A 51,019-nucleotide genomic window follows, 5' to 3' on the forward strand; every position below is an offset into this window, starting at 1 on the left:
AGCGCAAACTCGCGCCGTTCGATCATGGCGTTGATCCGGCTTGCATCCCAACGCCCGCCCGTTGCGACCAGGCCGATGCCGAACGGGTCGGCCAGGACCGGGGTCTTCCCTGCCAGCACCACCGCCAAGGAATCATGCTGGGTCAGGACGGGACCTGGCGCGAGCTTGATGGCCTCGACAAGCTCCGTGGCGTCCCGCGGGACAGAGCCATATGCCGCGAGGGTACGCAGCGGCAAGACAAAGCTGGCAGTCAGGCAGGTAAGCCCCGCCAGCAGCAAGAGTGAGCCTCTGGCTGGCGCAGTCGGCACAGCCGGTAAGTTTGCGTTGGAGGAGGTCAGGGACGTCAGGCCGTGTGCACCGAGCACGGCGAGCGCCGCGACCGTTTCCAACAGATAGTTGTAGTTGGAGCCGATCTTGGCGATTGAGACGCTCGCGATGCCCGCCGCGAGGACTACATACCAGCCAAGGACGCGCCGCGTATCGGGACTGAGGCTCGATGATCGCCAGCCGAGCGCGGCGAGCCCGATGAGCGGCAAAGACAGTTGGGCGAATGCAGAAAGTCGCTGGTAGGCGAGCCGTGGATCCAACGGGAGCGCGTTTGGCGCAAAGGCGTTGCTCAAGAAGAACCCCGACGAGGACCATTCGAGCCAAGCTACACCGACGACGACCACTCCACTCCATGTCACGATTAGCAGAGCGGAGCGGTCCCACTGCCGGCGCTGCAAGGCCGCCAGGGTTAGCGCTGCGACACCCACCACGAAAGATTGTTTGGCGAAGAACGCCATGGCGAGCAGCACTGCCGCGACAACCACTGTAGTGCGACGCTGCGCCGCTACTCCCACAGCAAGTCCGACCAACGTTAGTGCCAACGCCAATGCGTCGGGGCGCGTGGCATAGGCCCACGGATACACGACATACGACGACAGAAACAGGCTGCCGGCACTCAGGGCTGCGACACGGCGGAGCCCCCCACGGTGCGCGATCCATGTGACGGTGGCCGCCGCTGCCAGAGTCGCGAAGACCGACACGGAGCGTGCCAGCACGAGCGTCTCCATCGTATCAAGGTGCGCGATGCGCGAGCCCGCAGCGACGGTCCAGTAGTAGAGTGGCGTATACAACGCGATGATGAACGGCTCGTAGCTGTACTCGGTGTAGAGTGAGTGCCCATCGCGTAGACGAAGGATGCTGTACAGCAACCATCCTTCCGGGTACATCGTCTCAGCGGTCCCGCCAAGTGCTCGACTAACCGCGACACTGGCCATCACGAGCGCGACCAGCATGGCCCCCCAGATGAGCCGACCAAAGAAGCGGCGTCGATCCTTGGTGGGCACGACCGGCGCTGGGACAGCGAGCGGCCATCCAACGCTTGGGGGGACGGCCTCTGACGGATTCATGCCACGTTCCCATCTCGTGAGCGCAACCGCACAACGGCGTGCGCAGTGGAACTGTCACTCGTCACGGCGCCGTGATCCTGTCTCGTGCTTACAACGAGCCGGATCCCCTCGATGGGGATGGTCACGTGAAGCTGTTGAGTGACCTTCGATTGAAAGCCTGCAAAGGATTCAGTGGTCAGCCTTGACGAACCGCGCCAGGTCGCTCGATGGGGAGTTCGCTCGGCTTGGCACCCTTGAGGATCCTGTCAACGTAGGACGCAGATCGCCGGTACCGGTCCTCGAAGTTTGTTCCATAGCCGAGTAGTATTGGCGGCCCTCACTCCCACTGGCGTTCAGTGTGTCACGCGTCGCGCTTCCGTACCACGAGCGTCAGCGAGTGGACCCGAATGGTTGTAGGTCCGGCTCGCTGACGCTCGCGGTGCGGATGGCGTCCTATCTGAACGGCATGCGGGTTTCAACCTCCGACGACCCCGCACAGTACGACAAGGGCCGAGCGGCGAATCGCCGCTCGGCCCCGGGCGAGGACCTCTGGAGAGAGGAAAGCTACTTGCGGGTCAGGAGGTACGCCTCGACCTGCTTGATCTCGGCGTCGGTCAGCAGGCCCTGGAAGGCGGGCATCAGGCCGGCCGCGTACCCCTGCACGACGAACGCGCCCGGATTCCGAATCGACTCTTCGATGTACGCGGCAGCGTCCGTCCCCGGCTTGCGGGTTTCAGCCACCGTCGCGATGGTCGTGAGGGCCGGCCCAGTCACGCCGCCCTGCGACCCGATCTGGTGGCAGCCGATGCAGCCCGCCTTGCCGGTGAAGATCGCGAGACCAGCCTTGGCGTCTTCCGAGAGGCCAGCGTCGTCCACCTTCGGCAGCGTCGGCTCGGGAGAGCCGTGCGCGATCTTCTCCTTGGACTTCTCGCGCGCCACGTCCCAGGCCGTCTGCGTCCCGTGCATGACCATGTCGCCGCGTGTGATGAGCATCGCGACCTCGTGGATCTGCTCGTCCAGCAGCTGACCGCCGTCCTCGCGGCCCCAGGCCGGCATCACCAGCCCCTTGCCACGATGGACCGTCCGCACGACGTACTCGTAGCGGGCCTTCAACCCCTCAGCATCCTTCGGGTGCATGTCCGCGCGGTTGAGGGCCGGCGCGACCACCGAATCGTTCGGCGGCGGCACCTGCGCCCCCTGCCCGTCGATGCCGTGGCAGGAGTAGCACAGCGACGTGTACGTTTCGATACCGCGCTCGATGGCGATCTTGTCCTGTCGCTCGGTCGCCTTCACCTGCCGAATCGGCTCGTAGTAGGCGTACCCCGTCAGCAGCAGCCCCGAGAGGATGAGCATCGCGAGCGTCGCGACGACCTTCCGCTCCATAGACGGATTGCCGGTCGGAACCTCTGGAATCGGCTCGTGCGAGCGTCGCCCCACGCCGCTCGCATAGGCCACCAGGGCCAGCAGCAAGACAAGCATGCCGACGAAGAGGACCAGTGCCCCCGCGCTCAGTTGCATGCCAGGAATCCTCCTCCGACCAGCCTAGACTGGGGTCGGGTCTGACTTACGGTCAACGCCCGCCCGGACCTTGACACGCGTCGGGTTCGTGTCGATGTAGATCTTGCCGTCGCGGATCTGCACGCCGAACAGGTCCATCGGGCGCGGCGCGGGGCCAGCCACGATGTTGCCGTAGCGGTCGTAGATCGAGCCGTGGCAGGGGCAGTTGAAGCGCCCCTTCGCGGCCAGATCGTCCTCAGTCTGGTCGTCGGGCTTCCAGGGGACGGTGCAACCCAGGTGCGGGCACTTCCACCAGAGCGCCAGGACGCCCTCGGGAACCCGCGACACGTAGCACTTGCCGTTCTGGATCAGCTTCACGTCGCCGACGTTCAACGCGGCGACCTCGCCGGCGTTGATCTCGCCGCCGAACGCACCCACCTTCTTCGGCCAGAAGAAGATGCCGAAGCCGGCCAGCCACTGCCCGACGAGGCCCAGGATCGTGCCCCAGCCCGCGAATCGGAGCAGTGTGCGTCGGCTCCAGAAGCCGCGACGCACCTCGACGGGGACATCCGCGCCGGGATTCGGCGAGGAGGACCGTCGCTCCGCCTCGGCCGCCGCATCAGAGCCCGGGAAAAACAGCCCTTGCTGAGGAGCTTCTCTCGCCATTCAAGACCTCCACTCGCCCCGGGCGGGGCGGAGGGCGCAACGACCCTGTACGGATCGCTGCGCCATGACTGCTGAGATAAGCATGAGCAGATAGCTACTCGACGCGGATCATCTTCGGATCCCACGGCCACATCAAGTGCATACCCTGACCACGCATGAACGTGCCCACAATGGTCAGCACGACGTAGGCGACGAAGAATCCGGTGAAGAGAGCGATCATCCAGTCCCGTGCGTTGTCTGGCTTGTAGTACTTCTTCAAGAGCCAGACCAGCACCGCGATGGGACCATTCATCAGGATCATCGGCACAACGATGTCCACCATGACGGGGGCATTCAGAAACGAAAGGCCCGTATTCCGCGCCAGGTTGTTCATCAACGGCTTCTGACCCACGAACTCGTCGAAGAACACCAGCCCGATCAGCACCACCGTGGAGAACCACGAAGTGAACCAGGCGATCGACAGCGCCTTCGGCGTGCCGAACCACTTGCCGACGTCCTTCGGGTCGCGGTCGAAGTAGGGGATGATGGCGATCAGACCGAGCGCCACAGCCGGCACGATCACGCCAGCGAGGGCCGGGTGCATGTGGAGCAGCAGCTCCTGAAGATTCAGGAAGTACCAGGGCGCCTTCGACGGGTTCGGCGTTTTGTCGGCGTTGGCGTGCCCTTCGAGCGGCGACTGAATGACGATGGCGATGACGATCATCGAGACCAGCAGCAGCACGGCGGCCATGAACTCGATGGTCACCAGGTGCGGCCAGACGTAGACCAGCCGCTGCGACTGCGCCTCGGCAGCCGAGTTGCCCGCCTTCGCGGCCGCGGCCGGGGCAGCAGCCGCGGCCGCTGGACGCTCGGCCGGCCCACGCTGCACGGCAGCCGCCAGCCGCTGACGCTGATCGGGCGAGAGGCCAGCCGCGCCACCACCGGCGGCCGCAGGCGCGGCCGGCTTCGGGGCGGGAGGCGGGGGAGGAGCAGCAGCGGCGGCTGCGTCTCCATCCTGGCCAGCAGCCGGCGGACGACCGATCCCCGCAGCCGCCGCGCGCTCCTTGTACATGCGCGCGCGCTCTGCAGGCGAAAGGTTCGCCATGTCCGGCGTTTTCTCGAGCGGATTCGAGCCGTCAGGGGGCATCACCGAGCTCCGTTTCTCGTTCCCAGATAGCGGATGCGAGCGTCACCACGGCGAACGATCACAGCGGGCCGGCGATGCCGCCGTCCTTCCGGATGCGCCAGAAGTGAACCGTCATGAAGAGCGCCGTCAGCAGCGGCAGCGCGATGACGTGCAGGACGTACCAGCGGATCAGCGTGTTGTCGCCGATCTCGTAGCCGCCGACGACCGCGAACTTGACCGCGTCGCCAACAATCGGCGTCGCGCCAGCCATGTTCGTGCCCACGGTGACGGCCCACATCGCCAACTGGTCCCACGGCAGCAGATAGCCGGTGAAGCTCAGCAGGAAGGTCAGCGTCAGCAGGATCACACCGACGATCCAGTTGAACTCACGCGGCGCCTTGTACGCGCCCGTGTAGAACACGCGGACCATGTGTAAGAACACGGTGATCACCATGCCGTGCGCCGAGTAGCGGTGCAGGTTGCGCAACAGCAGGCCGAACGTCACCACCGTCTCGAGATCCTTCATGTCCTGATAGGCCACCGCCGTCGCGGGGCGGTAGTAGAACATGAGCAAGACGCCAGTCACCGTCAGCAGCAGGAAGAGGAAGAACGAGAGGCCGCCCAGGCAGAACGTGTAGGTGATCTTCAGGCTCTCACGTCGGATCCGCACCGGGTGCAGGTGCAGGAAGACGTTGTTGAACATGATCAGCGCCTGGTTCCGAGGCGTACTCGGGTAGCCAGTGCGGAAAATGCTCTTGAAGACCCGGTTCTCAGTCAGCGCCCGACGAAAGTTCCCTGTACGGAGGTCGTCGAGAAAGGGACGCATCTCTTGCATGTCGGTGCGGCACCTCGAAGTGTCGGAGGATCGGCGGCGAGTGCGCGGAGGACGGGCAATCCTGAAACCGACCGGGTTGAGGCGCCCGGCACGGCCCAGTGTGAGGATACAGATGAGGGGATGAGACGAAGAGCGATAGCGGCAAAACAGCCAGTCAGCGGCTTTCGCCAACGGAACTGCGCCAGTGGAGGATAGCGTAGCGCCCGGCAACGGCCAGGGGCAAGCCCCGGGCACGGCAGGCTCGCAGGATCGTACCATCGGCCCGGGAGCCTGTCAACGCGATGCCTGAGGCCCGTCGGCCTTCCGCGAGCGCGAGAAACAGGCACAGTCGCCAGATGTCGTCGCCAGACGGCGCGACACGCGGCTCGCTCGACAGCGGCGCTCCCGAAGCACCAGCTGGGGGTACCTGATGACGGTTCACGATCTCTTTCGCCTCGACGGACGGGTGGCCGTCATCACCGGAGGCTCGCGCGGGCTCGGGTTGGAGATCGCGCATGGCCTGGGCGAGGCCGGCGCGCGCGTGGTGGTCACCGCCCGGCGCAACGAGTGGCTGGGGCCGGCCGAAGCCGAGCTGCGGGCAGCCGGGATCGAGGCGAGTGCGTTCGCCTGTGACGTCTCTGACGAAGACGCCGTGAGACAGCTCGCGGCCACGGTACAGGAAAGGTTCGGCCCGGCCGACATCCTGGTCAACGCGGCCGGCATCAGCTGGGGCGCACCCTCGCTGGAGATGCCGGCCGAGCGCTGGCGCGCGGTGCTGGACGTGAACGCTACCGGCTCGTTCTTGTGTGCACAGGCGTTCGGCCGCCAGATGGCGGCGTCGGCGGGCGGCGCCATCGTCAACGTGGCCTCGGTGGCCGGCTTGATCGGGCAAGCGCCCGAGATGATGGACGCAGTCGGCTACACCGCGAGCAAGGGCGCGGTCATCGCCATGACCCGCGACCTCGCCGCCAAGTGGGCACGGCACGGCATCCGGGTCAACGCCGTCGCGCCGGGTTTCTTTCCAACGCGCATGACACGTGGCATCATCGAGCAGGCGGAGGCGCACCTGAACGCCGTCTGCCCGATGAATCGCATCGGCCGGCCCGGCGAGCTGATGGGCGTCGTGCTGTTCCTGGCGTCGGACGCTGCCAGCTTCGTGACCGGGCAGGTGCTGGCGGTCGATGGCGGCGCAACGGCGTGGTAGTCCGGCAGGCGAAGATTCTCCCCGCGAATCTGGAATTCCGGACGCCAGGTTCTTCGTTAAGGAGTGTGGAGGCACGGCGCACGTACGCATGAGCGCCACGAGCCGTGCCACGATCCTGGACGCAGGTGCGAATCGCGAACGCCGCCGCACCTCAGAGAGTGCCCATCAGCGGTGAAAACGCGCTGATGCTGGTACACTTCGGACAGGATCGGGGGAGGATGCATGTGACAGACCGCTCAAAGACCGTCGTAATGCTGATTGACTGGGACAATCTTCAGATTTGCCACAGCCGAGACGCACCCGGAACCGACCTTGACCTGCAGGCCCTGATCGCGCTTGCTCAGAGCTATGGCACGCTGGTAACCGCCCGCGCCTACGCCGAGTGGAACCTGCTCTCCGAGCGGCTGGCCGTCTATCGCGCCGGCATCGAGCCGGTCTTCGCGCCCGTGATGCGCCCCGAGAACAGTCCGCGTGAGGGCAAGAGCCTGGCCGACACGGTCATGGTCGCCGATGGCGTGGATCTGCTCTGGACTGTTGCGCCCGACGTCTTCGTGCTCGCCACCAGCGACAAGGACATGATTCCGCTGGCGCGCATCGCGAAGCAGCGCGGCGCAGCCGTGGTGGTGCTCGGCAGCGATCTGACCGCCATCCCGCTCGTCGAGATGTCGAACGTGTTCATCACGTACCGGCAGCTCCTGCGCGAGCTGGACCGCGTCGGCGAGCTGGAAGCCCCGGTTGGCCGCGCGCCCGCGCGCGAGCGCCGGCTGCGTGAATCGCGACGACCAGCCGGCGAGCCGTTCGGCAGCGCATCAGGCGTTCCGACCGGCGCCCACAACTTCAGCGGGGCCAGCTCGTTCGGCGGCGCATCGGGCTTCGGGTCGGGCGGACGCGCAGGGGGACGGAGCGGCGGCTCGCTGCAGTCCCCGGTCGGTCCATCGCTCGGCGCAGGCGTCGCTCCGCCACCACGACGGGTACAGCCCGTTGCGCCTCCCGCTGAGATCGCCAGCGCACTGACCGTGACCACCGTGCCGAGCAGCGTATCGACCGGCGTCGATGCCGCCGACGACACGGCCGACGCCAGCGGCACGAGCCTGGGCGAGCCGGGCGCACGCCGGCGACGACGGCGTGGCGGCCGGGGCCGACGCACCGGGCTGGCCGGGGGCGCGGAGGGCGAAGCGTCCAGCGTGACGACGCTCCCGCACGACGACGAGGCTGAGGACGACACGTCTACCGAGGCGACGGCTGAGATCCGGCCGGCGCCCGTCGTGCCGCCGAGTCCGGACGACCTTGACGACGCGGTACTCAAGCTGCTGGCAGCTCGGGACCGGGACGCGGCGGCTCCATCAGCCGAACCGATCCTGTCCGCTCCCACTGCTGCCGAGACGGAGCCGGAGCCAACCGCACCCGCCTTCGTGTCGCCGGCCACCTTCGACACCGCCGACGAGCCGCCGCCCACCCCACGCAAGCGAATCGCGCGGACGTCGTTTGGCGCGTTCGGGCCGCGCGAGTCATCCGCCCGGCCGCTCGGCGTGCCGCCGTCAGAGCCGGTCGATGCCGTGCCGATGACGCCGGCTGAGCCAGCCGCCATCATCGGCCAGCCGGCCGCGGAACCGGCCGAGGGGATCGCGGAGCCGAACTCCGAGCCGGCAACGCCGGCACCGGACGAGGCGCTCGCCAGTCCTGCCCCGACAGCCGAGGCAGGGGTCTCCGGCGAGGCGGCCGCTGCCGACAACACATCGGCTTCGGCCAACGCATCGGCGGCGGAGCCGAGCGACGGCAGCGCTGAGGCGGCCACCGCCGACGCGCCCGCCCGAGCGCGGTCCGGGCGCAGTGGACGCTCGTCGTCTGGCCGCCGTGTGCGCCGCCCGGCCAGCCCTACGGCGGGTGAGTCGGCGGCTGCGCCAGTTGCCGAGGCAGCCGCCAGCCCGGCCGATGCTGCGCCGGCGACCCCGCCGCGACGGCGGCGAACGCGCCAGGCCGTCCGTGAGGCAGCCGCGTCGTCAGAGTCGGCAGGGACGGACTCGGCTGCAAGTGAGGCGGGCGCCTAGCGCGGCGCAGAGCGATGCACGCGCCGTGACACCCCCTCGATGAGGGCTCAGTCAGGGACTCCCCCCTCCCGGAGCGATCTGGGCGGGGGGAGTTTCCGCGTTCGGCGACGGTTGTCCAGATTCCTGGCTGCCCCATGGCCGCTGTCGTTCGGCGTCGGGCTGCTGGCGTTCGCCGCCTACGTCTTGACGCTCTCGCGGGGCGTCCTCGGCGGCGATGCCGGCGAGCTGCAGTTCGTGCCGCCGATCCTCGGCCTGACCCACCCGACGGGCTACCCGCTCCAGGTGCTCGTGCACTTTCTGTGGAGCTATCTGCCGTTCGGGAGCGTGGCGTACCGCTTGAACCTGCTCGACGCCGCGTTCGCCGCCGCCGCCGTCGGCGCGACGGTCGCCCTGACACGCAGTCTGGGCGCGGGGCCGGCCGGCGCTGCCCTGGCTGGCCTGTGCCTCGCCTTCGGCGAACTGTGGTGGTCACAGGCCGTGCGGGGCGACAAGTACACCCTCAACGGGCTGTTCCTGGCGCTGGTGCTCTGGCTGTTCGTGCGCTGGCGGGCTGCGCCGTCAGCGGGGCGGCTCGCGTGGCTGGCCGTGGTCTACGGCGTCAGCCTGACGCACCATCGCAGCATGGCGCTGGTCGCGCCCGCGCTGCTGGTGGGCCTGTTGCTGTCGCGGTGGCGTCCCCGCCTGCCTGAGCTTGCGACTGCCGCGCTGCTGGCGGCCAGCCCGCTCCTCTTGTACGCCTACCTGCCGTGGGCGGCGGCGCGCGGCCTGCCCCCCGGCAGTTGGACGGTCGATTCGCCGCTGTCGCTCCTCGAATTCCTGCTGGACCGTGGCTACACCTCGGCTCTGCGCCCTGACGCGGCCTTTCGAGGGCGCTTGCTCGAGGAGGCCTGGGTGCTGGTGCGGTCCTTCGGGCCGCTCGGCGCGCTGCTGGGCATGGCCGGTCTGGTGGCGGTCAGCGCTCGCCGCCGGATCGAGTCGCTGGTGCTGCTGCTGGCGTTCGCGCCGCAAGCCGTGCTCGCGGCAAGCTACCTCCTCGAATCGAACTACCAGTTGCCGCGCCACTGGGTCTTCTACCTGCCGGCCTTCTTGATCTGGAGCGTCTGGCTCGGACTCGGCGTTGACGCAGCCTGTCGCTGGCTCACGGCACGGGCCGGCAGAATCGGAGCAGCACGGCTGGCGCTGCCGGCCCTGGTCGCCATCATCCTGCTGGTGCAGGCCGGCACGGCCTGGATGCGCGGCGCACTGATGCTGGTGCGCGCCGAGGCCGGGGCCGAGACGATGGATTCCTGGCGGCAGGACTTCCAGCGGTCGCCGGTCGCCGAGCGCTTCGGGCGGCTCGCGTTCGAGTTGACCGATCCTGACAGTATCATCGTCTGCGACTGGGAGCAGGCGACGGTGCTCTGGTACTTCCAGCAGGTCGAGGGCCAGCGCCGCGACATCGCCATCGTCTACCCCGTCGAGCGCCTGGACGACGTGCTCCAGCGCGCCGAGCGGACGGGCCAAACGGTGTACCTGAGCCGAACGCTGCCCGGGGTCGAAGACCGAGGCGTCGCCTCGACGGTCGGCCCGCTGCTGCGAGTCAGCAGCCCGCTCTACGTGCCACGGCTCGACGGCACAGGCCCGACGGTCGGCGGGGCCGGCGGGATCGAGCCAGCGGCCTACCCCCCACACGCCCGCGAGCTGTTCGTGTATTTCGAGGGTGGGCTCGATCTGGTCAGCATCTCCATGCATACGCCAGCCGTCCGCCCCGGCAGCGTCATCCCATTTACCCTGTTCTGGAAGCGCAGCCAGCCACCCCCCAACGAGCCGCCCCTGCGTGAGGACATCACGGTCTCCGTGCGGCTGCTCGGCCCGGACGGCACGGTCCTGGCGGCCCACGACGACCGCCCGGCCCTGGGAACCTCGCGGAGCAGCCGCTGGCCCGAGGACGTCATCGTCGGCGACTACCGCGAACTGCCGGTTGGCAGCCGCCTGCGCCCGGGAGCGTACCGACTGGCGGTCGTGCCGTACCTCCCCGAAACCCGCCGAAACGTGCCGCCAAGGTTTATCGTGCCGGTGCCGGGTCAGGATGTCGAGGCAGCCCCAGAGGGCGTGACCGTGCCGATCGCCGTCGAGCCTCGTACGCTCAGTGGACCGCTGGACCTCCTGGCCGGCCTGCTGGGTCGCTGAGGCTGCAAGCCAGGCCTCCCTGGCTCAGCGGACGGTGATGCGACCGACCACGATCTCGTCGCCGCCATCTGGCAATCTGGCCTTCTGTCGAGCCTTCGAGTCGTAGACGGACACGACCACCTCGTACTCTCCGGTCGGGATGGCGGACTCGCTCTTGACGAAGGTGCTCTGGAACAGCCACCGCCCGATCTCCCAGTCGGCGGTGCCGTCGCTGCCGCCGGACAGCGACTCCTGCTGCTGATCCCAGGCCTCCCCGTCCGTGCCGCGCAGCACCGTGATCGCGTGGAAGTCGGACGCCAGCCGCCGTGTGGCCTCCCATTCGAGGGTCACGGTCGCACCCTCGCCCGGGCGCATCTCGGTGCGGTCTACCAGGGCGCTGGCCAGCACCGGGCCGTTGGCGAAGTCGGCGCGGAGCGGCACAGCGGCGGGGTTCGCCAGGAGCTTTCGCACCGCCGCCATATCGCGCGTCTCCTGCACGTAGATCGAGCGGTCCACGTCATTCCGACGGTTGTAGACCTTGACCAGCCGGTAGTTCTCTTCGACCCAGCGCTTGAACTCGCTGAGGCCGCGCAGGCGGTCAGCCCACAGCACGACCACGGTCGGGTTGTACGGCGTCGCCTGGGCCACGGCCTCGACGCCCCGCAGCGAGCGCGAGCGAATCCGCGAGCGCGACGTGTCCACCAGCAGCGGCGGCACCAACCGTCCGGCCAGGAACGTCAGATACGGGTGATCCGTCACCACGTAGTCGGTCGGCGCAGAGAGGGCGGCGATCGCGGTCACCGCGTCGGCGTACTGCTCCAGGGCCGGGTCGACGTCGGTGTCGGCGGTCACCCGCAGCAGCTGCCCGCTCTGAGCAGCCAGCGCCGGCGCAGCAGAGGCGTACCAGACCAGCAAGCCGGCCAGCGCCATGCCGACAGCGGCCCGCGGCGGCACTGGCCGCGCGCCGCGCACCAGTTCGACGGCAAACGCCACACCCACGCCGGCCAGCACGCAGAGCGGCGGGATCATCACCACCGCGTGCTTCCCGTGGAGCGGCGAGTACGACAGCAGCAGCCCGACGCTCGCCAGCGCCCAACTGACGATCAGGGCAGCATCGACCCGCCGGCACGTCAGCAGCACGATGCTGGCGGCAGCGCCGATCCACGGCAGGGCCGCCGGCTCGAACGAGAGCGCACGAGCGAGCGCCACACGATTCTTCCAGAGGCTCCAGCCCTCGCTGCCCCGGCTCTCCATGCGGTAGGCGACGATCTGATCGAAGACCCCGGCCAGCCCGACGCCGACCACGACCAGGATGCCCAACCCGGCCACCAAAACGCCGAGCAATACGCCGTCTACGAGCATTGTGCGGAAGCCGTACCGCCAGCGGCTCAGCACGGCCAGCCCGAGCGGCACGCCGGCCGCCAGGGTGATCGGCTTGATCAGCAGGCTGACGGCGAACAGCAGGCCACAGGCCGCCAGCCAGCGGCGGCTGCCCGAGCGCGCGTACACGACGGCCGCGGCCACCGCGAACGCCGCCGGTGCGAGCGCCGGCACCTCGGCCAGGGCGATCCGCGAGCCTTCAAGGTAGAGCGGGCTGAGCACCAGCAGGGCCAGCGTCGTCAGCGCGCCGAGCGGCCCGCCAACAAGCCGTGCCAGCCAGTACGCGCCGCACAGCCCCAGCAACGAGTAGACGCCGACCGACAGTCGCGCCGCCACCAGATCCTGCCCAAACAGTACGAACCACGGATGGAGCAGATCCAGCAGCAGCGGACCCTGGGCCGCGAAAATGTCCTTGAATGGCCGATAGCCGACCGACATCAGGAAGAGTTGCTCGACGCGGATGCCCTCGTCGAAGAGGCCGCTGTAGACGCCGAGGTTGACAGTCCGCATCGCGACGGCGAGAGTCAACAACGCCAACGCCAGCAGACCCTCAAGCCAGACCGTCCGCACAGAGGGCACGGCGACCGATGGCGCGGCGCGCAGATTCGCGGCCGATTCAGTCGAAGCCATACGCGTCAGCCGCCAGCCTCGATGCGCTGAAGCTCGGTGCGAGCCTCGGCCTGGGCCTGCCGCTGATCGTCGTCATTGCCCGGCAGGGCCAGCGCGACGTGAAGCTCGCGGATGGCGTCCTCACGGCGCGCTGCCACAACGTAAGCACGTGCAAGATTCAGGTGCAGTTGCGCCCGCCGCGGCGCAAGCGCCACGCCCTGCTCGTAGTACTGGACCGCTTCGGACGTTCGCCCCAGCTTCAGATACGACTCGGCGATCTGGTGCATCGTGGAGGCGTTGCGCGGATCGAGGCGGCGCGCCTCCTGGAAGTAGGCGGCAGCCTCCTCGTACATCCCCTGGTAGAAGTGGATCGAGCCCAGCTCGACCCGCGGGCGGTCGTAGGTCGGGTCGACCTGGGCCGCCAGCGAGAACCAGAACTTCGCGGCCTTGAAGTTGCCGCCGCCGCGCTTCTCGTTGCGTCGGAACGGCTCACCGGTCAGGACGAGCTGCCGTGAGAGGTTCCGCGCCGATTCCGGCTTACGGGCCACGGCGGTCATCAGCGCCGAGAGTGCGTCGCCGTCGTCGCCGCCGCCGTCGAGCACCACCTTGGCGAAGTTCGAGATGTACTCGGCCTGGTCGGGGTCCAGGTCGATCAGCGCCGCGTAGGCCAGCGCCGCGTCGTGGTAGCGCCGGCCACTCCACAGCTTCTCGGCCAGCGCCTTGAGCCGTGGCTCGTCCTCACCTTCACGGTAGAGGCGAACGGTCAACGTTACCAGGCCGGCTTCCGATGAGACGCGCGCCAGTTGGGCGCGCTCGAAGGGCGTCAGGCTCGGGCGATACGCCGTTTCGAGAATCGACGTGGCAGCCGGCAGGTCGTGACGCAGCGTCTTGACCCAGGCGAGGTTGCGAAGGGCCGGCAGGTTGCGGCTGTTCCAGGTGACGGCCTGCGTCAGCCAGTCGTCGGCGCGCGCCAGCCGCGCGGCGCGCAGATCGGCGTCCCGTGACCTGTCGAGCACGGCGGCGAGCAGCTGTGTGCTGCCGGCGTTCAGGTAGATGCCGCTGATCCAACGGGGAGCCAACGCTGCCAGCCCGGCCAGCGCAACGATGGCGAGCGCGCCAGCCGCTGCCAGACGGCCAGCCGACATCGTGCCGAGGCGAGAGCGCGCGCTCGTGGCCGCCGGAACTGGCGGACGCACCGGCGCCCAGATCCGATCCGCCGAGACCGTCACCGCCAGCATCGCCAGCGTCAGCGCGAGGCTCAGGTTGTTCGAGACCACCTGATCGGTCATCCCGTAGATGGCTGATCCGATGAATGCGCCAGCCGCCGCGCCGACCAGCCAGCGCCGCGGCCCCCGCGCCCGCCGCAGCCCACGCAGGCTGATGACGGTCCCCACGATCAGCAACCCAGCCATCCCGACGGCCCCCAGCAGCCCCTGCTCGCCGTAGGCCTGCACCACGACGTTGTGGGTGTGGGAGACCTGATACGGGTCCGGCAGCTGGTGATACCAGGCGAATACTTCGGCCAGCGTCCGCATCCCGAGGCCCGCGCCCGTCAGCGGCATGTCGCCGAGCAGCGCGACGGTCCCGGTCCAGTACCCCAGCCGCTGGTTCAGCCACTCCGACTCGACGCCGCGCGAGATCGTGCCGCGCTGCAGCAGGACGTACATGAAGCCGACCGCCGCCGGCGGGATGATCCAGGCCAGACGGGTCCGGTGCGCCGCGACAACGGTCCCGGCCAGCGCGAGCGCCAGGAACGCACCGCGCGCCTGTGAGGCCAGCAGGAGGGGCAGCAGTCCCAGCAGCACCAACCCGCCACTGATGACGTAGCGGCGATCCGGGCCGAGCGCGGCAGCGGCCACCGCGAACGACGCCGCCAGCAGCAGGACGTGCGCCAGGCCGTACTGGTGGACGGTGAAGCGCGCGTTGACCTCGAGCGTGTCACCCGTCACGCCCGGGAAGACCGAGAACGGCGCGAGGAACGGCGAGAGCAGCGCTGTCACGGGACTGTCTGGCAGCATGCCGCGCAGGAGAGCCAGTACCGCCAGGATGCCGACCGCCGCCGCGACGCCGCAGGCCGCCGCCGCCTGACCCAGGTGGCGCTGGTCCTGCGCGTATCCGCGCACGGCGTAGAACGTCGCGAGCGCGCCAACCACGCCGGTCAGGCGCAGCATGGCCGCGCCCGGCTCGTGCGCCACCACAAAGCCGACGCCCGTCCCAAGGGCCAGCAACAGCAGCCACGGGTCCACCGGAGCCAGACGGGCGAACACCCCGCCACGCACGATCTGGAGCACGATGCTCGCAGCCACCAGGGCGAAGCCCAGTGGCGTCAGCGGGTTCGGGTAGGCGAACAGCAGCAGAATGCCGAGCGGGAGCGTCCAGCGCTCGACCCGCGCGAGCGCGGTTGCGAGGTCGTGAGCCTCAGGCAGGGCACCAGATCGAGCCCGCCCACCGTACGACGTCCACATCGGCTTCACGCGTCGTCCTCGGGCGGCAACCGGCCGGGGGCCGGCCTCGTGGTTGAGTTGCACGAGTCTACCAGATCGCGATTCTGGCCCTCAATCGATCCGGGATCGGTCGCGGCATCTCCTGGTGGCCGCGAGTCCAAAGCGCCTGCTCGTTCGTAGGGGTGAGTACGGGCGAGGTCAGCAGGTATCCTCGCCGGCAGTTGGCGAACAGCACGGCGGGCAGCAACACGCCGCCCGTGCATACTGGAGGCGGACAGGTGGGGTGGAGAGGACCGAGTCGGGTCTCGCTTGGGGCGATGGCGGCGGGCGTGCTGATCGTGGCGGCGAGCATCGGTGCGCAGCCAGCGCGGGCGTTCCCGCCGGATCAAGTGTCGCGCGGTGAGGGCGTCTGGAACCGCATCTGCTCCGAGTGCCACGGACCGGACAGCACCAACGTCGATGCACCGCTCTTGCTGCGGCCCGACTCACTGCGGCGCTTCCCGAACGCGGCGGCGGCCCACAAGTACGTCAGCGAGAGCATGCCGAACGAAACGCCCGGCTCGCTGGCCCAGGAAGAGTACTGGGACGTGATCGCGTATCTGCTGGCGAGCTACGGCGTGGGCGAGGGTGACGCACCGCTCGGACCGGAGACCGCCGCGAACGTCCCGACGCGGGCCGGTGGGACGCGCGGCGCTCCGGCTGCCAAGCCGGCCGGCGAGCCCGCCGCGAAGCCATCTGGCGACCCGGCCGCCCAGCCCGAAGGCGAGGCCGAGGGCGAGGGCACTCCCGCCCCCTGACCCGGACGGTCAGCGCGGCCGGGGAGGCCCGGCCGCGCCGCTCCTGGCGAAGAAGAGCTTCCGGAGATCCTCTTCGTGCTTCGGGCGAGTCAGCGCCAGGATCTCGTCGCCGGCCCGCAACGTGGTGTTGCCGGTCGGGAAGATCGATTCGCCTCCCCGAATCACGAACGCGATCAGCGAGTCAGGCGGCAAGCGCAGCTCGCGCAGCGCCACGCCCGTCAGCGATGAGTCCTTCGGCAGCGTGATGTCCACGACCTCGACGTCGGCGTGGCGCAGCCGCAGCAACGGCACCAGCGCCTGCTCGGGGATCTCCTGCTCGATGACCGACATGATCAGGTCGGTGCTGCTCACCGTGGCGTCGATGCCGAGCAGGCGGAAGATATCCTCGTTCTTCGGATTGTTGATGCGGGCGATGGCGCGCGGCACATTGAAGCGCCGCTTCGCCACCTGGCAGATGACAAGGTTGTCCTCGTCGTCACCCGTGACAGCCACCATGACTTCGGCCCGGTTGGTGCCGGCGTCGGCCAGCACGCTCGCCTCATCGGCGTTCCCGCGCTGCACCACGTTGCCAAGCTCAGCCGCGATCTGCGCGCACCGTGACGCGCTCTTCTCGATCAGCAGCACCTCGTGCCCCTGGGCGATCAGCTCGCGCGCCAGGTAAAAGCCGACCTTCCCGCCGCCAGCGACGATGATGTACACGGCTACTCCCCCCCGCGCGGCGCGTTGCCGGTCAGCATGTCGAAGAAGACCTGCGCGCCGATGACCGTCGGGCTGATGGCGTCCAGGCCGAGCGCCTGGTACGTGTCCTGGCGGATCGGATCGTAGATGCGGGTCACGACGTGCGGCACCTTGAACACATGCTTGGCGACCTGCGCCGCCATGATGTTGCGATTGTCGCCCTGCGTGACCGCCGCAAAGGCGTCCGCCCGCTCGATGCCGGCACGGATCAGATCGTCGTGGTCGATGCCGTTTCCGACCATCGTGGAGCCTGGAAAGCTGCGCCCGAGCCGGTCGAATGCTGGCGGACTGGTGTCCATCACCAGCACCTCATGCCCGGCATCGACGAGAAGGTTGGCAAGGCGGGCGCCGACGCGTCCGCACCCCATGATGATCACGTACATCGGAATTGATCGCCCTCAGTTGCGAGTGCCGTCGCGCGCTGGCGACTCGGATGACCGATTCGAATGCGCGAGCAGCGTGTCCGCCCCGCCGCCGGCGTCCATCAGGGTAGCGGCTGGCGGCACACCCACACACGGCAAGGGGCGTGCTTGAGCACGTACGGCACGGTCTGTCCGAGGTCAAACTCCCCGAACCGCTTCTTGTAGATGATCCCGAGCACCACAAGATCGATGCCTCGCTCAAGGACCTCGTCAACAATCGCTGAACCAACGTCGCGCGCCTGGAGCAGGTCTGTGTGGACAGTCACGCCCAGCCGTTCGCCGACCTGTTCGGCGAGGTTGAGAAGGTCCTCGCCGCGCTCAGCCTCTTCGCGAAGCTCGGCGTCCAGCGGCAGCGTGCGCTTCACCTCGATAACGTGAATCGCATAGACCTGGGCCTTCGACCGCCGCGCTGTTTCGCAGGCAAGCTCGAGGGCCTCTTCGTCCGAGGGGTTCCCATTGATTGGAACCAGGATACGAGTCGCGTGATTCATGCCCCGATTTCCGGGCTGGTGTTCGGCAGCCGTAGTATAGCATCGAGTGGTGCACCAGCCGGCCGACTCTCCAGGATTGCCAGCGCACCCGCCGCACGTGCTACGCGGGAGTCACGCCGACGCCGTCGAAGACCAGCAATCCGGGTCCGAGCACACCGGATACGCGCACCACGCGAGACGACGCTTGTGATACATGGTCGATGAGACTCCCGGCGAGCCGGACGGCGCAGCGGCCCACCACGGCGCCGCCGACGACCGCCTCAGCGTCGGGCGTCACCAGGGCGTAGGAGGCTCGACGCACGGCCTGGGTGTGCAGGCCCGGCAACGCTCGCACCACCACGCCGTGCCCCAGCGCCTGCAGGGCCTGGTCCCAGGTGAGCGCGGGCGCGGCGCATTCGAGCAGCGCGAACGGCCGCCCGCGCGGTCGCGGCGTCGGCGGCAGACCGAGCGCCTGGCTCTCCTCCACGTCCACCAGCGGCCGGCACAGCCGCCCGTCGGCGATCAGCGCCACCCGCCCGGCCCTCACGCCCTCCGGGCTGCACGGTGCCGTGGCCATCTCGAACGGGAGGGTGGTATCGACCAGCAGGCTGAGATCGTCGCGCAGGACGCGCTGCCGCTGATCCAGGTCCGTCTGCGCGAACAGGCTCCTGCCCTCACGGATCGTCCGCCCGTTCAGGTTGGGCAGCAGGAACCGGCCGATCAGCGCGTCAACGGCGGCCGGCGCGAAGAGGACGCCACCCGCTGGCGTCGGCACGGGAACCTCGACGCGCAGACGATGCGCCTGCTCGGTCGCCTCGACGCACAGGCGGTCACGGTCGGCGGGTGATGGCCAGCTCCGTCGCTCGTACGAGGCGCTTCCCAGCTCGTCAGCCCAGAGCTGCAAGCTGAACGCCGTCTCGTCCCACCCCGCGACGAAGCCGGCCGACGACCGGACGGCGTGACGGCCGACCGTCACCCGGAGGACAGCATCGACACGGGCCGCGCCGGACCGTCCCGCATCCTCGCCCAGTTGCGCCAGCAGCCCGAGCGCACGCGCTGGCTCGTCGTAGACAGCCTGCGAAACGGACGGATCGAACGTCTGGACGGCTGGTGGCACCGACGGACCAGGAAGCGGTGGCAGCGCACCGTGGCGCGGCACGAGCGCCGCCGACCGCCACTCCGCGAGGGCCGATGGCGGATCGGCCAGCGCCTGCCGGTCTGCCTGGGCGCGCGTCAAACGGCCATCGGACCAGTGCAGTTCCAGGAGTCCGGCCAGCCACCGGGCGATGCCCGGCCCCTCGTACGGACCGCCGAGCTGCGAGTCGCGGATGCCGATGCGGAGCGCGGTGCGCTCGGCCACCTCGAAGCGCCAGCCGGCGACGCGCTGGCCGTCGCACGGCGGCCTCTGGTCGAGGTAGGCCGCGAGAGCGTCGGCGACGATCATGGGGCAGCCGTGACCACGAGATCGGGGTCGGCGTCCAGCACCAGGAGCGCGTGCGAGCCGCCGCTGCTGGAGACGGCGCTGCCATCCTTCCCACAGCTGCCGATGGCGTCGGTGCAGAGCGGCCCGATGCCAGCTCGGATGGCCGCCAGCGCCCGTTCGGCCAGCCCCGAGAACGAGGCCGGCCCCAGCGGTCGCCCGCCATCGGACAGATCGTAGGCGGCGTCCGCGCCAAACACGAAGTCGCCGCGCCGGGGGTGCGCCTGCCCGCCTCGGTAGCCGGCCAGGTACAGCGTCGGGGACGAGCGGTCGATCAGTCCGTGCTGTCGAACGGCGCGCAGCACGTCGTCCGGGGTCAGCCCCTCCGGGTCGGCGTCGAGCGGCAGGGCGCCCGCGACCTCGATGCGGATATTGGTCATGCGTGGCGTGGGGCGGTCCCGATAGCTTGACGCCCGGCAGGCCCCGGTGACGGGCGCGCCGGCCTGCTCGGCCGAGAAGAGATCGCCCAGGCCCGCCGTCAGCACGCCACGGTCGATCAGGCGGACCGTCTGGCGCTCGATCCCGTTCGCGCTCACCGGCTGCTGCACGAAGTCGCCCGGCAACGGGCCGTCCACAATCGAGACGGTTCCGCGCGCAAGCTGCTCCCCGAGGCGCAGCCGCCCGCCGCGCATCAACACGGATCCATCCACGTCGGTCTCGCAAAGGTGGCCGATGGCCTCGTGCGCCAGCCCCTTGGCCAGCGCGTGGTTGAGCACCAGCCGGTACGATCCCTCCCGTGGCGGCGGGGCTGACGCTGCCGCCACGGCATCGTTGGCGGCGCGCCGCAGCCTGACGGCGAGGCGGCCAGCCGACTGTTCGTCCAGCAGATCGGTCGAGGCGTCGCCCGCCAGGTGTGCGCCGGCCCGCACCGCCCGTCCGTCGATCCGGCCACCAAGCTCGTGACGGACGGCGACGCGCGAGGTGTCGAAGCAGACATCGCAGCCATCCGACCTGACGATGCGCCATCGCTCGTCAATCGCCTGGAGCGACGTCCGCACCGTCCGGTCCGCCCCGACGTTCAGCGCAGCCAGCAGTTGCTGGGCGTCGGCGAGCCGGCGAGCCGCGTCAGACGGCTGCGCAGGCTGCGCGATGCGCTCGCACCGGCGCCGCGCACTGAGGGCCGATGCTCCGAGGGCCGATGCTCCGAGGGCCGATGCTCCGAGGGCCGATGCTCCGAGGGCCGATGCTCCGGCGAGGCTGTGAAGCGGGTCGCGTTGGGGCGCGCGCCGTGGGCTGGTCGCTCTCGCCAGCAGCCCGGCCTGTTGGACGGCCGCAACCACCGCTTCGGGCCGCAGGTCGTCCACGGACGCGAATCCGACGGCCCCGTCCTCGGTGAAGACGTGGACGCCCAGGCCGGCCGTGCGGCTGATCCGCTCACGGTCCACGCGGCCATCCGCCACCACGGTACGCCGCTCGGTCATCTCCTGCATGCGGAGGATCAGCCGCAGCCCGCTCGCACGCGCCTCGGCCAGCGCGGCGTCCGCAGCGGCTGCGGACGCACCCTCCGGCTTCACCAGACGCTACGCCGGGGCTGCGGCGAGAGCGACAGCGGCCGGCAGGATCTCCGCCGCCTTCGCCCGCACCACCAGCGTTGCACGGTCGTCGAGCGGGGTCGGCGTCTGGTTCAAGATGACGACCGGCTTGCCCAGGCGGGTCGCCAGCAGGGGCAGGTCGGCGGCCGGGCGCACCACCAGCGACGACCCGATCACCAGCACGAGGTCTGAGGCGCGGATCGCCCTTTCAGCGGCCGTCAGCGGGCGGCGCGGCATCGGCTCTCCGAACGAGATGGTCGTCGGCTTGAGGATGCCGCCACAGTCGACACAGGCCGGCTCGGCCTCGCCGGCCAGCACCCGCCGATGTACGAGGGTCCGCGCCGCCTCCATGTCGCAGCTCAGGCAGCGGACGCTGTGCGCGTTGCCGTGCAGCTCGATGACGCTCTGGCGCTGATGACCGGCTTTCACATGCAATCCGTCGATGTTCTGCGTGACCACGGCCAGCAACTGGCCGCGCCGCTCCAGTTCGACCAGCGCCAGATGGCCCGCATTGGGGACGGCCGCCGCGACGACCGGATAGGTCTCCAGGCCGCGACGCCACGTCTCGCGGCGCGCCTCGCTGTGCGCGAGAAACTGCGCGTACTCAATCGGCTTGTTGCGGTCCCAGACGCCGCCGGGACTCCGAAAGTCGGGAATCCCGGACTCGGTGCTCATACCTGCGCCGGTGAACGCCACGATGCGCGTGGCGCCCGCCAGGAGGGCCGCCATCTGTCTTGCTGGGTCGGGCGCGTCAACGCTGTCTGTCATCGTGACTCAGAGGATACGAGAGAGACGGCCCCGGCACCACGAAAATGCCGTCACGCGCTCGGCCTTTCGTTCGTTCTCGACTAGCGACATATACTCGACAGACCGACACTGGCAGCCAGACTGGGGTGACATCATGGTAGCTGGGCAGCTTCGGCGCGTCGGCGTCCTCACGGCCGGTGGCGACTGCCCCGGACTGAACGCCGTCATCCGGGCATTCGTGAAGACCGCCGAATCTCACTATGACTGGGATCTCGTCGGTATCCTCGATGGGTTCGAGGGGCTGTGCGGACCGAACGGCACGCGTCCCCTCCGCGGCGATGACGTGCGGGGCATCCTCACGCAGGGCGGCACGATCCTCGGCACCAGCAATCGGGGCAACCCGTTCGCCTTCCGCAGGATGATCGACGGGACCGAGCAGACCGTGGACCTGTCGGCTGAGGTGGTCCAGCGCCTCAAGGATCTCGACATCGGCGGCCTCGTCGTGATCGGCGGCGACGGCTCGATGCGTATCGGACTCCAGTTCCAGAAGCTGGGCGTGCCGATCGTTGGCGTCCCGAAGACCATCGACAACGACCTTGCCGCGACGGACGTGACCTTCGGGTTTGACACCGCCGTCGCCACCGCGACCGACGCCATCGACCGCCTGCGCTCGACCGCTGAAGCGCACCACCGCGTGATGATCGTCGAGGTGATGGGGCGCAACGCCGGCTGGATCGCGCTCGAAGCGGGCCTGGCTGGCGGCGGCGACGTCATCCTGCTCCCCGAGATCCCGTTCCGTCTCGAGCGTGTCGCTCAGGCCATCGAGGACCGCAACCGGCGGGGCCGCACCTTCAGCATCGTCGTGGTCGCCGAAGGCGCGCACCCGGTCGGCGGCGCGCCGATTGCCATGCGGATCGGCCCGGACGGCTTTCCGCGCCTGGGCGGCGTCGGCGTCTGGCTGGCGGACGAGCTGGGGCAGCGCATCAAGCACGAGGTCCGCGCGACAGTTCTCGGGCACACCCAGCGCGGCGGCACCCCGACGCCGTTCGACCGTGTGCTGGCGACGCGGCTCGGCTGCGCGGCGGCCTGGCTGGTCGGGCAGGGCGACTGGGGCAAGATGGTCGCCGTGCGCGGCGCGGAGATCGTGCCGGTGCCGCTCGAGGACGCCGTCCGAACGGCCAAACTGGTGCCGCCGCAGGGCGAACGCGTGCAGACGGCGCGGTACATCGGCGTGAGCTTCGGAGACTGAGGCAGACTCAGCCTTCGTCAGTCGGGCCGGCGGCCGGGAAGCTCGCGTCCAGGCGGCCAGGACCGCTCAGGCCACCAAACCCGCCCAGGTCGTCGCCGCCGTAGCCACCGGCGGCCGGCGCGTCGTCCGGCGTCTCGCCTGCTTCGAGCTGATCGACCATCTCGCGGAAGTCGTCTCCGACGTCTTCGCCGAGCTGCTCACCCATCTTGCGGGCCCACCGCGCGATGCTGCGCGGATCGTTCTCGTCCACACCGGCGAGGTCCGCATCCATCGACATATCCTCGAGCCGGCTCTCCTCCGACTTGAGGATGGCCACCCGCGACACCAACCGCGAGACGTCGGCGGAGCCACAATGCTCGCAACGCGGCTCGGCGCGCTCGGCGGCCGAGAACGTCTGAAAGTAGAGGCTGGAGCGGCGCGAGCACGCGCCACAACGGTATTCGTAGATCGGCATACCCGATTGTAGAGGCTGACCGACCGCCCGGCGCACCCGGCGCAGAAGAAGGCGGCCGTCGGTCCCGCTCGCCGTTGAGACGAGCGAGACCGACGGCCGCCTTCACGTCCTGAGGGCCGCGCTGGCTTGCGTTGCGCGAATGCAAGCGCTCGTGGTCCGGGCCGCGACGGTGGGACTCAGCGAGAGCGCGCGCTCGCGTCAGACCTTCTGAAGAAGTCGCGAAGCGCGCCGCCGCGGCCGCGCCTCGGTGCGCTGGGCGCGCAGGTCGATCACGCCTCGCAGCAGCGCGAGGCAGAGCCGCTTGTCCTCTTCGTCCAGCTGCTGCATCTCGCCGAACGCCTGTCGCAGCTCGACGTCGATCAGCTTGAGCGAGCGCTCCTGGTACTGGAGCAGGCCAGCCAGCTGGAGCAGCTCGCTGGGGCTGGTGGTCAGCGCGCTGCAGATCTCGAGCAGCGTGCTCACTCGGGGATCGTTCGTCTCGCCGCTCAACAGGCGGTAGAACGTCGCTCGGTTTCGCTTTCCACCGAGCCGGTCTGCGACCTCAGCCGGGCGCAGTCCACGCGCCTCAATGAGATCCCGAACGGCCTTACCAATAGACATTGCATCCCTCCGGCCGGACATTCGGGGCGAGTATAGCACCTTTATGGCGCGGTTGCGAGATCCTCACCCGAAACGTCGCAAGCGTGGCATTCCGTCGAGTCGCTTCCCGGCAGTCCGCCTCTCCAGATACCGCACAACCTCGGTCGTCCGACCGACGGGCGGATTGTCAATCCGCCAGACGGTTCGTACTGCTGCGTCTCTGCGACATTGTACGCTACGAACCGCCCCCATGCGCCACCTACAACGCGCCCAAACGGCCAAAAGTGATGCATGTTTCGGTCAATCCTGAAACTCGCCCGCCAATCGTCTCGCGGATGCGTTCTCCAGTCTCACCCTCGGGCTGACTACAATCCCTGGTACGGACCGCTCGCCGCGTCCGGCCACTTTCTTCGCAGGAATGCGCGTGTCCGATTCGTCGCCCCAACCGTCGCCCCGTGTGTCGCCCGATTCGAGCCTCACCGTCTCCGCGCTTGGCGAGTTCGGCCTGATCTCCCGGCTTGCCCGGGTGCTCGCGCCGGCCGGCCGCGACCCCCTGCAACCGGAAGCCACCGGCACGATGGGGATCGGGGATGACGCGGCGGTCTGGCAGCCCACCCCGGGCGCACAGCAGGTGCTGACCACCGATGCGCTGATCGAGGATGTGCACTTTCGGCATCGCACGACGGGCTGGCGCGACCTCGGGTGGAAGGCGCTGGCGGAGAACGTCAGCGACATCGCCGCGATGGGCGCGCGGCCGACCAGGGCCTTCGTCACGCTGGGGTTGCGGGCGGAGACCCTCGTGGCTGACCTTGAAGAGCTGTACCGGGGCCTTGCCGACCTTGACCGTGCGCTCGCGGAGGCCGGCCGCCACCACTGGGATCCGGCCGAGCGGCTCGGCGTCTCCGTGGCCGGCGGCGACACCGTGTCCTCGCCGTTCACCCTGATCAGCGTGACCGTGGTGGGCGAGGTCAGCGGGCCGGGGCTGCGCCGAGCAGCCGGACAGCCGGGCGACGTCCTGGCCGTGACGGGGACGCTCGGCGGGTCGAGCGGGGGCCTGTCGCTGCTCGAAGCGGGCGGCGACAGTCTGGCCGTGCAGCCGGCCGACGCCGTCACCGCCGAGCTGCTGGCGAGCCACCGTCGCCCGGTCCCCCGTGTGGTCGAGGGGCTGGTGGCGGTGGGCGCCGGGCTGCGCTGTGGCATGGATCTGTCGGACGGGCTGCTTGGCGACGCCGGCAAGCTCGCCTACGCCTCCGGCCTGAGCGCCCTGCTCGACTACGAGCGGCTGCCACTGTCGCCGGCGCTGATCCGCCAGTTCGGCGAGGCGCAGGCCCGTGCGCTGGCGCTCGCGGGCGGCGAGGACTACGAGCTGCTGGTCGCCGGGCCGCCTGGGACGGTCGCCGCGACCTCGCGGGAGCTGGAACGCCGCGGCCTGCCGCCGATGACAGTGGTCGGGCGGCTCGCGGCGGGGCGGCCCGGTCAGGTCAGCGTGGTCGATGGGCGGGGCGCGCCCGTGCCGACGCCGCGCGGCTCATGGGACCATTTCCGCCAGGGCGGCCCGACGGTATGACGATGCACCTGGAGATCGTATCCCATTCAGCCGAGCAGACCCGCCGGATCGGGCTGGCGCTCGGCGAGGCCGCCGAGCCGGGCGACACGCTGCTGCTCGACGGCGAGTTTGGGGTCGGCAAGACGGTGCTCGTGCAGGGGCTGGCCGCCGGACTCGGCGTCCGCGGGACGGTCGCCAGTCCGTCGTTCGTGCTGATGGTGCAGCACCAGGGCCGCCTGACCCTGTTCCATGTCGATCTGTATCGTCTCGACGGCCGCCTGGACGACGAGATGCTGGACAGCCTCGACGACTGGCGCGCAGCCGGCGGCGTCTGCGCCATCGAGTGGCCCGACGCCCTGCCAGGCGACCTCCGGGCAGGCGCCACCATCATCCGTATCGAGGCGACCTCCGAAGACGAGCGTCGGCTGACCATCGACTCGGACGCGCCGCACCTGATCGCCGCCCTGCGAACCGCCACGGAGGCACGCTGACGTGCTGCTGGCCATCGATACGTCCACGACGCGGGCGGGCATCGCGCTCTACGACGGCGACGTGCTGGCCGAGGTTGTCTGGCAGGCCGGTCGGGACCATGGCCGCCACCTGATGCCGCTCGTCGAGCAGACGCTGCTGCGTGTCGGACGCCGGGCCGCCGACCTGACCGGCGTCGTGGCGGCGCGGGGGCCTGGGTCATTCACGGGGCTGCGGGTCGGCCTGTCTGTCGCTCGGGGGCTGCAGCTTGGCCTCGGCATCCCCCTCTACGGCGTCGGCTCGCTGGACGTGCTGGCGAACGGTCTGCCGCCGATGACATACCCGGTGCAGGCCGTGCTGGCGGCCGGACGAGGGCGGTTCGCCACGGCCCGCTTCGAGCATGATGGCCACTGTTGGACCCAGGTGAGCGAGGTCGTGGGGGTCACGCTTGATTCCCTGGTACGCTTAGCCAGTAGTGGCCTGTGCTGCGTGGTCGGGGATCTCGACGCAGCGGCGCGCGCGGCCCTCGCGGAGCTGGGCGAACGGGTGTACGTGGCCCCGCCGGCCCTCTCGGTCAGGAGGCCGGCCGTCCTCGCAGCGCTGGGCTGGTGGCGATTGAATCACAACGTCCCACCATCTGCCGACGAGGGCGAGCCAATCTACCTTGTCCGGCAGTAGCATGGAGCAGAGCAGCCAGACCGGCTGAACAGGTGTAGCCGTCCGTCAATTGACGGGCGATGGAGACGCGAGCGTGGTGGCTGAGGCAGGCACAGAACAGGCGGGGCGGTTTCGCGTCGATCCGATGCGGATCGAGCATATCCCCGTGGTCAGCGCAATCGAGCGCCGCTGCTTCGCACAGCCCTGGCCGCAGAACGCGTATCGCCGCGAGATCCAGACCAACAAGTCGGCGCACTACTTTGTGGTCCGGCTGGTCGAGCCGAACAGCAGCGCGCCCATGGTGGAGGCCCCGAAGCCGGCTGGCAGCGAGCCGGGCCTGTTCGTCCGGCTGTCGCGGATGCTGCGCGGCCCCACCGAGCCGACGCCGTCGCCGGCGCTGGAGTCTGAGCTGCGGTCCATCGTCGGGTACGCCGGCCTCTGGCTGATGACGGACGAGGCGCACATCACCACCATCGCCGTCGATCCCGACTTCCAGGGCAACGGCCTGGGCGAGCTGCTGCTGGTCTCGCTGATCGACTGCGCGAAGCAGATCGGCGCGCGCTGGCTGACCCTCGAAGTGCGCGTGTCCAACGACGTCGCGCAACGGCTCTACGAGAAGTACACCTTCAAGGAGATGGGGCTGCGTCGGCGCTACTACAGCGACAACAACGAGGATGCGCTGGTGATGTGGACCGATCCCATCGACTCGGACACGTTTCGCGATACGCTCCAACGGAACCGCGACGCTCTCACCCGAAGGTTGGGACTGTATGACTGACACCCTGGTGCTGATCGACGGACACGCCCTCGTCTTCCGAGCGTTCTACGGCGTGCCGAACCTCACGTCACCTAAGGGTGAGCTGGTGAACGCCGTCCACGGCTTCACGTCGATGTTGTTCAAGGTCTGGCGCGAGCTGAAGCCGAAGTATGTCATCGCCACGTTCGACTACTCGTCCAAGACGTTCCGCAAGGCCCGGTATCCCGAGTACAAGGCCACGCGCGGCCCGGCGCCAGAGGGGCTCTCGCCGCAGTTCCCGATCATCTTCAACCTGCTGGACTGCATGAACATCCCCATCCACTCGAAGGAGGGCTTCGAGGCGGACGATTTGCTCGGCACGCTCTCGAAGCAGGCCGAGGCGCAGGGGCTGGACGTCGTCATCCTGACGGGGGACATGGACGCGCTGCAGCTCGTCAGCCCGCACACCCGGGTGCTCACCTCACGGCGCGGCTTCTCGGACACGGTCCTCTACGACGAGGCCCAGGTCGTCGAGCGGTACGGCTTCGGGCCGACGCACATCCCGGACTTCAAGGCACTGCGCGGCGACAGTTCAGACAACATCCCCGGGGTGCCCGGCATCGGGGACAAGACGGCCTCGAAGCTGATCCAGCAGTTCGGCACCATCGAGACGATGTACGAGCAGATGGAGAAGGTTTCAGCCAAGCAGAAGGCGCTGCTGGAGCCGCTTCACGATCAGGTAGTGATGGCCAAGGATCTCGCCACGATCATCCGCGACGTGGACATTACGCTTGACCTGACCAACGCCACGCTGGGCGACTTCGACCGGCAGCGGGTGGTGGCCCTGTTCCACGAGCTGGGCTTCCGGCGCATGCTGGACGACATCAGCCGCTCGATGGGCGGCGCAGCCGAGACGGGCGGCGGCGGGGGCGCGGACACGCGTCAGATGAGCCTGTTCGCGGAGGCGGCCGGCGAAGCGGCGTCGGCCGACGGCGCGGCAGCCGACCCGTCGGCGAGCGCTCGTCAGGCCGACGACGGCATCGTGCGGACCGCCGAGCAGCTCGATGCCGCCCTGGCGGTCCTCCGGACCGCGCCGAGCATCGCCCTCAATATGCAAACCGTTGGGACGCTGCCGATGCGCGCCGAGGTGGTCGGCGTTGGGTTGGCGGCCAGCCCCGAGGCTCGCTGGTACATCCCCGTTGGACATCTGGACGGCGGGGAGCAACTTGCCTGGAGCGACGTCCGCGACCGGCTGACGCCGCTCATGGCAGACGCGGGCGTCGCCAAGTGGTCGCACAACGCCAAGTTTCACGAGATGGTGCTGGCGCGGAACGGGGTCGAGGTCGAGGGCCTGGCGTTCGACACGATGATCGCGGCGTACCTGCTGGAGTCGAACCAGCGCGCCTTCGCCCTGCGCGACCTTGCCTGGAACAAGCTGCAACAGGAGATGCCGGCCGCCAGCACCTTGCTCGGGACCGGCCGCGGCGCGACCACGATGGACCGGCTGCCCGTCGAGACGGTCGCGCAGTATGCCCGCGACGAGGCCGTAGCCGTCTGCCGGCTGGTCCCGATCCTCGACCGCGAGCTGCACGAGGCCGGCCTCGGCAGCCTGTTCCGCGAGGTCGAGCTGCCGCTGGTGCCGGTCCTGGCAACGCTGGAGCGCAACGGTATCGCCGTGGACGTACCGTACCTGCATGCGATGTCGAAGGAGCTGGCCGAGCGGCTCGCGGAGATCGAGCGCGATGCCTACGCCAGCGTCGGCCACGAGTTCAACATCAACTCGCCGACCAAGCTCGGGGACGTGCTCTACAAGGAGCTGAAGCTGCCGCAGTCCAAGCGCACGCGGACCGGGCAGGCGTCCACCGGGGCCGAGGTGCTGGAAGAGCTGCGCGGCGCGCATCCGGTCATCGATCTGGTGCTGGAGCACCGGCAGTTGCAGAAGCTGAAGTCGACCTACATCGACGCGCTGCCGCTGATGGTCAACCCGGATACCGGCCGCGTCCACGGGTCGTTCCACCAGACCGTTGCCGCGACCGGCCGCCTCTCCAGCTCCGACCCGAATCTGCAGAACATCCCGATCCGCACGGACATGGGCAAGCGCGTGCGGCGGGCGTTCGTGACGGCGTCATCCGAGACCTGCCTCCTGAGCGCCGACTACAGCCAGATCGAGCTGCGGGTCCTGGCCCACTACACCAAGGACCCAACCCTGGTCGAGGCGTTCGCCGAGGGCCAGGACATCCACGCCGCGACCGCCGCCGAGGTGCTGAACCGCCCCATCGCCGAGGTCACCTCCGACGAACGGCGCCTGGCAAAGGTCGTCAACTTCGGCGTGTTGTACGGGATGAGCGAGTACGGGCTGGCGCAGCAGAGCGGGCTGCCCCAGGAGCAGGCCGCCGCCTTTATCAAGCAGTACTTCGAGCGGTTCGGGACCGTCAAGGCGTTCCAGGACAACCTGCTCAAGGAGGCCGAGGAGCGCGGGTACGTCACCACGCTGCTGGAGCGACGGCGCTACATCCCTGAGCTGACCAGCCCGATCCGCAACGTCCGCATGGCCGGCGCGCGCATGGCGATCAACCATCCGATTCAGGGGACGGCCAGCGACATCGTCAAGATCGCCATGATCGAGGTGCAGAAGCGGATCGAAGCGGCGTACCTGGGCACGCTGATGGTGCTGCAGGTGCATGACGAGTTGCTGTTCGAGCTGCCGCGCGGCTCGGTCGAGACGTTTGCCGCCGACCTCCGAACGATCATGTGCGACGCGATGAAGCTCGACGTCCCGCTGAACGTCGAGCTGCGAAGCGGCGACAACTGGGAGGAGCTGAAGCATCTTGAGCTGCCGGCGGCGGTCGGAGGCCGCTAGTGCCAGAGCTGCCCGAGATCGAGACGCTCCGACGCGATCTGGCGCTGACGCTGGTCGGGCGGACGTTCGCCGCCGTGGACGTGCGCCTCGCCAAGCAGGTGGTCGGGCCGACGGGCCTGACCGCTGCCGACCTGATCGACAAGCGCATCGAGGCGTTGCGGCGGCGAGCCAAGTACCTGATCGCGGACCTTTCGGATGGGCTGGCGCTGGTGCTGCACCTGCGGCTGGCGGGCCAGCTAGTGCACCGCGACGCCCGGAACCAGATGCTGGCCGAGGGCGGCCATCCGGTCCCGTCGTTTGGCGCGGAGCTGCCGCACAAGTCAACGCACGTCATCTTCCGCTTCGACGATGGCAGCGCCCTCTACCTGACCGACATCCGCCAGTTCGGGCGGGTCTGGATCCTCCCAGAGGCGGGCGTCGAGCCGCTCCTGGCGGCGGCGAAGCTTGGCCCCGAGCCGCTGGACGACGCGTTCACGCTGGACGTGCTGCGCGGGCAGCTGGCGCGGCGCCAGAAGATGCCGCTCAAGCCGGTGCTGCTGGATCAGCACGTCGTCTCGGGGATCGGCAACATCTACGCCGACGAGATCATCTTCGCCAGCCGCCTGACGCCAGCTACCCGCGTCGGCGACCTGGACGAGGCGGCGCTGGCCCGCCTGCACGCGGCCATCAGGGAGATCCTGGGGCTGGCCGTGCGCGAGGGCGTGGCCGAGATCCTGAACGGCAAGGCGGCATTGCATCGTGACTTCCCACGGGTTCACGGTCGCAAGGGGCAGCCGTGCCCGGTCTGCGGCAGCACCATCGTGAAGTGTCAGTTCGCCGGTCGCGGCACCTACACCTGCCCGACCTGCCAGCCGATGCCCTGAGACGGGCATCAGCGGAAGGGCGGGTCACCCGCGCCGACGGCTGGAACCGAACGTGCATGCAGCGCGTCCATCTGGCGTGACCCGCCTGACGGATCGTGCGTCCGCGACCGTCGTCGCTCGTTCTGTCACTTGGGTCACACTCTCGGGCGATTGGTGATCTGACGTTGCTGGCCGGACCGCTGTCCGGACCGTCCGCTGGTGGAGTAGCGAACCGTGCCGGGGTTGCTCGGTCGAATTGAAGGGATGCTCGAACGGGCCGTCGAGGGTGGATCGCGCGCCATCTTTCGGCAGCGGCTGCAGCCCATCGAGCTGGCGAAGGCGTGCGCGCGGGCGATGGAGCGCGGCCAGTGGGTTGGGCCTGATGGCATCGAAGCGCCGAACCAGTTCACCATTTTGCTCAACCCGGCCGACGCCGACGAGATTCGGCCCTACCAGACCACGCTGGAGGCACGCATCAAGCGCTACCTCCGCGAGTTTGCCGACGAGCGCAGCCTGGTCCCCCTCGCCGCGATCGCCGTCCGCGTGGAGGGCGACCCACGGGTGAGGAGACGCGGTCTGCGCGTGATCGCCGCGATGTCCGACACCTCGCCGCCCGCTGGCTCGACGCTGCCAGATGCGCCGCCCACACGCCCGGTCCAGCCGATTGCGCCCACCGCCCACCTTCCGCGTGCGCAGCGCTCGGAGGCGTCGCCGGGCGCCCCGGCCGGTCCGCTGCTGCTGCTGCTGGAAGATGGCCGCAACGTCCGGCTGGTCGGGAACGTGGTCCGCATCGGTCGCGCGCCCGACAATGATCTCGTCCTATCCGACTCGCGCGTCTCGCGGTATCACGCACAGATCGTGATGGACCAGCTGGGACCGCATATCCGTGACCTGGGCAGCACCAACGGCACACTGCTTGCGGGACGCCCCGTCGTCCATGATCGCATCGCGGCGGGCTGTCAGCTGTCTCTCGGCGGCTTCGGCGTTCAGGTGTTGGCCGACGTTGGCACAACCGACCGCTAGCGCGTGGATTCCTGGCCTCGGTTACCCGGCCCGATGTTCGAGCTGACCGCCGAGGCGATCATCCTCCTGCTGCGGCTCGCGCTGATCGGGCTGCTGTACCTGTTCGTGGCGCTCGTGGTCGTGGCGGCAGGGCGGGAGCTGCGGCGAGCGGCCCTGGCGGCCCCGGACGCGCGCGTCCGGGGCCCGGGCGCGCGCCTGGTCGTCGTCGATCCCGGCGACACCAGCCTGATCCCGGGCGAGACGCTGTCGCTGCGGCCGGTCACGCGTCTCGGGCGGGCAGAGGGCAACACCATCGTGTTGGACGGGACCTACATCTCGGCCGACCATGCCGCCATCATCCAGCGCGACGGTTCCTGGTGGCTCGCGGACCGTGGCAGCACGAACGGTACGGCGCTGAACGACCGGCCGGTCAACGGCGAGGTCGGGCTGACGCCGGGCGACGTGATCGGCATCGGCGACGTGCGCCTGCGGATCGTGCGATGACGCCGCGAGTCTCCGCGCGGCGGCCCGCATGAGCATGATGACGCTCGGCGCGCAACCGCGGCAGGCTCGCCCGCGCTGGCTGGAGCTGATGCTGCTGGTCTTGCCGGTCCTGTTGCTGGCCACCGGCCTCACCACCATCTCGCTGGCGCGCGGCGAGGCGCCCGGCCAGCGCGAGCAGGCGATCGTCGCAGCGCTGGCGACGGCCCTGTTCGTGTCGCACCTCTGGCTGTCGCTGCGCCACCCGCACGCCGACGAGGTCATCCTGCCCACGGGAGCGATGCTGGCGGCCCTCAGCATGGTGATGGTGGCCCGCCTCGAACCGGACCTTGCCACCCGCCAGGCGATGTGGGTCGGCGTCGGCTCCGTCGCCATGCTCGGCACGCTGACCATTCTGCCGAGCGTCGGCTGGCTGCGCCGGTACCGGTACACCTGGGCTGTGCTGGGCATCCTGCTGGTGCTCTCGACGTTCGTCTTCGGCATCGACCCGAACGGCAGCGGTGCGCGTCTCTGGCTCGGTGTCGGCGGCGTCTACTTCCAGCCCTCCGAGATCCTCAAGGTGCTGCTGGTCATCTTCTTCGCCGCCTACCTGGACGACTACCGCGAGCTGCTCGCGCTCTCGAACGTGCGGGTCGGCCCGTTCCGGCTCCCGCCACTGCCGTACCTCGCGCCGCTGCTGCTGATGCTGGCGCTGGCCCTGGGCATCATCGTCCTCCAGCGCGATCTCGGGGCGGCGCTGCTGCTGTTTGGCCTGTTCTTGAGCATGCTGTACGTCGCCAGCGGCAGAGCCGTCTACGTCGTCGGCGGGCTGGTGCTCTTCGCCGGCGGCGCGAGCCTGCTGTACCGGCTGTTCAGCGTGGTCAAGATCCGCGTGGAGACCTGGCTCGATCCGTGGGCCACGGCTGATACCACGGGCTACCAACTGGTGCAGGGGCTGACGGCGCTCTCAGCCGGCGGGCTGTTCGGATCGGGGCTGACCTACGGCTACCCGCGCTACGTCCCGGCCGTCCACACCGACTTCATGATCGCGGCCATCGGAGAAGAGATCGGGCTGGCCGGCACACTGGTCGTCGTGGCGCTGTACGTGGTGCTGATCCATCGCGGACTGCGGGTCGCGATGCTGGCCCGCGACTCGTTCGGGGCGCTGGTGGCAGCCGGGTTGACCTCAGTGGTTGGCATCCAGGCGCTGGTGATCCTGGGCGGCACGCTCAAGCTGATCCCGCTGACGGGCGTGACGCTGCCGCTGTTGAGCTACGGCGGCAGCTCGGTGCTCGCCAACTTCGTGCTGCTCGGGCTGCTGCTGGCGGTGTCCGGCGAGCCTCGGAGGTCCGCGGATGCAGCGTAGTCTGGAACGCCTGCAACTGGTGCTGCTGAGCGGCTTCGTGCTGATCGCGCTCGCGCTCGGCTACTGGCAGTTCTTCCGTCAGGACGACGTCCTGGCTCGCGCCACCAATCCACGCATCGCCGAGGAAGCCCGGCGCGTCGTGCGCGGGAAGATCCTCGACCGCACGGGCAAGGTGCTGGCGGAGAACCTGCCGGACGAGGACGGCGGCAACCACCGTACGTATCCGGTCGGTGGGATGGCCGCCGTCGTGGGCTATCACAGCGGGCAGTTCGGGAATAGCGGCATCGAGGCGAAGTACGACGAGTACCTGAGCGGCACGCGCTCGGCGGACCCGTTCGAGCGGCTGCGGGACACCCTGTATCACCGCCCCACCGTCGGCTCGGACGTGACGCTGACGGTCGATGCCCGCATCCAGCAGGCGGCGAACGATGCCCTGGCCGGCCGACCTGGGGCGGTGGTGGTGCTCGATCCGAAGACGGGCGCGGTGCTGGCGCTGGCCAGCGCGCCGACGTTCGAGCCCGGCGCACTGGACGAGCAGTGGCAGGCCCTGCTGGACGATCCAACCCGGCCGCTCGTCAACCGGGCGGTCGGCGCGTCGTACACGCCCGGCTCGACGTTCAAGCTGGTGACCGCCGCCGCCGCCCTCGATCTGCGGCTGGTCGATCCACGCCAGAAGTTCCGCTGCGTCGATCCGATCAAGATCGACAGCCTCACGGTCGACTGCCGGAATCACGCCCACCTTGCGAACGTCGATTTCCGCGAGGCGTTCGCGTGGTCGTGCAATCGGACGTTCGCGTTGACGGCGCTGGAGCTGGGCACGCCGAAGCTGCAGCTTGCCGACGGCTTGAAAGCGCCCTTCCCCTGGCAGGACGCCCTGGGCGCAAGCGCCAACCGCCTCGAAGAGTACGCACGGCGCTTCATGATCGGCCGCCCGATCCCGTTTGAGATCGGGGTCGAGGGCGGACAGCTCAAGGGCGGCAACGCCTGGTATCCGTCGTTGCTGGCCCAGACTGGCTTCGGGCAGGGGGAGATCGCCACGACGCCCCTGCACATGGCGCTGGTCGCGGCGGCCGTCGCGAACGGCGGCAACGTGCCGGCCCCGTACCTGACCACCGAGATCACCTCTCCGAGCGGGGCGGTCAGCACCCAGAATCGTGGGGGCGGCGTCCTGGGTCGGGCCTTTGAGGCCAGCACGGCCCAGACGCTGAACGAGATGATGGTGTTGAGCGTCGACACGGCCTACGCGAAGCCGGCCGCCATCGCCAACGTCAAGGTGGGTGGCAAGACGGGGTCCGCCGAAGCCGGTCCGGACGGCAGCCTGACCCATTCGTGGTTCGTCGGGTACGCCCCGGCCGACGATCCGCGCGTCGCCATCGCGGTCATCATGGAGCATCGCGGCTCGGGCACCGACTTCGCGACGCCAGCGGCCCGCTCGATCTTGCAGCGCGCGCTGGACGTCTACAAGCGCTAGCGTTGTCGCCGTTCACCATCAGGGCACGGGACTTGCCTAGTGGCGGTCAGCACACTCGGAGACCAGGATCATGTCACGCCACGCTGCTCACACGTTGTACGAGGTCAATGGGGAGTCGCAGCCCGAGAGCGAGGATGACCGCATCGCCGCCTTTGATGCTGCCGCGGACCGGGAGCGGGTGGAGCCGACGCAGCCCTTCTCGGCAGCCCGTCAGCAAGCGTTCCGGCTGGTCGAGACGTCGCCGCCGGTGACGCCGGTCCTGATGGGCGCCGCCGCCGTCCTCTTCGGCGGCGCCGTCGGCTACTGGCTCGGCGCGCGCCGCACGCGGCCGGCCGCACGCAAGGCGCAGCGCACCGCCGCGCGCGTCGAGCAGGCCGTTGAACTGCTGCCCGTAGCCGCACGCCTCCTTGCGAACCCGGTGGTGCGAACCCTGCTCATCAGGATGGTGATGCGAAAGCTCTCTATCTAGCGGTCCGTGGGCGGCGCGCATGGTACGATCCCGTCCGTGATTCTGGAACGTGGACGGCCCTGCGCGCTGTGATCGATCTGCCGCTGGTCTCGCTCGACCTGGAAATCCTCGATACCGACGCCGGCTCCGAGATCATCGAAGTCGGCGCCGTCAAGTTTCGCGGTGCGGAGACGCTGGACACGTTCAGCGCCCTGGTCCGACCGAAGGGTGCGCTGACCTTCAAGGTCGGCAACCTGACCGGACTGACCGCCCGCGACCTCGCCAACGGCGAGTCGTTGCGGCCGGTGCTGGAGCGGCTGTCGCGCTTCATCGGCGGCGCGACCATCGTCGGGCAGTCCATCGGGATCGACCTTGAGAACCTGAAAAAGGCCGGCCTCGATCTGGCGAACCGCCGTTTCGACACGTTCGAGCTGGCCGTGCTGCTGCGGCCCGGCCTCAAAGCCTACGACCTCGGCTCGATTGCCCGCGACCTGGGCGTCGGCGGCGACATCCCGCACCGCGCGCTCGCGGACGCCGAGCTTGCCCGCGCCGTCTTCAACGCCCTGGTCGAGAAGGTCGGCGAGCACTCGCTGGAGACGCTGAGCCAGGTCGTGCGGCTCGCGACGACGCTGGACTGGCCGCTCAAGACCGTCTTCGAGCTGGTGCATCAGCAGCGGGTACGCCGGATGATCGAGAGCCGGCAGGTCGAGACGTTCGGGGGTGGGCCGCTGGACGATCTCAAGCCGCCGGCCGCCAGTGAGCCTGTCGAGCCGGACGGGCGCTTCGTCGCGCTCAACCCGAAGTCGCTGGCCTCGTCGATGGCCCCCGGCGGCGAGGTCGCCCGCTCGCTGCGTGGCTACGAGGACCGGCCGGCCCAGCGCCGGATGCTCCAGGCCGTCGCCACGGCCCTCAACGACGGCGACACGCTGCTGGTCGAGGCCGGCACCGGCACGGGCAAGTCGCTGGCCTACTTGCTGCCAGCGCTGCGGTTCGCGGTCGAGAACGGCATGCGGGTCGTCGTGTCCACCAACACGATCAATTTGCAGGATCAGCTGCTCGACAAGGACGTGCCCGACCTGCTCCATGCGACCGGGCTGCCGGCCCGGGTCTCGGTGCTGAAGGGCCGCGGCAACTACCTCTGCCTCCGGCGCTGGCTCACCCTCTTCAAGACCGACGACCTCAGCCCCGGCGAGCGGATGCTGCTGATCCGCACGCTGATCTGGCTGACACGGACGACCTCTGGCGACCGCGCCGAACTGCGCCTGACGCCTGAGGAGGACGAGGCCTGGAGCAAGGTCGCCGCCGCCGCCGAGGTCTGCTCGCCCCTGCGGTGCCCCTACCACCGCGAGGGCACCTGCTTCGTGGCGCGCGCCCGTCGGGCCGCCGACAGCGCTCACGTCGTCATCGTGAACCACTCGCTGCTGCTCTCGGATGTGGTCACGGGCAACCAGGTGCTCCCCGAGTACAGGCACCTGATCGTGGACGAGGCCCACCACCTGGAGGACGAGGCGACGGCGCAGCTGAGCCGGCGCGTCACCGCGCGCGAGGTGGCCCGGCGGCTGGGCGAGCTGGCAGACGCCGTCACGAGCGAAGGGCCGGGCCTGCTCAACGAGGCGACCGGCGCACTGGTCCACGCGACGCCGGACGACGCCAAGAAGGAAGAGCACTGGCGCCGGCTGGACCGAGGCCGGCAGCAGGTGGTCCGGGTGCGGTCGGGCATGGACCGGCTGTTCGGGATGCTGTCCACCTTCACCCGCGAGCAGAATCGGCGTGGCGAGGGCGGCCCGGCCACGGTCAGGCTGACGCGCGCCCTGCGCTCGCACCCACTCTGGTCGGAGATCGACATCCTGTGGGGGGAAGTCGGGCGGGACATGCTCGACCTCCAGAAGACGGTCGCCGAGCTGATCGCGGGCCTCGACGCCCTCTCCTCGCGCGACGAGGTGCAGGACACCACCCTTGGAGAGCTGACGGCGCAGGGGACGGCTTGGGAGGAGACCCGCCTCCACTTCACGAAGGTCATCGCCGAGTCGAGCGACAACGTCATCGCGTGGCTCACCTTCGGCCAGACCGACGAGCTTGGCGTGAACGCCGCCCCGCTCGACATCGGCCCGACGATCCGCGAACAACTGGTCGGCCCGCTGGCCGCCGCCGTGCTGACCTCGGCCACGCTGACCAGCGAGGGCAACTTCCGCTACGTGAAGGATCGGCTGTCGCTCCAGGACGCCGAGGAGCTGACGGTCGGCTCGCCGTTCAACTACGCCACCTCAACGCTGGTCTACCTGCCCACCAATGCGCCGGAGCCGAACCAGCAGGGCTACCAACGGGCGGTTGAGCAGATCGTCCTCGCCGCGGCCACCGAGCTGAAGGGCCGCACGATGGTCCTGTTCACGTCACACAGTCAGTTGCGCGCGACCTACATGGGCCTGCGCGATGCGCTCGACGCCCGCAAGATCATCCTGCTCGGGCAGCGGGTCGATGGCAGCTCGCGGGCGCGCCTGCTGGAGACATTCAAGAGCGGGCGTCCGTGCGTGCTCCTTGGCACCAGCAGCTTCTGGGAGGGCGTGGACGTCGTCGGCGAGGCATTGAGCTGCCTGATCATCGCGCGGCTGCCGTTCGCGCCGCCCACCGATCCGATTGTCGAGGCGCGCAGCGAGCAGTTCGACGATCCGTTCAACCAGTACTCGCTGCCCCAGGCGATCCTGAAATTCCGCCAGGGTTTCGGCCGCCTGATCCGCAGCAAGACGGATCGTGGCATCATGATCGTGCTGGACAGCCGCCTGCGGACCCGCCGGTATGGCCGATCCTTCCTTGATTCCCTACCGTCATGCGAGATGCGCGTTGGCCCATCCAACGACGCCGGCCGAGTGGCTGGCGCCTGGATGCGTGGCGAGCGTGACCACCTCGGCATGGCGATCTCGTTGAGGAGATGACCCCGGTGGAACAGCCAGACGTCCTCCACGACGTGCGCGTCGTGCATTTCGGGCTTGGGTCGCTGGGCGCGGCCATCGCGCGGGTCGTTGTCCAGCGCGAGGGCCTCGCCAGCGTGGCCGCCATCGACGCATCGCCGGCCCGCGAAGGCCGCGACCTGGGCGAGGTCGCCGGCCTCGGCAGGTCGATCGGCGTCACGGTGGACGGTAACAGCAGCACCCTCAGCGACATCGAGGCGGACGTGGTGCTCTACGTCCCCGACGGCGACCTTGATACCGCCGTCACCGATCTGGAGCTGCTGCTCGAAGTCAGCCTGAACGTCGTCGCCGTGGTGCCGGAGCTGGCCTACCCGCCCGACGACGACGAGGACGACGTGGCGGCGTCCATCGACACGCTCGCGCGCGAGGCCGAGGTCAGCGTCCTGGCGCTCGATCCGAACGACGCCGTCTTCGGGACGCTGCCGCACGTTCTCACCGGCGTGTGCTCGTCGGTGGACCGCATCACGATCCGGCGCATCGGCGGCTCGGCGGCAACCGGACGGCTCTCGATCGCCGACTGGGCGCGCGAGCTGGCCGTGGCGATGGGCTGGACGCTGGACGACTTCGACGAGTCGGAGGTGACGCCCGGCGGCGAGCACCATTTCATCGGGAGCGTCGGCGGCGTCGAGGTGCTCAACATCGAGCTGCGGCCCGGCCCCGACGCCCGGCGGGTCGAGATCGTGGTGGAGGGGACGCCATCGCTCACGCTGACGCTGACCGGCGGCAGCGACGACGAGGACGCGCTGGCAAGTCTGGCGGTGAACGCAATTCCGGCCGCCCTCACGTCAGACCCTGGCCTCTTCATCATGAGCGACCTTGCGCCGATCCACGCCTGGACGCAGCTCGGCCTGATGCCCGCCGATGACGACGACGACCTGGACGACGACGAGTAGGACAAGAAAGTCCGCGTGCCTCAGGCTTCCAGGCCGTACACCGCCCGCTCGAACCGCCCGAACAGCTCGAGCACGAGCGGGTCGGCGAACGGCTGGATCTGCGTGAGCAGGACGCCCGCCACCCGTGTGGTCGGGTCGAGCCAGTAGTAGGTGTTCGAGATGCCAGCCCAGGCCAGGCTGCCGGCGCTTCGGCCGGTCGGTGTCGGCTCCTCGTTGCGGAGATACGCCAGTCCCCAGGTCTTCGGCAGTCCGGGGAAGAACTCGGCGTCGTTGGACGCGCGCGGATTGGCGGAGATCATCGGACGGACGCGCAGCTCGCCGATCTGGTTGCGGTTGATCTCGGCCACCGTCTCGGGCTTCAGCACCTGCGCGCCGTTCAGCGAGCCGCCGTGCATGAGCATCCGCAGGAAGGTCAGGTAGTCGCGACCGACTGAGTAGAGGCCGCCGCCGCCCATGTACAGCGCCGGCTGCTGCGGGATCTCGAAGGCGAAGACCTCGAATGACGTGTCGCCGGTCCGCCGATGCATGCTGACCCGCCGTTCGCGCTGGTCCGGGCGCAGGATGAAGTTGGTGTCGGTCATCCCGAGCGGCCCGAAGATGTTCTCGGCGAAATACTCCTCCAGCCGTTGCCCGCTGACCGCCTCCACCGCCTTGCCGGCCCAGTCGATGCCGATGCTGTACTCCCAGCGCTCGCCCGGCTCGAAGACGAGCGGTTTGGCGAGCGCCTCGTCGCGGCAGGCGATCATCTGCGGCAGTCCGGCATAGGCCGTGTAGCGCGCGAGATCGGCGTTCCAGTTCTCGTAGGTGAAGCCGGAGGTGTGCGTCAGCAGGTGGCGCAGCGTGATCTGCCGCGTGGCCGGACGCAGTCGCGGAACGCCCGCCCCGTCGAAGCCGGTCAGGATCAGCGGGTTGCTCAGTTGCGGCAGCACAGCCGAGATCGGCGCATCGAGTTCGAGCGTGCCGCGCTCGACCTGCTGCATGGCCGCCACCGACGTGATCGCCTTCGTCATCGAGGCGATCGCGAAGACGGTGTCCAGGCTCATCGCCACGTCGCCGCCGGCCTCGCGGCTGCCGAATGCCCCGGCGTAGGTCTCACCGTGCTCATCGGCCGCCAGGGCCACGACGCCTGGCACCTGCCCCGCATCGACGGCCTGTCCGAGCACGTCGTCCATCACGGTCCTGACTGCCATCGGATTGTCCTCCTCGACTCCGAAACGTGTGACAGAGGGTCAGCCTTCTGTCGAGATGCGGTCCAGTACGATGGGACGGAGCGCCGGGGCCTCGTCGCCCAGGCGGTAGGCGGCCAGGACAGTGGCGACCGCTTCCGCGCCAGCCCCCTCGGTGCGCGCGTGCACGCGCGCCAGCACCTCGCCTGCCTCGACCGCGTCGCCGGTCGTTCGCAGCACCTCCAGACCGACCGCGTGATCGACCGGGTCACCCTTCCTGGCGCGGCCGGCCCCCAGCCGATTCGCCGTCAGGGCGACGGCCATCGGCTCCAGGTCGGCGATGAAGCCCGCGTGCGGCGCGACGACGTCGAGTATGACCGGCGCGGCGGGCAGGAGGTTCGGATCGCCTACGGGTGCGGCATCCCCACGCTGAGCTTCCACGATCTCGGCCAGCTTCGCCAGCCCAACGCCGTCGCTCAGGCCCGCCTCGGCCCGCCTGCGGCCTTCCTCCGCGCTGGCAACGGCCCCGCCCAGCAGCAGCATCTCGCCGGCCACCGTCGTCGCCAGCTCCACGAGTCGCCCGTCTGACGGCTGGCCGCCGAGCACCTCAATCGCCTCGCGGACCTCCAGCGCGTTGCCCACGCACCGCCCGAGCGGTCGGTCCATGTCGGTCACGAACGCGGTCACCCGGCGGTCGGCCAGCCGCCCGATGGTCATCATCTCGGCGGCAAGCTGGCGTGCGCCGTCCAGGTCGGTCATGAACGCCCCGCGCCCCTGCTTGACGTCCAGCACGATGGCCGGCGCGCCGCCCGCCAGCTTCTTGCTCATGACGCTGCTGGCGATCAGCGGGATGCTGCCGACCGTCCCGGTGACGTCGCGCAGGGCGTACAGCTTGCCATCGGCCGGCGCGAGGTCTGGCGACTGGCCGGCGATGGCCGCCCCGACGCTGCCGATCTGTTGCATGAACCGCTCGGGGTCGATCTCGACGATCAGCCCGCTGAACGATTCCAGCTTGTCGAGCGTGCCGCCGGTGAACCCGAGGCCACGCCCCGAGAGCTTGGCAACGCCCACGCCGAGCGCGGCGACCAGCGGCGCCACGATCAGCGAGAGCTTGTCGCCAACGCCGCCGGTGCTGTGCTTGTCCACGACCGGCCGCCCGATGCCGCTCAGGTCGAGCTGTCGGCCTGAACCGGCCATCAGCGCCGTCAGGTCGGCAAGCTCCTGGCGGTCCATCCCCTGGCAGCAGACCGCCATCAGCCAGGCCGCCACCTGGTAATCTGGCACGGAGCCACGCACGTACCCGCCAACCAGCTGCTCCAGCTCGTCGCGGGTCAGCCGGCCGCCCCACCGCTTGCGATCCAACAACTCGGGAATGGTCGCTCCCACCGCTGCCCCCTCTCTGCTCGGTCGGTCACCCAGCAAAACGAGAGGCGAAGACAGTGGTGGCCCTCACACCCGGACGCCGACCAGCGCCTCGGACACGGTACTCCACCAGGAGAGGTTGCCGGCAAGGTAGCGGCGCGGAACGCGCGGCCCGATCCGACACAGCGCCTCATGCACGATGGTGTCCGACCAGGATGCGTACTCGTCCAGCGTGACCGTGGCGCCAGTGTCAGAACCGATCAGCGTCACGAGGTTGCCGCCCTGAGCATGGGGCACATTCGACAGGTCGACGACGCACTGATCCATTGAGACGCGACCGACCAGGGGCACGCGCTGACCGCACACCACCGCGAAACCGCGGTTGGAGTGCGTGCGAGGGACGCCATCGGCGTAGCCGGCCGGCACCAACCCGACACGCATGGGGCGGTCGGCCACGAAGGTGCGGCTGTAGCCGACTGAGGTGCCCGCTGCGATCTCGCGGACGGCCAGCACGCGAGATCGCAGCGCGACGGCCGGCTTCAGGCAGACCGAGCGCGTCACGTGCTCCGATGGGAAGTGGCCGGAGAGCGCGATGCCGACCCGCACCATGTGCAGCCAGGCGGTCGGCTCGCGGAGGGCGGCGGCGCTGTTGGCCGCGTGGACGATGGGAGGTCGCCAGCCGTCGCCCTCGGAGCGCTCGACCGCCTCCACCACGGCGTACAGCCGATGCAACTGCTCCTCGGTGAAGGCCCGATCCTCGTCGTCGGCGGCGGCAAAGTGGCTGTACAGCCCCTCCAGACGCAGCGAGGGCAGGCTTCGCAGCAGCCTGACGAGCGCCGGCACCTGGGCCGGGTTCGCTCCGAAGCGCGTCAGGCCGGTATCGACCTTCACATGGACCTGGACAACCCGATCCTGCTCGTCGGCGGTCCGTGCCAACAAGAGCGCCTGCTGGGCACTGACCACGGTCGGCGTCACCCGATACTGCACGATGGATGCGGTCTCGGCAGGCACGTACCCGGCGATCAGCAGGATCGGCGCACGGATGCCGGCCAGCCGAAGCTGAATCGCTTCGTCCACCCGGGCGACGGCCACGCGGTCCGCGCCGGCCGCCAGGGCCGCGCGGGCCACCTCGACAGCCCCCAGGCCGTAGGCATCCGCCTTGACGACGGCACAGACCCGGGTGTCCGGGCCAATCAGACGGGCGACCTGCCGAACGTTCTCGGCAATGGCGTCGAGATCCACTTCCAGCCAGCTGGGGCGCTCGTGGCCGGGCTGAACGGCCCGGGTCTCGATCATCGTCATACGAACTGCGCCATACGCTCGACTCTCGCCTCCGGGAGCCGGGCGACGATGGCCGGCTGGACCGCGCCAGTATACCAGACGCCGGCGGAGGAACTTGACGGTTGGCAGACGCTCCGGCGGCTCGATAGAATCACATTTGGCGCAGCGTCCGCCGAGAGATCGCATCTGCGCCGCATGACACGCAGAGGTCTGTCGCCCCTCCGGCTGTCCGGGAGGGGCGCTTTGTTCCAGGGCGACGTGGTGCGATCCGCCACGTTCACGTGAGGGAGGCTGGATGGTCACGCCGCGCAAAGAGATAGTCGAGGCAATCCCCCGCCGAGATGAAGAGGGCTGGTACCCGACCGTCGTCGCCAGGGCGGAGCTTGCCGACTACTCGCCGGTGCGCGGCTGCATGGTCATCCGGCCGTACGGCTACACGCTCTGGGAGAACATGCAGGCGCGCCTGGACGCCCGCTTCAAGGCGACGGGCCACCGCAACGCCTACTTCCCCATCTTCGTGCCCGAGAGCCTGCTGCTCAAAGAGGCCGAGCACGTCGAAGGGTTCGCGCCCGAGGTCGCCTGGGTGACGCACGCCGGCCAGGAGGAGCTCGAGGAGCGGCTGGCGATCCGCCCGACCTCCGAGACGATCTTCGGCGTGATGTACAGCAAGTGGATCCAGTCCTGGCGCGATCTGCCGATGCTGGTCAACCAGTGGTGCAACGTCGTGCGCTGGGAGAAGCGCACCACGCCGTTCCTGCGGACCACCGAGTTCCTCTGGCAGGAGGGCCACACTGCCCACCGCACCGCCGAGGAGGGCCAGGCCGAGACGATGCAGATGCTGGAGGTCTACCGCGATTTCGTGGAGAACGACCTCGCCATCCCGGTCGTCCCAGGCCGCAAGTCCGAGGCCGAGAAGTTCCCGGGCGCGGATGCGACCTACACCATTGAAGCGCTGATGCCGGACGGCCGCGCCCTCCAGAGCGGCACCAGCCACAATCTCGGTCAGAACTTCGCGAAGGCGTTCGACATCAGCTTTCAGGACATGGACGGCGAGCGGCGCTTCGCCTGGACGACCAGCTGGGGACTGAGCACGCGGACAGTCGGGGCGCTGATCATGGTGCACGGCGACGACGGCGGCCTGATCCTGCCGCCGGTCGTCGCACCAACCCAGGCGGTGATCCTGCCGATCTGGGGCCGCAAGGACGACGACCGCTCGCTGGTGAAGGACGCCGCCGACCGGCTGCGCCGCGAGCTGCTGGACGCGGGGCTCCGCGTCGAGGTGGACTGGTCCGAAGAGAAGCAGATCGGCTGGAAGCACAACGAGTGGACGCTCAAGGGCGTCCCCGTCCGCATCGAGCTGGGGCCGCGTGACGTGGCCGACCAGCAAGCCGTTCTGGTACGCCGCGACGACCCGAACCCGCGCCCCGAGAAGCGGCCCGTCGCCTGGAGCGCCCTCGTGGATGAGCTGCGGAGCACGCTCGACGCCATTCAGAAGAACCTCTTTCTGCGGGCCGTCGCCCTGCGCGAGGCCAAGACGCACCGGGTCGAGACGCTGGACGAGCTGGCGGCCATCGTGGAGGGGCCGCGCGGCTTCATCGAGGCGCACTGGTGCGGCGGCGCCGCCTGTGAGGCGACCGTCAAAGAGAAGACCGGCGCAACCATCCGCTGCCTGCCGTCGAACGCGCAGCCAGAGGATGGGCGATGTATCGTTGATGGGCGGCCGAGCACGGCTCGCGTCCTGTTCGCCCGCGCCTACTGAGCCCGCCCAGATCCCTCAGCCGAGGCCGGGCGGACACCTGAGGAGTCACGCCTGATGGCCGATGAACAGCTGCTCGCCCTCGCTGTCGAGATGCTCGACCGACCGGGCGATCTCGAGCCGGAGCTGATCGGCGCGCTGTCGCACCTCGTCCGAACCGATCTGGAGGCTGTTGCTCAGGCGTGGCGCGGCCTCCCCATCGAGCGGCGGCTGGAGCTTCTGACCCAGCTTGGCCGCTCGGAGCGGCAGCACGCCCAGCAAGATTTCAACGCCATCTACGGGATGGCCCTGTCCGACGACGAGGGGCGGGTGCGGCGGCTCGCCGTCGACTCGATTGTCACCGAGAACGGGCCGGCCCTGCTCGACCGCCTGACCGAGATGGCCGAGTCCGATCCCGACCCGTATGCCCGTGAGGCAGCCGTGGCGCGGCTCGGGCCGTTCGCGCTGATGGCCGAGCTTGGCGAGCTGCCGGCCCCGTGGGCCGATCGTCTCCGCACCCTGCTGCTCGCGATCCACAACGACGCGTCCGCGCCCATTGGCGTGCGCCGTGAGGCGTTGGCCTCCGTGGGCTACCTGGACAGCGTCAAGGTCGAGAGCGCCATCGAAGAAGGATTCGAGGAGCCGGCTTTTCAGCTCTGGGCCATGCGCGCAATGGGCCGCACCGCCAACGTGGACTGGCTCGACACGCTGATCGGGGAGGCCGCGCATCCCGACCCGGCCGTGCGCCAGGAAGTCGCGCGGGCGCTGGGTGAGCTGGCGGATGAGCAGGCAGCGCCGACCGTCGCCGAGCTTGTGGACGACACCGAGCTGGAAGTCCAGCTCGCGGCCATCAAGTCGCTGGGGCAGATCGGCGGGGACGAGGCGCGCGAGGCGTTGATCTACGCCCTGGAAGATGAGCGCGACATCATCCGCGAGGCGGCCGAGAACGCGCTGAACGAGATCGAGGAGACGGAAGACCCGCTGTCGCTGTAGCTCGCCACCGTGCAGCGGCAAACGAGCATGGCATCCCGACCCCATTCGGCACGCTCAGGGCAAGCTACGCGAGGAACGAGCACACCCGCTCGTCATCCCGACCGCGGCGAGGCACGAGCGGAGCGGAGGGATCTTCCCCAGGTGAGGGACGACTGACGAGGAAGATCCCTCGACTTCGCTCCTTCGTCACTTCGCTCGGGATGACGGGTTCAGGGGCAAGCTCACTTCGCCCGGGATGACGGGACAGTAGGCCGCAAAGCCTGCCCTGAGCTTGCCGAATGGCCTCGTCTATCCCACGATCCCGGGTGTTGGCAGCATCGGAGGACACCGGCCTGCAAGCCGTACTACCCGCGGGGCTTGAGCTTCGCCATGATCTGGTCGCGCAGGGCCGAGGGCGCGCACTCGCCGACGCAGTGGACGCGCACCAGCCGCCGCAGCTTCTCCTCGAAACGGTAGACGTTCAGGCATGGCGGGCAGCGGTCGAGGTGGCCCTGGACCGTCTGGATCTCGCAGACCGTCAACTCTCGATCCAGGAACTCGCCAAGGATCTTGACGGTCTCGGCGCACTTGCTCTTCTCTTCCCCGCTCATGACTGTTTCCCCCCGGCAAAGCCGGCGCTTCGGGCCTGCTCCACCAACGCCTTCTGCAACAGGCGCCGTCCACGGAACAGGCGTGACATCACCGTTCCCTTCTTGACGTTTGTGATCTCGGCGATGTCGTTGTAGGAGAACCCTTCGACATCGGCGAGCAAGACGGTGATGCGATACTGCGATGGCAGGGCTTCGATGGCTGCTCGGATGTCCTCTTCCGCGAACCGATCCAGCACCTGCGCCTCGACGTTGCCGCCGCGCGACGCGGCCTCGTTGTCGAGATATCGATACAGCGAAAGCTCCTCCGAATCGTCGAGCGAATCGACCCGTGGCTCGGATGATGCCTTGCGGTACCGATTGATGTAGGTGTTGGTCAGGATCTTGAACAACCACGCACGGAGATTCGTGCCCGGTTCGAAGCGGTCCAGGAATCGGTAGGCACGCAGCATCGTCTCCTGAACCAGGTCTTCGGCGTCCTGCGGATTTCGCGTCATCCGCAGCGCCGTGCGATACAGCGCGTCCAGGTGCTGCATCACCTCGGTTTCGAAGAACGATTCGCGCTGCTCTGGCGGGACGCCAGCACGCGGAGTTGGGGAAGGCTCAGAGACCGTCATGGCCCCCAGACTATACCCCTGTCTTGAGACGGCAGTCATCGTCGGCACGGTAGCCCCGTAGGAGGCAGCCATGTGTCGCACGCATGGTGACCGCCTCACTACGGAAAACCACCGGATACCGTGCCGATATTCCCAATCTCGCGCCAGCAGCCGCCGAATCCGGGCTAGCCGTCGCGGCTGGACACAGCAGCAAGCTTCTGTCGGGTGTCTTCGATGCGGGCCTTGGCCGTATCTTCGAGGTGGTGAAGGGTGATCGACCCGAGCCGCTCCAGCAGCTGGTCGAAGTCGAGCCGCCGCAGGATGTGAACCTCGACGTTCGTCTGCGCCCGCACCGTCGCCGTTCGCGGGGTGCGGCGCAGGAAGCTGATCTCGCCCACGTAGTCGCCTTCGCCAAGCGTGCTGACGATCCGCTCATTGCCGTCGTCGTCGGCCACCACGATCTCGACGTCGCCCCGTCCGATGATGAACAGCTCGTCGCCGACGCTGCCCTGGCGGCACAGGACTTCGCCCGGCGCCCGCTCGGCGTAGAGCAGCAGGCGGGCCGTCTCTTCGAGCACCTCGGGCGGCAGGCTGGAGAACGGCTCCAGCTTGCTGAGGCGGCGAACGGCCTGGCGCGCGCCGCTGACTGCCGCCTCGCCCAGCTCATCCTTGATCAACTGGACGTAGAGCGTGCCCCGCTCCAGCAAGTCGTCGTGCGTCCCACGCTCGACCACCTCGCCAGCGTCCATGACGATGATCTCGTCGGCGTCCGTCACGGTGCCGAGCCGCTGGGCCACCTTGATCACGGTGCGGCGGCCGTCCGGGCCGCGCAACGCGTGCTCGATCTTGCGCTGCTCGGCGGCGTCGAGGGCCGAGAACGCATCCTCCATCAGCAGGAGCGAGGCATCACCGCGGAGCAGCGCACGGGCCGCCGCGATCCGCTGGCGATTCGGCGTGCTGACGCCAGTGTCGCGGTCGCCGACGATGGTGTCGTAGCCGCCAGGCAGCCCGGAGATCCACTCGTGGATGTTGGCCGCGCGTGCAGCCTCGACAACTTCATGGTTGGTGGCCGCCGGCTTGCCGACCAGGATGTTCTCGTAGAGCGTCATGTTCAGGATAAAGGTGTCCTGCGGCAGCACGATGATCTGCTTCCGCACCGACTCGCGCGTTGCCGATCCGAGATCGACGCCGTCCCAGATGATCTTGCCTTCGGTCGGGTCGGCCACGCGCGGCAGCAGTTGCATCAGCGCCGCCTTGCCAGCGCCCGTCGGCCCGACGAACGCGATCTTGCTGCCGGCCTTGATCTCGACGTTCACACCCTTGAGGATGCTCTTGCCCTTCGTCTGCGCGTACCCGGCGTTCTCAAGCTTCACGGAGTCGCGCAGCGGCTGCAGCGCGACGGCGTCCGGCGGATCGACCTCGACCTTGCGGTTCAGCACCGCCGACACCCGGTCGAGCCCGTCCGCCGAGAGCGTGAGCGTCTGGAACGCTCCGGCAAAGAGGCCGGCCGGCGCGTACAGGCGCAGCAGCATCACGTAGAACGCCATCAAGCCGCCAGGGGAGAGATCCTGCCCCTGCGTCCAGATGACGACCAGGCCGCCCGCCACCAGCACCGCGACCTGGACGCCGTTGGTGATCAGGACGCTGGCCCGCGCGAACGCCTGGGTGATCATGGCGTTGCGGATGTTCAACTCGCGGTTGAGGTTCAGCTTCTCGCTGAACCGCTCCATGACCGACTCGCGCTGGTTCCAGGTCTTCAGCAGCGTCTGGGCGTTCATGTTCTCGATGACAGACTGCTGGATCTCCTGATTGCGGCGGACCGTCTCGCGCTGATTCGTGCGGAGGGTCGCACGGCCCTGCCGGTAGGAGTAGGCGAAGATCGGCAGGCCAGCCAACGCGACCAGCGAGAGCAGCGGGTTCAGCGAGATCAGCGTCACGCCGAACAGCAACATGGCGATGCCGTTCGAGACCATCGGCACGACGCCGGAGGAAAGCACCGCCGACACGTAGGCGATGTCGGTCTGGAACCGCTGCACCACGTCGTTGGCCGGCGTGCGCGAATGGTACGAGAGCGGCAACCGCTGGATCTGATCGAGGAACCGCATCCGCAGGTCGTACACAACGCCCTGACTGACATTCGCGGTCATCGCCGCCTGTCGGAGGCGTGAGACCGCGTTGACGATGAACATGAAGACCATCGCCACGAGCAACGCCATCAGGGCGGTCGTCTTCTCACCTTGAGCGATGGGCTGGCCGGACGTGAACAGGCCCGGCACCGTGAAGCCGACCGCCTTCGTTCCCAGCACGTTGTCGATGACGAAACGCAGCGCTTGCGGGATGAACAGGTCGAAGCTGAGCGCCAGGAAGATGGTGACCAGGATGCCGACGAGCGACCAGACATAGGGACGGTAGAAGGCCATCGTCCCCTTGATGGCGGCCATCGCCTTGCCGCCGCCCTGCTGGGCCTTGTTCTCCATGTCGCGGGCCCACGCCTGATCCAGCCCGCTCAGCGGCCGGCCGTAGACCCGGCGCAGGGCCTCGCTCTCGCCGCCCCGGATGGCCGTCAGGAAGCGGCGGAAGCGCTCGGCGCCGCGCCACTCGATCAGGTACGTGACGAACGCCACGGCGATGGTCGTGCTGAGCGGCGAGTGATGATCGTGGTAGGACCGCACGACGGACTGGAGCGGTCGTAGCTGGCCCTCGTCGCGCAGCTTCTGGACGCGGTCGCGCGCTTCGGTGAAGTAGGCCGCGCCGCCCTTTCCTGCGAGATACCCGGCAACGCCGTCTTCCCAGAACCGGCCCTCCGGACTCGTCGGCCCGTAGGCGGCCCGCAACAGCAAGAGCGTCAGCTCAAACTCTGGGTCGGTACCAGGCGATTCGGACGTGTACACCGTCCAGATGCTCGCGCTGTCGTAGTCGACGCGCGCGGTGGCGCCCGGCCGATGCACCTCATCGTCGTCGTCTTCGAGCACCTCGACAAGGTACACGGAGATGGGCGGCGCCTTGTCCCGCGCGATCTCGAAGAACGCGCTGACCTCTGCAATCGCCTTCGTGTACTGCTCGACGACAGCGTCTACATTGTCGCAGGCGTACGATCCGTCGTGGCAGTAAACGGTGAGAGGCCCAGCCTCCCGCTTCAACCACAGGTCGGTCATCATGGCCCAGTCCCCGTCCACACAGCCGACCCGGTCCGGGCGTGCCACCGCCATCACACAGCCGGTCGTCGACGGCTCACTGTACCATCGAGACGGAGGGTGGTCAACGCATCATGACCTGAAGGCCGGGCGCGTTGGAGCGACGCGCCCGGCGCCCGTCTAGTGGCTCGTCTGGCGTCAATCACAGGGTCGCTCAGTGCCGGTCGTCATCCCGACCCCATTCGGCAAGCTCAGGGCAAGCTACGCGAGGCACGAGCACACCCGCTCGTCATCCCGACCGCGGCGAGGCATGAGCGGAGCGGAGGGATCTTCCCAGGGTGAGGGACGACTGACGAGGAAGATCCCTCGACTGCGTTCGCACGCTCACTTCGCGCGGGATGACGGTGAGGGGAGCAGCCTCACGTCGCTCGGGATGACGGTGAGGGGCGTCAGGCTTGCCCTGAGCGTGCCGAATGGGTCACTTCACTCGGGATGACGGTGAAGCGTCGGCAGAGATCCAACCCGGCAGGTTACGACTGACAGGCTGCTAGAAGCCCGGCCGAAAAGTGGCAGTTCTGATGGTGCTGGGCCATGTTGAGGGTTGCAGGAGGTCGGCAGCCGTCGAATCGGGCGGGAACCATTGCTGATTCGGGGTGGGCCGCAGAGCGGCGTCC

41 protein-coding genes (1 of these 41 running past the window's edge) are annotated in these 51,019 nt (G+C 69.0%); 20 read left to right on the plus strand and 21 right to left on the minus strand.

Translation table 11 applies throughout. The features are described 5' to 3' along the window. From IT306_00490 to IT306_00510, 5 genes are all read right to left on the minus strand, one after another. A protein-coding gene (locus IT306_00490) for a hypothetical protein (protein MCC7366865.1) crosses the window boundary here: on the minus strand, window positions 1–1,280 show its 5' portion. Its footprint begins 139 nt before the window's first position; only the first 1,280 of its 1,419 coding nucleotides appear in the window; the start codon lies at window positions 1,278–1,280; its stop codon lies off the left edge, out of view. A 657-nt stretch (window positions 1,281–1,937) separates the two neighbouring features. Beyond that, window positions 1,938–2,891, minus strand: a complete 954-nt coding sequence (locus IT306_00495) for a c-type cytochrome (GenBank protein MCC7366866.1) — start codon at window positions 2,889–2,891, stop codon at window positions 1,938–1,940. A 24-nt stretch (window positions 2,892–2,915) separates the two neighbouring features. Further along, the gene (locus IT306_00500; GenBank protein ID MCC7366867.1) at window positions 2,916–3,536 is read right to left on the minus strand and encodes a Rieske 2Fe-2S domain-containing protein; all 621 of its coding nucleotides are present in this window, start codon (window positions 3,534–3,536) and stop codon (window positions 2,916–2,918) included. A 94-nt stretch (window positions 3,537–3,630) separates the two neighbouring features. Next, window positions 3,631–4,620 (minus strand): menaquinol-cytochrome C reductase, encoded by a 990-nt coding sequence (locus IT306_00505; GenBank protein ID MCC7366868.1) that lies wholly within the window; start codon window positions 4,618–4,620, stop codon window positions 3,631–3,633. Between the two features lie 100 nt (window positions 4,621–4,720). Continuing rightward, window positions 4,721–5,467: a cytochrome b N-terminal domain-containing protein gene (locus IT306_00510; GenBank protein MCC7366869.1), complete on the minus strand. Its 747-nt coding sequence runs from the start codon at window positions 5,465–5,467 to the stop codon at window positions 4,721–4,723. Between the two features lie 418 nt (window positions 5,468–5,885). On the opposite strand from IT306_00510, the gene IT306_00515 reads away from it, so the two are divergent. The 3 genes from IT306_00515 (at window position 5,886) to IT306_00525 (ending at window position 10,876) form a co-directional block, all read left to right on the plus strand. Next, a complete protein-coding gene (locus IT306_00515) occupies window positions 5,886–6,659 on the plus strand; it encodes an SDR family oxidoreductase (GenBank protein MCC7366870.1) in 774 nt (257 codons plus the stop codon). A gap of 224 nt (window positions 6,660–6,883) precedes the next feature. Then, window positions 6,884–8,707 (plus strand): NYN domain-containing protein, encoded by a 1,824-nt coding sequence (locus IT306_00520; protein MCC7366871.1) that lies wholly within the window; start codon window positions 6,884–6,886, stop codon window positions 8,705–8,707. Between the two features lie 111 nt (window positions 8,708–8,818). Next, on the plus strand, window positions 8,819–10,876 hold the full coding sequence (locus tag IT306_00525; GenBank protein MCC7366872.1) for a DUF2723 domain-containing protein: 2,058 nt from the start codon (window positions 8,819–8,821) through the stop codon (window positions 10,874–10,876). Window positions 10,877–10,900: 24 nt separating this feature from the next. On the opposite strand, the gene IT306_00530 is transcribed toward IT306_00525, so the two are convergent. Beyond that, a complete protein-coding gene (locus tag IT306_00530; GenBank protein MCC7366873.1) occupies window positions 10,901–12,865 on the minus strand; it encodes a glycosyltransferase family 39 protein in 1,965 nt (654 codons plus the stop codon). Between the two features lie 5 nt (window positions 12,866–12,870). Continuing rightward, window positions 12,871–15,318, minus strand: coding sequence for a tetratricopeptide repeat protein (locus IT306_00535; GenBank protein MCC7366874.1), 2,448 nt, complete (start codon window positions 15,316–15,318; stop codon window positions 12,871–12,873). 248 nt (window positions 15,319–15,566) lie between these two features. Here IT306_00535 and IT306_00540 point away from each other — a divergent pair, with 248 nt between their 5' ends. Then, window positions 15,567–16,085 carry a c-type cytochrome gene (locus IT306_00540; GenBank protein MCC7366875.1) on the plus strand — a complete coding sequence of 173 codons (519 nt, stop codon included), beginning with the start codon at window positions 15,567–15,569 and terminating at the stop codon, window positions 16,083–16,085. A 9-nt stretch (window positions 16,086–16,094) separates the two neighbouring features. Here IT306_00540 and IT306_00545 read toward each other — a convergent pair whose 3' ends face one another. The 6 genes from IT306_00545 to IT306_00570 all read right to left on the minus strand — a co-directional run bounded on the left by IT306_00545 (window position 16,095) and on the right by IT306_00570 (window position 21,456). Next, window positions 16,095–16,784, minus strand: a complete 690-nt coding sequence (locus tag IT306_00545) for a TrkA family potassium uptake protein (GenBank protein ID MCC7366876.1) — start codon at window positions 16,782–16,784, stop codon at window positions 16,095–16,097. A 2-nt stretch (window positions 16,785–16,786) separates the two neighbouring features. Beyond that, window positions 16,787–17,206: a TrkA family potassium uptake protein gene (locus IT306_00550; protein ID MCC7366877.1), complete on the minus strand. Its 420-nt coding sequence runs from the start codon at window positions 17,204–17,206 to the stop codon at window positions 16,787–16,789. Between the two features lie 101 nt (window positions 17,207–17,307). After that, window positions 17,308–17,736: a universal stress protein gene (locus IT306_00555; protein MCC7366878.1), complete on the minus strand. Its 429-nt coding sequence runs from the start codon at window positions 17,734–17,736 to the stop codon at window positions 17,308–17,310. Window positions 17,737–17,836: 100 nt separating this feature from the next. Beyond that, window positions 17,837–19,159 (minus strand): hypothetical protein, encoded by a 1,323-nt coding sequence (locus IT306_00560; GenBank protein ID MCC7366879.1) that lies wholly within the window; start codon window positions 19,157–19,159, stop codon window positions 17,837–17,839. Next, window positions 19,156–20,709 (minus strand): hypothetical protein, encoded by a 1,554-nt coding sequence (locus tag IT306_00565; protein MCC7366880.1) that lies wholly within the window; start codon window positions 20,707–20,709, stop codon window positions 19,156–19,158. Before IT306_00565 ends, IT306_00560 begins: the two co-directional genes overlap by 4 nt. A 6-nt stretch (window positions 20,710–20,715) precedes the next feature. After that, a complete protein-coding gene (locus tag IT306_00570) occupies window positions 20,716–21,456 on the minus strand; it encodes a Sir2 family NAD-dependent protein deacetylase (protein MCC7366881.1) in 741 nt (246 codons plus the stop codon). Window positions 21,457–21,628: 172 nt separating this feature from the next. Here IT306_00570 and IT306_00575 point away from each other — a divergent pair, with 172 nt between their 5' ends. Further along, window positions 21,629–22,723 (plus strand): ATP-dependent 6-phosphofructokinase, encoded by a 1,095-nt coding sequence (locus IT306_00575; GenBank protein ID MCC7366882.1) that lies wholly within the window; start codon window positions 21,629–21,631, stop codon window positions 22,721–22,723. Between the two features lie 7 nt (window positions 22,724–22,730). On the opposite strand, the gene IT306_00580 is transcribed toward IT306_00575, so the two are convergent. After that, a complete protein-coding gene (locus IT306_00580; GenBank protein MCC7366883.1) occupies window positions 22,731–23,177 on the minus strand; it encodes a zinc ribbon domain-containing protein in 447 nt (148 codons plus the stop codon). Between the two features lie 198 nt (window positions 23,178–23,375). Then, complete coding sequence (locus IT306_00585; GenBank protein MCC7366884.1) at window positions 23,376–23,777, minus strand: helix-turn-helix transcriptional regulator; 402 nt, start codon at window positions 23,775–23,777, stop codon at window positions 23,376–23,378. A gap of 403 nt (window positions 23,778–24,180) precedes the next feature. Between IT306_00585 and thiL the strand changes: the two genes are divergently transcribed. The 13 genes from thiL to IT306_00650 all read left to right on the plus strand — a co-directional run bounded on the left by thiL (window position 24,181) and on the right by IT306_00650 (window position 39,491). After that, window positions 24,181–25,323, plus strand: a complete 1,143-nt coding sequence (gene thiL, locus IT306_00590) for a thiamine-phosphate kinase (GenBank protein MCC7366885.1) — start codon at window positions 24,181–24,183, stop codon at window positions 25,321–25,323. After that, window positions 25,320–25,793 carry a tRNA (adenosine(37)-N6)-threonylcarbamoyltransferase complex ATPase subunit type 1 TsaE gene (tsaE, locus tag IT306_00595; GenBank protein ID MCC7366886.1) on the plus strand — a complete coding sequence of 158 codons (474 nt, stop codon included), beginning with the start codon at window positions 25,320–25,322 and terminating at the stop codon, window positions 25,791–25,793. The genes thiL and tsaE overlap by 4 nt, the downstream gene beginning before the upstream one ends. A gap of 1 nt (window position 25,794) precedes the next feature. Continuing rightward, window positions 25,795–26,448 (plus strand): tRNA (adenosine(37)-N6)-threonylcarbamoyltransferase complex dimerization subunit type 1 TsaB, encoded by a 654-nt coding sequence (gene tsaB / locus IT306_00600; protein ID MCC7366887.1) that lies wholly within the window; start codon window positions 25,795–25,797, stop codon window positions 26,446–26,448. Between the two features lie 124 nt (window positions 26,449–26,572). Further along, a complete protein-coding gene (rimI, locus tag IT306_00605) occupies window positions 26,573–27,205 on the plus strand; it encodes a ribosomal protein S18-alanine N-acetyltransferase (protein MCC7366888.1) in 633 nt (210 codons plus the stop codon). After that, window positions 27,198–30,023 carry a DNA polymerase I gene (gene polA / locus IT306_00610; GenBank protein MCC7366889.1) on the plus strand — a complete coding sequence of 942 codons (2,826 nt, stop codon included), beginning with the start codon at window positions 27,198–27,200 and terminating at the stop codon, window positions 30,021–30,023. The genes rimI and polA overlap by 8 nt, the downstream gene beginning before the upstream one ends. After that, window positions 30,023–30,886, plus strand: a complete 864-nt coding sequence (mutM, locus tag IT306_00615; GenBank protein MCC7366890.1) for a bifunctional DNA-formamidopyrimidine glycosylase/DNA-(apurinic or apyrimidinic site) lyase — start codon at window positions 30,023–30,025, stop codon at window positions 30,884–30,886. The genes polA and mutM overlap by 1 nt, the downstream gene beginning before the upstream one ends. A 213-nt stretch (window positions 30,887–31,099) precedes the next feature. Next, on the plus strand, window positions 31,100–31,888 hold the full coding sequence (locus IT306_00620) for a DUF3662 domain-containing protein (protein MCC7366891.1): 789 nt from the start codon (window positions 31,100–31,102) through the stop codon (window positions 31,886–31,888). Window positions 31,889–31,921: 33 nt separating this feature from the next. Next, window positions 31,922–32,371, plus strand: coding sequence for an FHA domain-containing protein (locus IT306_00625; GenBank protein MCC7366892.1), 450 nt, complete (start codon window positions 31,922–31,924; stop codon window positions 32,369–32,371). Window positions 32,372–32,405: 34 nt separating this feature from the next. Beyond that, the gene (locus IT306_00630) at window positions 32,406–33,713 is read left to right on the plus strand and encodes an FtsW/RodA/SpoVE family cell cycle protein (GenBank protein ID MCC7366893.1); all 1,308 of its coding nucleotides are present in this window, start codon (window positions 32,406–32,408) and stop codon (window positions 33,711–33,713) included. Next, the gene (locus IT306_00635) at window positions 33,703–35,184 is read left to right on the plus strand and encodes a penicillin-binding protein 2 (protein MCC7366894.1); all 1,482 of its coding nucleotides are present in this window, start codon (window positions 33,703–33,705) and stop codon (window positions 35,182–35,184) included. Before IT306_00630 ends, IT306_00635 begins: the two co-directional genes overlap by 11 nt. Window positions 35,185–35,254: 70 nt before the next feature. Next, complete coding sequence (locus IT306_00640) at window positions 35,255–35,653, plus strand: hypothetical protein (GenBank protein MCC7366895.1); 399 nt, start codon at window positions 35,255–35,257, stop codon at window positions 35,651–35,653. A gap of 68 nt (window positions 35,654–35,721) precedes the next feature. Beyond that, window positions 35,722–38,562, plus strand: coding sequence for a DEAD/DEAH box helicase family protein (locus tag IT306_00645; protein MCC7366896.1), 2,841 nt, complete (start codon window positions 35,722–35,724; stop codon window positions 38,560–38,562). 5 nt (window positions 38,563–38,567) lie between these two features. Further along, window positions 38,568–39,491 carry a hypothetical protein gene (locus IT306_00650; GenBank protein ID MCC7366897.1) on the plus strand — a complete coding sequence of 308 codons (924 nt, stop codon included), beginning with the start codon at window positions 38,568–38,570 and terminating at the stop codon, window positions 39,489–39,491. 20 nt (window positions 39,492–39,511) lie between these two features. Here IT306_00650 and IT306_00655 read toward each other — a convergent pair whose 3' ends face one another. From IT306_00655 to alr, 3 genes are all read right to left on the minus strand, one after another. Beyond that, the gene (locus tag IT306_00655; protein MCC7366898.1) at window positions 39,512–40,681 is read right to left on the minus strand and encodes a beta-lactamase family protein; all 1,170 of its coding nucleotides are present in this window, start codon (window positions 40,679–40,681) and stop codon (window positions 39,512–39,514) included. Window positions 40,682–40,720: 39 nt separating this feature from the next. Then, window positions 40,721–42,031 (minus strand): thymidine phosphorylase, encoded by a 1,311-nt coding sequence (locus IT306_00660; protein MCC7366899.1) that lies wholly within the window; start codon window positions 42,029–42,031, stop codon window positions 40,721–40,723. A gap of 75 nt (window positions 42,032–42,106) precedes the next feature. Continuing rightward, window positions 42,107–43,321, minus strand: coding sequence for an alanine racemase (alr, locus tag IT306_00665; protein ID MCC7366900.1), 1,215 nt, complete (start codon window positions 43,319–43,321; stop codon window positions 42,107–42,109). 274 nt (window positions 43,322–43,595) lie between these two features. Here alr and IT306_00670 point away from each other — a divergent pair, with 274 nt between their 5' ends. Further along, entirely contained in the window at window positions 43,596–45,059 is a 1,464-nt protein-coding gene (locus tag IT306_00670) for a proline--tRNA ligase (GenBank protein MCC7366901.1), read from the plus strand. A 54-nt stretch (window positions 45,060–45,113) separates the two neighbouring features. Beyond that, entirely contained in the window at window positions 45,114–46,028 is a 915-nt protein-coding gene (locus IT306_00675) for a HEAT repeat domain-containing protein (protein ID MCC7366902.1), read from the plus strand. Window positions 46,029–46,372: 344 nt separating this feature from the next. Here the strand turns inward: IT306_00675 and rsrA are convergent, their stop codons facing one another. The 3 genes from rsrA to IT306_00690 form a co-directional block, all read right to left on the minus strand. Then, window positions 46,373–46,618 (minus strand): mycothiol system anti-sigma-R factor, encoded by a 246-nt coding sequence (gene rsrA / locus IT306_00680; protein MCC7366903.1) that lies wholly within the window; start codon window positions 46,616–46,618, stop codon window positions 46,373–46,375. Next, window positions 46,615–47,151: a sigma-70 family RNA polymerase sigma factor gene (locus IT306_00685; GenBank protein MCC7366904.1), complete on the minus strand. Its 537-nt coding sequence runs from the start codon at window positions 47,149–47,151 to the stop codon at window positions 46,615–46,617. Before IT306_00685 ends, rsrA begins: the two co-directional genes overlap by 4 nt. Before the next feature lie 245 nt (window positions 47,152–47,396). Then, window positions 47,397–50,369 (minus strand): cyclic nucleotide-binding domain-containing protein, encoded by a 2,973-nt coding sequence (locus tag IT306_00690; GenBank protein MCC7366905.1) that lies wholly within the window; start codon window positions 50,367–50,369, stop codon window positions 47,397–47,399. Between the last annotated feature and the right edge of the window lie 650 nt (window positions 50,370–51,019).

Source organism: Chloroflexota bacterium (assembly GCA_020850535.1).
Lineage (GTDB): Bacteria > Chloroflexota > UBA6077 > UBA6077 > JACCZL01 > JADZEM01.

Excerpts from the sequence above, each read along its gene's own strand:
- IT306_00550 (MCC7366877.1), bottom strand. The coding sequence starts at position 17,206 with ATGTACGTGATCATCATGGGGTGCGGACGCGTCGGCGCCCGCCTTGCC.
- rsrA (MCC7366903.1), bottom strand. The coding sequence starts at position 46,618 with ATGAGCGGGGAAGAGAAGAGCAAGTGCGCCGAGACCGTCAAGATCCTT.
- IT306_00690 (MCC7366905.1), bottom strand. The coding sequence starts at position 50,369 with ATGATGACCGACCTGTGGTTGAAGCGGGAGGCTGGGCCTCTCACCGTT.
- IT306_00575 (MCC7366882.1), top strand. The coding sequence starts at position 21,629 with ATGGTAGCTGGGCAGCTTCGGCGCGTCGGCGTCCTCACGGCCGGTGGC.
- IT306_00640 (MCC7366895.1), top strand. The coding sequence starts at position 35,255 with ATGTCACGCCACGCTGCTCACACGTTGTACGAGGTCAATGGGGAGTCG.
- IT306_00495 (MCC7366866.1), bottom strand. The coding sequence starts at position 2,891 with ATGCAACTGAGCGCGGGGGCACTGGTCCTCTTCGTCGGCATGCTTGTC.
- IT306_00515 (MCC7366870.1), top strand. The coding sequence starts at position 5,886 with ATGACGGTTCACGATCTCTTTCGCCTCGACGGACGGGTGGCCGTCATC.
- IT306_00635 (MCC7366894.1), top strand. The coding sequence starts at position 33,703 with ATGCAGCGTAGTCTGGAACGCCTGCAACTGGTGCTGCTGAGCGGCTTC.
- polA (MCC7366889.1), top strand. The coding sequence starts at position 27,198 with ATGACTGACACCCTGGTGCTGATCGACGGACACGCCCTCGTCTTCCGA.
- IT306_00685 (MCC7366904.1), bottom strand. The coding sequence starts at position 47,151 with ATGCAGCACCTGGACGCGCTGTATCGCACGGCGCTGCGGATGACGCGA.
- IT306_00560 (MCC7366879.1), bottom strand. The coding sequence starts at position 19,159 with ATGATCGTCGCCGACGCTCTCGCGGCCTACCTCGACCAGAGGCCGCCG.
- IT306_00675 (MCC7366902.1), top strand. The coding sequence starts at position 45,114 with ATGGCCGATGAACAGCTGCTCGCCCTCGCTGTCGAGATGCTCGACCGA.
- IT306_00505 (MCC7366868.1), bottom strand. The coding sequence starts at position 4,620 with ATGGCGAACCTTTCGCCTGCAGAGCGCGCGCGCATGTACAAGGAGCGC.
- rimI (MCC7366888.1), top strand. The coding sequence starts at position 26,573 with ATGCGGATCGAGCATATCCCCGTGGTCAGCGCAATCGAGCGCCGCTGC.
- IT306_00625 (MCC7366892.1), top strand. The coding sequence starts at position 31,922 with ATGTTCGAGCTGACCGCCGAGGCGATCATCCTCCTGCTGCGGCTCGCG.
- IT306_00555 (MCC7366878.1), bottom strand. The coding sequence starts at position 17,736 with ATGAATCACGCGACTCGTATCCTGGTTCCAATCAATGGGAACCCCTCG.
- IT306_00530 (MCC7366873.1), bottom strand. The coding sequence starts at position 12,865 with ATGGCTTCGACTGAATCGGCCGCGAATCTGCGCGCCGCGCCATCGGTC.
- tsaE (MCC7366886.1), top strand. The coding sequence starts at position 25,320 with ATGACGATGCACCTGGAGATCGTATCCCATTCAGCCGAGCAGACCCGC.
- IT306_00500 (MCC7366867.1), bottom strand. The coding sequence starts at position 3,536 with ATGGCGAGAGAAGCTCCTCAGCAAGGGCTGTTTTTCCCGGGCTCTGAT.
- IT306_00630 (MCC7366893.1), top strand. The coding sequence starts at position 32,406 with ATGATGACGCTCGGCGCGCAACCGCGGCAGGCTCGCCCGCGCTGGCTG.
- IT306_00655 (MCC7366898.1), bottom strand. The coding sequence starts at position 40,681 with ATGGCAGTCAGGACCGTGATGGACGACGTGCTCGGACAGGCCGTCGAT.
- IT306_00510 (MCC7366869.1), bottom strand. The coding sequence starts at position 5,467 with ATGCGTCCCTTTCTCGACGACCTCCGTACAGGGAACTTTCGTCGGGCG.
- IT306_00585 (MCC7366884.1), bottom strand. The coding sequence starts at position 23,777 with ATGTCTATTGGTAAGGCCGTTCGGGATCTCATTGAGGCGCGTGGACTG.
- alr (MCC7366900.1), bottom strand. The coding sequence starts at position 43,321 with ATGACGATGATCGAGACCCGGGCCGTTCAGCCCGGCCACGAGCGCCCC.
- IT306_00570 (MCC7366881.1), bottom strand. The coding sequence starts at position 21,456 with ATGGCGGCCCTCCTGGCGGGCGCCACGCGCATCGTGGCGTTCACCGGC.
- IT306_00580 (MCC7366883.1), bottom strand. The coding sequence starts at position 23,177 with ATGCCGATCTACGAATACCGTTGTGGCGCGTGCTCGCGCCGCTCCAGC.
- IT306_00670 (MCC7366901.1), top strand. The coding sequence starts at position 43,596 with ATGGTCACGCCGCGCAAAGAGATAGTCGAGGCAATCCCCCGCCGAGAT.